Raw genomic sequence first — 56833 nt, 5'->3', positions numbered from 1 at the left:
GAGGGCCGTCGGATGCTCGCCAGCCTTGGCGAAGCTAATGCGGCTCGGGCGGTAGGGCAGATAGACGCCGGTTTGCTCGAGCAGCGGAGCAGCAACCTCGAGCTTCGAGTATTCGACCGGCAGGACGTTGTTGCGTGTCGGGGCGTGATAGGCACGAGGCGCTGGTCGGCCGCTCTTGACCGCGCGGAAGAGGGACACCCCCGTCGATCGCTTCGGAGCGGGCATCACCACATTGGGCCGTGCGGACGATCGTTCGGGAATGACGAGGTCATCGATGAGATTGGCAATCGACGCGCGCTGAATGACCGCGGGCGGCGATTTGCCCGGTACCTTGTCGATGACGAATATGCGAACCGCGATCGAGGTCCCGTGCTTCTGGTAGCATTTTTCCAGGCGGATGGCCGTTCGGACGGTCACGTCGCGCAAAACGGTTTCGTACTGGTCGCGCATCCGGGCGCCCGGGCCAAACCAGTCCGGCATGATTGCAACCAGTCGGCCACCCGGGACCAGGCGACGCAGTGCCGCCTGCAGATGGCGAACAGCGGCATAGTCGTCGGCTCCGCGGCCGATGGACCGTGAGAATGGCGGATTCATCAGGATCAGCGTGGGCCGATCAAGCGACGCGAGCGTCGAGTTGATCGTTGCTCCGTCGTGCCCGCTGACGATCGCCGAGGGGAAAGCGGCGTGAAGCCGACCCCGGCGAAGCGGGTCCAGTTCGTTGAGATGGAGCGCCTTGTGGGTCGGGAGCTGCGCGACCAGGAGCCCATTGCCGGCGCTCGGTTCTAGGATGACATCGTCCGGCTGCACGTCGGCCAGCAAGGTGAGGATCGCCGCGATATCGATCGGGGTCGAGAATTGCTGCCATTCGATCTGATCTTCGCTGCGGACGGTTTGGGTCGGCAACCGCTCGGATAGGGCGATGAGGGGACGGACATCCGCCATTCCGGAGAGAGTTGACCCGCTTGCCTGCAGATGGATGGAAAGCGCGTGCTCGAGGAGTTCAAAGCTACCGCGTTGGGTCCAGTGACCATCGGCATCAGACCCACCGAAAGCCGCCGACATCGCCTGGTTGAGTACCCGGCGGTGGACGGGATCGCCGGACTGGAGATGAGGAAGGAGGAGGCGGACAGCCGCGCGATCAGCCTGGGCGGCCGCGTCGAAGAGATAGGACATTTTTGGGGGCTCCTGCGTGGCTGCACCTTCGGCAGCGACACATTCCCGGTCCCCCTCCCCTTTTCCGGCGCTCGGCTCCTAGATGCGGCGAAGCCGCTCCTGGGCATCAAGTGCTTTGGCCCAATCCTTGTAGATGGATGGCGGCGGCACACGTTCGATCAAGAGACCTGGGCGGATGTAACGCTGTTGAGCGTTCGCTGCGGCTCGCCGTCCCTCCGGATCGTTGTCTTCGGCAATCAGGAGCGTGGTGACACCCGGTGGAATGATCAGTTGGTCGAGGCGGCGGGCACCTAGCGATGCCCAACATGGAATGTCGTGCATGCGGCTGAAGGCGTCTGCCGTTTCAAAGCCCTCGGCGATGGCCAGGACCGAACCCGCTGCCCTACCTCGCCATGCGCCGCTGCCCGGTACGCCAAGCATGACCTTGCGCACATAGTGGGCGGAGGCGGGGTCGAGGAAGATCCGCTGAATGGCGACGAGCTGGCTGATTTCGCGCACCGCGACGAGCAGAGCCGGTTGATAGACGGTTCTCGGCTTCGGCATATAGGGGCATCGCGGATGATAGCGAACGTCGGGCGGCGCTGGGAGCAGATTGCGACGATCCAGATAGCGCTCAGCAAGCGTGCCGGTAATCTCGACAGCCTGGTTCCAGATGTGCGCGCCGGTTGACGGTCGGTGGTACTGGCCTTTATCGGGAATCGGATAGCGATGGCTTGATCGTACACGCCTGAGTTCGCGAAGCACATCTTCACGGGCGCAGCCTGCGAAACAGGTCACGAGGATTCCGCGATCACCCTGTCTGATCGAGAGGCTTGGGTCGCTGTCGTTATGCGCGGGGCATCGGCACATCGCGACATAGCCGGACCATTTGCCGCCGAGGGTTCCGACAATGTCGACGAGTTCTTGGGTCGGGCGCTTTGCTGTGAGGGGCATGGTACATCCTCCTTGCTCGCCCACGGCAGCCCCCCTCCTCTCCTCCATCCGGAGCCATGGGGTCGTCATGGCCTATCCTGAGGCGCGGTCGTGGAGGTGGAGCGAGTCGGGAGGCATTCGCCGACTCACTTCTTTCAAATCACATTTTGAAAAACGCCCGGCGCGCCAGCGGCGGGGTGATTCTCAGATTCTAATGATTCATAGATTCAGGGAGAGCAACTGATTGTATTTGTTAAGGGAATTGACGTCATTCCTGACCTGATGGGGGCAATTGGCTGCCTTCTTGGGGGCTTTATCCTGTCGGCATGGGGGACTTATCCTGACCCCTTGGGGTCTATCCTGTCTTCTTGGGGGAGGCCTCTCCAGCCACGGTAATATGGGCATTTTCTTGCTGTTTGACCTGTCCAATTGGGGCGTGCCCTTCGGATTGTGCGACTCAGCAGAATCGCTGGAATTTCGACCGAGTCTGACAGCGATTCTATCCTGACCTCCTGGGGGCGATTTCCGCCAATTAGCCTGTCCTGACTTGACGAGCGAGGTCAGGACAGGCAACTTTCCCCGCAGATTGGGGTGAATCGCATGGGAGAACCAGCGGAAAACGAGCACGACGTTGGCGGCGATGAAGTTTCGACCGCCCGGTCTATGCGCGTGGCCGCTGCCCTCGCCCGCAAAGGCGGCGACGAGTTCGTCAAACCCGGTAGGCTCGTCGAGGTTCGATTCGTCAAGGGCCAGTCTCTCAGTCTCACCTCATCGCGCCTGCTGGCACTGATGATCCTGACGGCGGGCGGCGATGCGTGGCAGGATATAACACACCGGATGCGAAAGGCGGATATCCGCCGCGGCCACAAGGGCAACGAACGCATCGGCGATATGCTTGAGGAGCTTCATCGCACGCTGTTCGCCGAGGACGACACGTCTTGGCGCGGGAAGCGGACAACCAAGCGTTTCAACCTGATCCAAGCTTCCTGGGAGGAAGTCGAGGAGGTCGGAGACGGCGGTAAGGAGACGGGCTGGATCGAGTGGCAGTTCACGCCGGATGCTCGCCGCCTGATTCAGGAATCCGAGACCTATGCGGTGATGAACCGGCAGGCAGTTCTTGGCTTTCGGTCCGCCTACGCGCTCAAACTATACGAAGAAGGTGCTCTTCGCCTGCATCGTCGTCAGCCAGTCTGGAAGGTCGATATGGTCGGCCTGCGTGCGGCGCTTGGGATCGATCCGGATAAGTACGGCGACTTCGCCCAGTTACGGCGAAAGGTCCTGACCGTTGCCAAGACAGAAATCGATCAGCTCGCCCATTACACGGTGGAGTGGCAGGAGATCCGACGCGGCCGCGCGGTAACCGAGATTGAGTTCCGTTTCGCGCCCAAGGACGCGCCTGCGCAGATCGCGACGGTCGATGAACTTGGTCGGCACTCAACCGGGCGGAAGGCGCGCCGGGAGGATGCGGTCGAAGAAGTCGTTGCCATTGAGAGCGCCCTCCCCCGCAGCGACGCAGTAGATAGTGCGGCGGTGGCTGACGTCCTCAAGCGCGTGACGGCGTCTCTTGCCACCCCGGAAAGTTCCGCTGGGGTGAACGCTGAGCCATGGGCGCGTTTCCCGCGGGGTAAGCTGCACTTCGGCGTGACCGAGAATGCGGCGCGCGAGATAGGGTTGCGCCACGGCGGTGGATGGGACGTCGACCTGATCGCAGACGCATACCGTGAGCATATGGGGGATCGTCTCAACACGCTCTCGGGGTCGAAACTCGAGAAGTCGTGGAAGGGATTCTGCGAGGCCTTCCTTACGCGCCGGGGACGGCCGAGCTAGAAAATTGCACGCGTGCAATTTTCCCGTAGCCCCCACCGAGTCAGGATAGGGCCGCAGGAGGGCGAAAATACACCAATCGCGGATGCTCACTTTCGCAATTCGTGATTTTCTTGACCGAAAAGCGCAAGTTGAAGTACCACCTGCTTGATTGCGAAAGGTGGGCATGTGTCTAACGGACTCGATATTGAGGAAGCCGAACGTCTCGTCTCGGTTGCAACGCTAGCTGCGCGAACGTCGTCGGTGCTGGAAAAGCTGAGGGATTCGGCGCGTAGCGCACGAGCTGATGACCGCCGCGAGCCGACTTTCACAATCAGCAAGGCTGCGGAACTGGTGAACCGCACACCGGCTGCGATTCGCGACGCGGAGAAGGACGGCCGCCTGCCAGAGCCTTCGCGAGGCGATAATAACCGGCGTGAACGCTATACGCTGGCACAGCTGAATGACATGCGGGGGGTCTTCGGGACCCGGCCATATCGGGCACCAGGAGATCCGGCCTGCGTCATCGCAGTCCAGAACTTCAAGGGCGGCGTCGGGAAGTCGACCGTTGCTGTCCATCTCGCCCAGTATCTCGCGATCAGAGGCTATCGGGTGGCGCTCGTCGACTGTGACAGCCAGGCCTCCGCGACGACGTTGTTCGGCTATGTGCCTGACCTCGACCTGACCGAGGATGACACGCTCTATCCGTTCCTCCGGGAGGATGAACGGACCTCACTCGATTACGCGCTCCGCAAAACTCACTTTGACGGTCTGGAGCTGATCCCAGCCAATCTGCGGCTGTTCAATTCGGAGTATGAGCTGGCAGCGAGGATGGCGAGGGGAGGGTTCGAGTCGCTGTTGAACCGCCTCAAGGTCGGTATCGATAGCATTGCCGATCGCTTCGATGTCATCGTGATGGACCCGCCGCCCGCGCTCGGGGCGATTTCCCTGTCGGTGCTTCGCGCCGCGAACGCGCTGGTTGTTCCGGTCCCGCCGACGGTCATGGACTTCTCTTCGACCGCGGCGTTCCTTTCGATGCTCGACGAGACGATCGAACAGCTTGCAGAGCGAGGTATGGCGCCGCAGCTCCAGTTCCTCCGATTTGTGGCCTCGAAGGTCGACGAAAACAAGTCGATGCAGAAGGAGCTGTTGCATTTGATGCGGACCTTGTTCGGCCACGCGATGGTCCGCACGCCGCTGAAGGATTCGGCCGAGATTGACAATGCGACCGCACGGCTCATGACTGTTTATGAGCTCGATGGGCCGGCCACCAGTTCGGCGGTTCGCAACCGATGCTTGGGTTATCTCGACGGCGTAAACAGTGAAATCGAAGTCGATATTCGGTCGATGTGGCCGAGCCACCAACCGGCTCTGCGAAAGGCTGCGTTGGCATGAAAATACCGAATTGCACGCGTGCAAGATCGGACGAACGGAGAAAATTGCACGCGTGCAATTTCGGTGAAGGGAGGCTCTTATGAGCAGGAAAAATAGTGGCTTTGCGGCCGATCTGGCGGCAGGGATCGACCTGTCGGATGAACCAGCGCCGCAGCGCCGAACCGGGATCGCATCGAACGTCCTGACCGGACGAGCGAACCGGCTGTCTGACCTCGCTTCGGGGGCAATCGTCACCCGGACCCACGAACTGGTCGACCCGGCGCGGTGCCGCATGTGGGCCGGGCACAACCGCGATTACGCTTTGCTCACCGAAGAGCGCTGCGCCGATCTCATCGAGAGCATCAAGGCGCAAGGTCGCCAGGAAATGCCCGCGATCGTCCGTCGCGTGTCGGGCGACGCTGACTTTGATTTTGAAGTGATCTGCGGGGCGAGGCGGCATTGGACGATTAGCTGGCTGCGCTCGCACAATTATCCGGACTTCAAGTTCCTCGTCGATATCCGGGAGATCGGCGACGAGGAAGCATTTCGCCTGGCCGACATCGAGAATCGGGCGCGCGACGATCTTACCGATCTGGAGCGGGCGAGGGACTATCTCCGGGCGCTGGACCTCTATTATGATGGGCGACAGCGGACGATGGCGGAGCGATTGAAGGTGAGCGAAAGCTGGCTCACCCGATATCTCGATCTCGCCCGACTGCCTACCGAACTGACGCGGGCGTTTTCCAATCCACAGGACCTCGGAGTCCGCAATGCCATAGCGCTCAAGGGCCTGCTGAAGCCGGATGAGCGGAAGGCGAGGGCGTTCGCCGAAGCAGCCCGGATTGCGGATGCTCGGGAAGCCGGCGCTCCAGCCCAATCAATCCTTGATGTTATCAAGGCGCTAAGCCTCGCGGTCGACGCCCCCAAGAAGACAGGATCCCCCAAGAAGACAGGAAAGGCCGAGACGGTCTCGACCGCGGCCGGCAAGCCGGTGCTCCGGATCGAGAGTGCCGACCGCAAGGGTGTCCGTCTAACCTTGCTGAGCAGGGGCGGAGCGACACGCCAGGATGCTGAGGAGGCCATCCGAACCCTCCTGGACCAGCATTGGCCTCAATAGCGGACTGTAACCGCCGATCGAGCCTGCGCGGCCAGCTTAGCCGCGCCTTGTGGAGATATGCCGAGCAAGCGGGCGATCGCGGGCACGCGCAGTCCGGGGTATGATGCCTCCAGGCGCATGAGTGTGGGCAACTTGCTCCGGCGCGTAACGCCAAGGTCTGAGGGCAGGGTGGCTACAATGCGCTCAAGCCTGTCGAGTTCTGTGAGCCCCAACGCGGCTGTGCGCCCGAGCGCGGCTTCGAGTTCCTCGGCCAGCTCGGCCGGGCCGCTCGACAGAAATTTCGGGAGCCACACAAAGGACGGAATATGCTGGAGCGTGAAGCCAGCGGCAGCCAGCGCGGTGGGGAGCATGCAGGCGAGAAGCCAGACCGTTCCGAAGCTTCTCGGATCGACGTGGAGCGTGCGCCCGTCGATGGTCGTGACGCTGCGACCCTCCGTCGGACTGATTTCCAGCTCCTTGTGGACTGCCAGGAGGCGCTCAGCGACTGATAGAAGGGTAGGGGAGGGGTAGGGGACGCAAAGTCTCTTCCGTGCCTCTCTGAACGTCTGTCCGAACCGAACCAGATCATCTCCGCCCCACATCTCGGCCTGCGCGCGATCGTCGAGCAAGGTGCGCAGCACGTTGAGTGAGGCGCGGGCGACGGAATCGCTGGAATCCTCGGCGAGCAACAGGAAATGCATGAGCGCTGCGATCGAGAGCGGATCGTTGAGACCCTCGCTATGGCGGGGTGGAGGGGTTCGACTGCAAATCCAATCGAGGAGGGCCGCTGTATCGACCGGGACACCGGCAATGCCGGCGACCGTCGCCGCGGCCTTCACGCGGGCGCGGGCGAGCCAGATATCGCGCGCCGGGCTTCCTAGAAGGCGGCCGTCGAGCCGACCAATAAGCAAAAGAGGAGGTGCTGGGGCAGGGCGAGCCATGGTGTATGCCTATCTCGTATCACAACCAAAGTCATGGGTTGGTTGTAGTCTCTCGTATTCCCTAAAAGAGGATAGTTGATAATTGCAGTTATCACATAAGCGGAATTGACCGCACCTTATAAGGCGCGATACAAGCAGCGCTGAGGAGCGCGCCGCATCGTGGACACCCAAACCGCCTTGGACGGGCCAGAACGCGCTGTGGCGCCTCCTGAGGCGTCCCTGCCGGCGGTCAGGGTGCCGGACGACCTCGCGTGGACCATCGTGCAGATGCGCGCCGGCGAGCGCATCACCATCAACGAAGCGCTGATAGCTGCCTATCAGGCGGCCTCGTCACCCCACAGCATCCGCGCGCTCAAAGCCGATATCGAGGCGTTCGACGCCTGGTGCCGGCGCACCAACCGGATCGCGCTGCCGGCGACGGCCGAGACCGTGGCCGACTATCTCGACGCGCGGGCAGGGAAGGGGGGCAAGCCTGCCTCGCTCGGTCGCTACAAAGCGTCGATCGCCAAGATCCACCAGCTGCTCGATCTGAAAGATCCGACGTCGGCGCCGCTGGTCAAGCTGCGGCTGCAGGCCGTGCGCCGTGAGAAAGGGGCGGCGCAGAAGCAGGCGCGGCCGTTGCGGTTTAAGGGGCCGGTACGTGACGTCGAGCGCGACAAGGCGCGGGGGCTCAACATCCGCGCGCTGCTCGAGAGCTGCGGAGACGATCTGCCGGGGCTGCGCGATCGGGCGTTGCTCTCGGCCGCCTATGACACCGGCCTGCGCGCCTCCGAGCTTGTGGCGGTTGCCGTTGAGCATATCGAGGAAGCGATCGATCCCGACGCGCGACTGCTGCAGATCCCGCGCCACAAAGGCGACCAGGACGGGGAGGGGGCAACCGCCTATCTCAGCCCGCGCACCGCATCGGCGATCGCGGCTTGGACTGAGGCTGCCGAGATCACGGCAGGGCCGGTGTTCCGGCGGGTCCAGGTGCGGCGTTACAAAGCGCGCGCCGCGGTGCGCGGGCGACCGATCGACAGCATCTCGGGCCGGGAGACCTGGGATCTGCGCAAGACGCTCTCCAAGCCCGCGGTGAAGGCACGCGTGGAGTATGACATCGGCGCTGTGGCGCTGCATCCGGGATCGATTGGGCCGATCTTTCGGTCAATCATTCAGCGGGCATTTGATCTCGGCGCTTTGCCCGATCTGACAGCGGAGGATCTGGCGCGATTGCTGAAGGGGATCAGCGCGCACTCGACGCGGGTCGGACTCAATCAAGATTTGTTCGTCGCGGGCGAGGATCTTGCCGGGATTATGGACGCGCTACGCTGGAAGTCGCCGCGCATGCCCCTCGCTTATAATCGGAATCTGGCGGCCGAATCGGGCGCTGTCGGGCGGCTGGCGCGCAAGCTGGAATGATGAAAAGTAGGACGACGGCGACTTCCGGCATGCTTTTATCGACGCCGCTATCGCCAGATCCGGTCGTTCATGGGGCAGGTCAACGTTTCCAAGGTAGGGCTTTCGCAATGGGCCGCGTTGGCAGCAGTGACACTTCTTACACTGGCTGCGATCGATCTGACGTGGACATTTCTCGCTCACAAGGCGCGCGCGTTCCTCCGTACCCCGCCTGCCGTGCGGCTTGCGAACAGAATTAGTGCTTTGACACTTGGAGGAGCCGCAGCGGTTATAGCGGCGCGCGACTGATAAACCAAACACGTTAGTAACAGTCTTCGTTCAGGACGGCGTCAGCTAAATGGCTTTGACCATATGAACTAGGATACCGTCAGCTATCGCCTCTTCTCGCTCTACGTCATACCCCAGCGATTTGTAGAGACGTATATTCTCTTCGAATTTCGCATTAGTGAAGAGTCTGACCGCCTCGAACCCAGCCTCTGCTGCCAAGCGCTCAGCATGAGCAACCATTTTCCTGCCGTAGCCCCTCTTTTGAAAAGCCGGAGCGACCGCAACATTTTCAATCAGCAGGTCGTCGTGACGCTGAATGATCTCCACCAAAGCGGCAACTTCATCATCTACCAGCAGAAGGTCCGCTCGATGATCCCTGATATGGGCGGCGTGGTCGGCTTTCATAGGTAAGGGTTCGCGACCAATGACCGGCACCCATTTGGCATAAGCTGCTCGTGTGACCGTGGTGACGGAATCTTCGTCAACCAGCGTCGCAATCCGGATCGTTTCGCTCATTCGCTGACTATGCCGCCGTAAATGGCGGAGGAAAAGAGCGACCATATTCTCGAAAAGGAAGGATGGTCGGGACGGCTGACTGTCGCAAGGCGTGCCCGACGGCAAGGGAATAGCTGTTTTCCCAAAATATGTTCCCGATTGCTCATTCCCGAAAAGGCCGGTTGGAGACGGAGAAACGGGACGATCCGGCCCGTGAGAGGAACCCGCCTCTGACATCCGCCCGGAGCGGATAATATGAGCAGGCATCTCCGATTGCGAGCAGCAACGAATGATGGCGAGCACATTGGCTGCTAATCCGAGTACGGTGCCATGCGCCAGTGGCAGATAGCGTGAGCAGGAAATCGCGCTGTTGGCGAGCAGACGCCGCTACGACTGCGAGCGCCTACACGTAGCCTTGCCCGTGAATTGGCACCGCGCAGCGTCAATGTGGTGTCGCCCGGGATGACCAGCACGCAATTCTGAGACAAAATGGGCGACAAGAAGCGGGACTATTTCGCATCATTCGCCGCACAACTGCCGCTGCGCCGCGTCGGGCAGCCGGAGGAGAGCGCTGAGGCCATCGCCTTTGTCATCGCCAACAACTATGTGACCGGCTCCGTGATTGATGTCGACGGCGGCTGGCACCTGGGCTGATCGGTGGCCGTCGAACCAAGAGATTGGCGCCGCAAAGGGATAACCGGTCGCCGGTTTTCGGGAACGAGAGACATCGTGATGCAAAGTCGGCGCTCAGGTCTGGACGAGTGATAGGACGCCTTGCTTCGGCGAGGCGTCCTAAGGCGCAGGAGTTCGCATTGCAGCCACCAATGTCCGAAGCGCGCTGCGGGCGTTGTTGTTGGCACGTGAACGCGCAGCATTACATCCCGGTTCGGCAGCGGACTTTGAAAGTTCGCGCGCGAGGTACTCGCGATGCAGCTACGCTGCGATGCTTGAGAACTGTTGACGATAGGCTGTTGGACTCGTGCCTATTCTCGTGCGGAAGTGATGCCGTAAGGTCTCCGCAGAACCGAAGCCGCTGCCTTGGGCGACCTGTTCTATCGAAATGGCGGTCGTCTCCAGGAGCGATCTGGCTCGTTCAAGCCTGAGGCTGAGCAGCCATTCCCCTGGCGTCGTACCGGTCGTGTCGTGAAACCGCCGAAGAAACGTTCTCCGGCTCATGCGGGATTCGGCTGCCAGCGCATCGATGTTGATATCTGCGTCGATCCGACTGCGCAAAGTATCGAGCAGTGGAGCCAGAGCGGCATTCTCTCGGACAGGTAGTGGTTGATGGACGAACTGGGCCTGCCCGCCCTGCCTGTGCGGCTGCACCACCATTCTCTGGGCGACGCGATTGGCCGCGGTCGGCCCGAAGTCCCGCCTGATCAGGTGCAGGCAGACATCCAGTCCGGCCGCGCACCCAGCGGATGTCAGAACATCGTCCTCATCGACGTACAAGACGGAGGGCTCGACGTGGATGGCGGGGTAGGTGGCCGAAAAGAACTCGGCATGTTGCCAGTGGGTGGTCGCGCGACGACCGTCTAGCAAGCCGGCGGCGGCTAATACGAAGCTGCCGGTGCAAATTGACACAAATCGACAGCCGCGCTGTTGAGCTCGTCTCAACGCTTCTACGAATGAGTCCGGAACCGGCTCGCTTACAGCCCGCCAGCCGGGAACGACAATCGTGTCGGCTTGGTCCAAAAGCTCAAGCCCTCCGTCGATCGCCAACCGTAAGCCGCCGCCAGAACGGAGGGCCGCCGCGTCTGCGGACGCAACGACCACATCGTACCACCTGTCCTCCCATCCCGACGGCGGCGGCCCCAATGTCTCAAGCGCCGTACTGAATTCAAAGAGGCAAAGTCCGTCATACGCCACGATCACGAGCGAAGGTTTCGGGGGGCGAGGAGACTTTGGCATGATCTTAACGATACATGTCATTAGTGCCGATGGCCAGCGAGCATAAGCAAGCGCAACAATGCCGCGCTCTTATTGCGCGGTGGACTTCCAATGAACGACTTTTACGATCGCTGGGCAACGTCGAGCCATCCATGGTCATGGGTGGTCGCATGATCGTGATCGCCATGCTGATGGGCCTGCTCGCCGCGCTGGGATGGGGGGCTGCTGACTACCTGGCGGGCAGTACGGCCAAATTGGTTGGCATTCGAAGAACCGCACTATTCACGCAGTCGGCGGGATGGGTGGCCGTCTCAGTTCTGATACTGGTGATGCCGCTGTTGCGAGAAAAGGCCCTTGCAGCATCTCATACGGGATGGCTGTACGGTGTCCTGGCGGTAGCGTTCAATCTCGCAGGCTCGATTTCTTTGCTCCGGGCCTTTTCTATCGGCCGCGCTTCGCTCGTAGCACCGCTGATTACCAGTTACGCCGCTGTGACCGCCTTTCTCGGTGTGGTGATAAGTGGCGATGGGCTGAGCGGGTTTCGCCTGGCCGGAATCCTCGTTTGCCTGATCGGAGCGCCTCTTGCAGCGGTTGCTCCAAATCGCCAAAACGCGCGGGGGGGCGAGGGGGTTGGCTACGCGCTCCTGACGGCCTTCTGCTTCGGCATCGGCTTCTGGGTGCAGGGCAAGTTCGCTGTTCCCGCGATCGGAGCGACACCCATGCTCTGGCTATTCTTCAGCGTAGGGATCCTCGCTCTTGCGCCGACGCTTGTGGTACGGCGGGAACCGATCTTGCCCAGCCGAGAGGCGCTTCCGCTCCTCGCGCTCCAAAGCGTGTGCAACCTCATAGGCTATGGGACCTTCGCGGTGGGTATGGCGACTGGAGCAGTCACGATCGTCACGGTCTTGAGCACTTTTGCTGCGGCCATAACCGCGATGTTTGGCCTCGCCCTAAGACAGGAGAGGTTGTCTCACACGCAAGCCGTAGGAGTGTCCGCAATCCTTATCGGCGCGGTTCTCCTTGCCGTTTAGGTCTCAGCGAAGCGCGCGCACAGGTAGTCCGCGAACGTGCGCACTGCTTCCGCGCGAAACCGCAGAGCGGCTAATCCCGATGGGCTTTCCCACTGTTCGGGTAAATGGGTAAATCACGAAACGCAGGTTCTAACGTTCCAGGAATGGGAGGCAGACCGTCCTTAGTCCATCCAGGCCGGGCCGTTCAGCCGCCGCAGTCTTTCAAGGGTGTCGACCTGGATTAACTATTTGAAGGCTGTGGCTGCGATTTCTGGAGGATGCCACCAACCTTGTCATGATCACCTTGAAGCCGAGGCCGGCGCTGGTTCGGCTGGAACGACCAATACAGGTATGGGCGATTTTTCGAGCAGTTCGTGGCACACTGAACGCTCGGTAAGCCTGCCGAGCCACGAAAGATGCCTGTGTCCTAGGACGATCGTGTCGCAGGCAAGTTTATGTGCCGTTTCAAGGATCATCGTCACCGGCTCTCCAGGGACAACGGAACCAAAGGCATTCACTGCTCTCGCGCGGAGTTCCAAAACCGTTTGCCGCACCAGACTGTCCGCGCCCTCACGCTCGATCGCGGCGGCTGGATAGTCGATCTCATCGACCGGGGTCGGCCGCGCGCCGTCGGGTTCGTCGAGGAAATATGCGGGGTCGACTGCGCACACGACATGCAGTTCCGCCTCGAAATGGCGCGCAAGATCGGCCGCAATGCCTACTACATTTTCGGTGCTTTCGGTTCCGTCGATGCCGACAAGAATTTTTTTGAACATCTGATTGCTATCTTCCTGTCCGATTTGAAGGGCCGCCACCGGGAATCATGCCAATCGTGCGCAAAGATCTGCTGCGCAGGCCGGCTGCCGAGCTCGTTGCCGGGATGAGGACGGGAGCCCCGGACGCCATTTCGAGACTTCCTGCCCTCTGTTGCACCGCCTGGGGGGCAGCGGGATCGCGTTCGATACGGTTCAGGGCTCTGCGCCGCGCCGTGAGGCGGTCCATTTCGCACATCCTGTCTGGCCTATTGTCGCGGCGAACGACACAGGCGCGCAAACACACGATAGGAAGAGCCGAAGCATCCCGCATCGCAAATGCTTTAGGGTCTGGATTAGCGGTCATCACTCCGCCCCTGTGCCAGTTGCGACCGGTTGCGACTTACCAGAAGGATCTGGGAAGGTTCGTTCCCAGCCGCCGCCCAGCGCCTTGAGAAGAACGACAAGATTGGCTGCTGCCTGGCCGCGGCTTGAGGCAAGGTCGTTCTCCCCGTCCAGCAACGCGCGTTGCACCGAAAGTATGTTGAGAAAATCCACGGCGCCTTCGCGATAGCGGCGTTCGGCGACGGAAAGCGCCAGTCTGTTCTGCCGGACTGCTTCGGCCAAACGGTCGCTCCGGCGTTGCTCGGCGTCATAGGCGGTTAGCGCGTCGTCGATTTCGTGCCAGGCCTTCAGCACGGTCTGCTGGAAACGGATCGCGGCCTCCTGCTGCTCGGCCTTGCGCAATTCCAAGGCGCCTTGGAGTCGGCCGCCTTGGAAGAAGGGGAGCGAGATGGACGGGCCGACGACGAACTGGTGCGAAGCCCAGCTGCCGAAGTTGGACAAAGCCAGCGACTGCGTGCCGAAACTGCCGGTGAGCGAGATGCTGGGATAGAAATCGGCCTTTGCAACGCCGATTTCAGCGGTGGCGCGGTGCAATGCCGCCTCGGCGCGGCGGATATCGGGCCGGCGCCGCGCGAGCTCGGACGGCAGGCCGACCGGGACACGGTCGGGAAGGGCAGGGATATCGCCAGCGTCGCCCAGCTCGCCGGCGAGCGCACCGGGCTGCTCGGCCAGTAACAGACTCAGCGCGTTGATCAGGGCATCATGCCGCGCGATCAGCGCAGGCAGGCGCGCTTCGACGGTGGCTACGTGCGCTTCGGCGTCGGCGATGTCGAGATTGGTGGTGACGCCCTGCTCGAGCCGCAGACGGGTCAGCTTGACGCTGTCGCGGGCGTCATTGAGGTTGCGGCGCGTGATGGCCAACAACGCCTGTGTCGTGCGCAACTCAACATAGTCGCGCGCGAGCTCGGCCTGCGCCGACAACAGGATCGCGCGCCGGTCCTCCAGTGATTCCTGCAGCGCGGCGTTGGCCGCCTCGACACCCCGCCTGGCGCGGCCCCACAGGTCCAGTTCCCATGACGCATCGATACCCGCCTGCCACAGGTCGTAGGGCGGTGATCCGTCCGCTCCGGGGAGGCTGGATACGCCGAACGGTGCGACGCCGCTTGCCGACTGCTGCTGCGAGCCCGCTGGACCGGTGCCCATCAGGGAGAGAATGCCGTTCGGGCTCGCGCGCTCGCGATTGTAGGAGCCGGCGGCGCCGACACTGGGATATTCGCGCGCGCCCGCGATGCGGCGTTGCGCGCGGCTCTGGAAGAGGCGCGCGGTGGCTGCCTTCACGTCCAAATTGGCGTCGGCGAGGCGGCTTTCCAGCAGGGAGAGTTTGGGATCGTTGAACAGGGTCCACCAGTCCGCAGCGATCGGAGAGGCTTCGGGGCGACTGGGGGCAGTGGCGCGGTTCATCGGCGCGAAGGCAGCCGGTGACGCGACGGCGGGCCGGTGGAAGTCCGGTCCGACCATGCAGCCCGAAAGCGGCGTGGCGGCCAAGGCCAATGCTGTCGCACAGCGCAGGGCGGAGGCAGGGCGCCCCATCACCGTGCCGTCCTGATCAGCGCCGCGCCGCCGCGTGCCGTGACATCCACGGTCGGCACTACCGAGAGCCCGACATGCAGGCGGGACGCCGCCGCCTGCCCCGGATCGATGGTCAGCTTCACCGGCAAGCGTTGCACCACTTTGGTGAAATTACCGGTCGCATTTTCCGGAGCGATTGGCGCGAGCGCGAGGCCGGTGACCGGCGCGAGGCTATCCACATGCGCTTTCAAAGTCACGCCGGGCAGGCTGTCGACCCGGACCGTCGCGAGCTGGCCGAGGCGCATACCGGCCAGCTGGTTCTCCTGGAAATTCGCCACGACGTAGACCTTGTGCAGCGGCACCACAGCGAGCAGCGGCGTCCCCGCCTCGACGATCGCGCCGACCCGGACGGTGCGTTGACCGACCATGCCGTCGATCGGCGCGCGAATCTCTGTGTAAGAGAGGTTGAGACGGGCCTGATCCAGCGCCGCCTGCGCTCGTCCGAGTGCTCCTACTGCCTTGGCTCGGCCAGCCTGCAGCACACCGAGCTGCTGCTGTGTGGCGGCCAGCGCCGAGCGATCATGATCGCTGGTCGCCAGCCGCTCGGCCAGGGTGCTGTCAGCTTGCTGCTTGTCCTGCGTCGTGCCGGCGCCGCCTGCGGATAGGTTGCGGTAGCGCACGGCGTTGGCTTGGGCGAATGCTGCGGCCGCGCGGTCGGCGCGCAGCGTTGCCTGTGCCTGTGCGACCAAGGCAGGGTGACGCGCGATTTCAGCGTCGAAATTGGCGATCTCCGCCTTGGCGACTGCGACATCGGCCTCAGCGCTGGCTAGGGCAGCCCGGTAATCGCGATCGTCGATACGGGCCAGCAGTTGCCCGGCCCTAACCATCTGGTTGTCGTCGATGAGCAGGGAAACAATCTGGCCCGGCACCCGCGGCGCTACGGTTGTCGCATCCGCCCGCACATAGGCGTCGTCGGTCGACTGTCGGCCGGAGGGCGTGGCGAGGCGAGTGCCGCCAACCGCCATGCCGGCTATGACCAGCGCGGATGCTGTTAAGAGGACATGCTTTCGGGTCGGGCGATAGGCCATGATCGTTGCTTTCGTTAAGGCTTGGCCGGCGCCGTAGGGCGCGGCGGATAAATGCGGGTGGGGAGGATCGGGATCAGAAGGATCAGGCCAAAGCCGATCGCAGCCATCACGAGGTACAGGTCCGACGACGTCAGCACGATCGCTTGGGTGTGGATGCGCTCGGCCAGTTCGGCGAGCGCTCCGGTCTCGCGGCCATAGGGCTGGCCCAGCGTGCCCAGCCGGTCGACCAGCATCTCCGAATGGTAATGCTCGCGGATCGTGCCGACCCCTTCGACGATGCCGGTACCGAGCGCGGCGGCAAACCCCTTCGTCGTGTTGAACATCGCCGAGGCCCAAGGGCCTTCGACCGGCGGCAGACCGGTGGTGGCGAGCATGAGCAGCGGGATCACGGCCATCGGCTGGCCCATGATCTGGAGCATCTGGAGAAGGTAGAAATTCTCCCGCACCCAGTCGGCGGTGACGAAGCTGGCCAGCGTGCACGAGGTCGCGACCATCGTCAGTCCGATCGCCAGCACCCAGCGGCAATCGACCCGCTCGATGTTCAGGATCGCGGCGGTGAGCGGCAGAGCGACCAATTGTGGCAGCGCCACGATCAGCGCCAGCGGCGCGGTCTCGAGCGGGCGATAGCCGCGCACCTCGGCGAGATACTCACTAGGGATCACGATCACGCCCAGGAACACGACCAGCACGCCAGCCAGCGTGATGAGCGAGTGGGAGAAATTGCGGCGCGCCAGCATTTGCAATTTGAAGAACGGAAGGGGGTGGCTCCACTCGTTCACGAGGAACAACAGCAGGAGCAGCCCGCCGCCGCCCAGCAGCACGCAGATCAGTTCGGAATTCAGCCAGTCCAGCCGGTCGCCTTGTTCCAGACCGATCACGAGCATCACGATCGCCGGAAACCCGGTGACCAGGCCTACCCAGTTGAATGTCCGGAACCGTTCCAACCGCAATGGATCCTGCGGCAGGCCCCAGCCGATCGCGACCACGCTGATCAGACAGAGCGGCACCACCTGCCAGAATACCATCGGCCAGCCGACATAGTCGGTCCACAAGGCAGCAAGCGGTGTTCCCAGGCTGGGACCGAAGGTGGCGGTTAGTGCATAGCCGGCAAGGCCGTAGATCTTGATGTTGGCGGGCAGGTAGCGCAGCGCGACCGTCATCAGCATGGGTGGCAGACAGCCGCCCGCCAGTCCCTGCAATGTCCGCAGCACGTATAGTGTGGCAATGTCGGGCGCGAACGGGCACAGGAACGCGAGCACCGCGAAAACAAGCACCGCCCCGATGGTGAAGCGCCGCAGCGAGAAGGTGACCGAGCACCAGGGCGCGAACGCCATCGCGGCCACATTGGTCGCCTCATACAGTGCGGTCAGCCAGGTGCCCTCGTCGTGCCCGATTGCCAGCGCGCCGCGGACATCCATCAGCGCGACCTCCGTCACATGCTCGTTGAGCCCCGCGGTTAGCGATGCGAGCAGGACGCCGACCAACCCGGTCGCAAGCTTGGGACCGAAGGCCGGGAGAGCAGGCGGGGCCGGGGCGGCCGGCGTGGGGGCGGGGATGGTGGCGGCCGGTGTTGCCGCGATCACTGTCATGGCGCGCTTCTTCGACAAGAGACGGGATTAGATGGCATCATGGATCTCGGTGACCAGCGGAGGACGGAACCGATAACGGTGCGAGCGATTCTCAGAAATCGACGGAGGTGCACTCGACCAGTGCATCCTGTGCACTGGTCGAAGGATCACCCGTCGTCCCCCGTATCCGGACCTCAGCCCGAAGGCTCGTCGCGCCGCCACGTACAGCGAGCGTTACCTGATCGATTGCCGCGTCCAGCGCAGTGCGACTTATTCCGAGTGCAAGCAGACGGTCCATGAGTTCGCCCACGCGGTGGTCGCCGCGGCGCAAGGCGCTCGCCAGCAAGCGCAGCATGTCCAGCCGCTCGTTCGCAAGGGGAAGGACCCTTGGCGTTCCCGTGAGCCAAGCTAGCGTCGACAGGAGACGAATGAAGAAAGAAGGTGACGCTGCCAGGATTGACGACAGACTGTCTTCCCAGCCGGGTCGGAAGGCTTCGTCATATCCGATTCTCAGCGCCAATATTTCGAGTTCGGTCAGCGGCACGATCGCGCTAGAGCCCTGATTGCCCGACCCCGCCGTTCAAAGCTGGGCGGTTGGCGCAATTTGCCGGAGTGACGGCGTACAGAAGATGGGGAGCGCCTTTCACTGAAAGCGCCGGGGTTCATGACGGTTGCGGTCGATTTGCTTCGCCAGCATGAGAAGCGCGAGAACAAGCGCACCCGGCACAATCATCCGGTTAAATTCAGCTGCCAATACTGCCTGCAGTGTGCAGACCGATAGCACCGCCAGGCCGATCGTTAAGCCGATGCTCTGGCTGGATCGCCGAAGCAGCAGAACAGCCGCCGCCCACTGCATCGCGATGCTCGCTTCTTTCATGATCGCAGGACCGGTGACGGCGCCAAGACCATGGGCCATCAGGGCGACTGCCAGGAACCAAGCCCAGAGGCGCGTCCAGGCGATCCGTCTGGCCATATGTTAGCGAACCACGGGCAATGGAGCGGTGCGGGCCTTGGGGAACGGCCCGCACCGGGCAGCGATCGTGGGCCCTTGGGGGCGAGGGGACACCCAAAAGCGCTGCCAACTTTGACCAATTTTCGGTGAGTCTTGGAGAATGCGCGGTTCCGTGGCGTAAAACACCGGGATCTTAGCGATCGACATCCTCACCTCCTACGTCGGTTGAGAAGGTCGATATCCGCTCCCGAAGACGCTGGAAATCGACTGTCATGCACTGTTCCAATGCGCGTGGTGCACTGGCAGCAGCGCCGCGGGACGATCAAGAGTCTTTAGGCTAGCGCAGTGGACGCAAGCGCAACTTTGGCGGAGGAACCGGTAAATGCCTCTCGAATGCTATCGCGGATCAGCGCATGGAGAGACATCGAACCAGCTCGGCGTTGCGCCTGGCATCATGACTGGACAACCCCGGATGGAGTATCCCGACCTCAATCTGCTGATCGCGCTCGACGCCTTGCTCCAGGAAGAGAGCGTGGTGGGAGCCTCGCGCCGCATGGAACTGAGCCCGCCTGCCATGAGCCGGACACTCGCGCGGATTCGTCGGGTGTTTGACGATCCGATCCTGGTGCTGGCCGGACGTAAGATGGTCCCGACGCCCCGAGCGGAGGCGTTGCGCGATCCGGTTCACAGCCTGGTCAGCCAGGCGCTGGGATTGATGCAGGCCGAGCGCGAAAGTTCGATACGAAATCTCCTGCGCAGCTTCACCATCCGCGCCAACGACAGTTTCATCGTCGCCTTCGGCCCGGCGTTGGTCCGTCGCCTGAGCGATGCGGCACCCGGTGTCTCAGTCCGTTTCACGCCGGAAGTGGGGGAGGATGACGACGCCTTGCGAGAAGGCCAGGTCGATCTGTTCATCGGTGCCACGGAAGCGCTGGATCCGGAGGTGCGCGTGCAGACCTTGCTGAAGACCGCGATGGTTGCCGTCGCGTGCGAGACCCACGCACTGTTTGGCGATGCGATCACGCCGGAACGCTTCGTTGCCTATGACCACATCGTGGTCTCACGGCGGGGGCGGCTGAGCGGGCCGATCGACGTTGCTCTCTCCCATCTTAATCTGCGCCGTCGGGTCGCCTTGACCGCGCCTACCTTTTCCACCGCGCTTCTGCTGTTGGGCGGCAGTGATCTGGTCCTCCCGTTGCCCGATCTCTACCTGCTGGGCGATCACAGCGTTCCGGCCGGCCTTCGCGCTTTCCCGATTCCGTTGGACCTGCCGCCGGTCACGATACGGCAAGCCTGGCACCCCCGTTTCGAGACGGATTTCGCGCATCGCTGGCTGCGTGAGACGATCCGCGACCTTTGCCTGAAGGCGCGGCCGTCGGCGCAACTCGGTCCCTAGGGGCGCTGCGGGGCCTGGTCAGGTCAGCCGCCTTCTCAGCAGGACTCCGCCGACCGCGCAAAGCAGCATGAAGACGCCAGCGACCAGAAACGCGTCGCTATAGGAAAGGAGAAGCGCTTCGTGGTGAACGACCTTGTCCAAGAGGGACAGCGCCTCAGCACGGTACGGGGCAGCGTCACTTCCCTGTAGCGCGGCGTGACGATCTACCGCCTGGTGCCGCAACACCGCGACGAGCGCCACCATCCGTTCCTGGAACGCGACTGAGAAAGGCGTGATCGCTTCGCCGATCCGCTCGGCATGGAATTTCTCGCGCTCCACGACGAACTGACTCGCGAGTGCAATGCCGATGGCCCCGCCCACGTTTCGGACAGTGGAGAACAATGCCGATGCCGAGCCCAGCTCGGATTTTTCCAGCCCCTCCACCGCCATTACCCCCAGCGCAACGACGATGAACGACTGACCGATCCCGCGCACGATGAGCGAGGGGACGATGACGTTTGCGGCGGCGTCGCCGTCGAGGTGGATGTTCATCAGGCAGCCTGCCGCCATGATCACAAATCCTAGGATGATCACGGCGCGTACGCTGGTCCACCGCATCAGCCGCGGCGTCGCAAAGGACATGACGAACTGAATCAGGCCATAAGGAATCATCGTCAACCCGATCTGCTCGGCATTATAGCCGTGCGCTTCGGCGAAATAGTTGGGGACGAGGAACACCACGCCGAAAACCACCGCACCGAAGGTGAACTGCATCAGGCTCGCCAGCCCGAAATTGTACCGGGCCAACAGGCGCAGGTTGATGAAGGGGTCCCGTCGACGCAGCTCGATGGCGACAAAGGCGGCCAGACCCAGGATAGCGACGATCGCGGCATTTGTGATGAGCGGTGAAGCAAACCAGTCCTTGCGCTCCCCTTCCTCCAGCATGACCTGCAGTGCCGACAATCCCAGCGCCATGGCAATGATCCCGCCCCAGTCACCGTTGCGTAGCGTGCCGAACGCCGTGGGGGAACGTGGGGTCGACCAGCCGATCGCCGCCAGCAGCAACAGGCCGGGCGGAATTTGGAGATAGAAGATCCAGCGCCAACTATAGGCCTCGGTCAGCCAGCCGCCGAGCGAGGGGCCTGCCGCCTGCGCCACATTGTTGGCGACGGCGAACAGCGCCATGCCGAACGGATGCCGCGAAGGCGGCAGTTCCGAAACGATGATCTGAAAGGATAAGGGAATGAGGACGCCGCCGAACGCGCCTTGGAGCGCACGGGCGACGATCATCGTGCCGATATCAGGCGCCATCGAACACAGGATTGAGAACAGCACGAAGCCGCCGGTTCCGACCATTAGCACGCGCCGCATGGAGAACACCTGGACCAGCCAGCCGGTCATTGGGATGATGATGATCTCGGCCACTAGATAGGCGGTGGTGATCCACGATCCCTCCTCGAACGAAGCCCCCAGCGACCCACGCACGTCCGGTAGCGAGGCATTGGTCACATGGACATTCATCCCCGCCATGAAGCAGCCGACCACACCGCCCAGCACTGCAACCCAGGCACGCAGCGAGACGAAGTCTGCGCGCTCTTCCGGCTGTGCCTCCGCGCTCATGGCCGCGCGCTGCGCGTGTCGACGACGGTTTCCACCGACATGCCCGGTCGCAGCCCAGCCGCACGCGCCTGCCCCGGATCGAGCGTGATCCGAAGCGGCAGACGCTGCACGATCTTGGTGAAATTGCCCGTGGCATTGTCAGGCGGCAGCAGCGCAAACTGCGCGCCCGTTGCCGGCGCGAAACCGTCGACCCTGCCGTGAAGCGCCGCGCCGCCAAACGCGTCGATCCGGATGCTGACGGGTTGACCGGGCCGGATGCGCTCGGCCTGCGTTTCCTTGTAGTTCGCAACGACATAGGGTCGCATCGGCACGACTGCCATGAGCGGCGTGCCGATATCAGCATATTGGCCGACCCGCGCCACGCGCTGCCCGACCTGGCCGTCCACAGGAGCCCGGATGACGGTTCTCGCCAGATCGAGCTGCGCGGCATCGCGGGCCGCCTGCGCCTGGCGCACCATGCCCAGCGCCTTGTCGAGATCGGCCATGGCTGCTTGGCGCCGCATTGCCAGCACCGGCAAGAGAGCACGGGAGGCCGCGAGGCCGGCGCGAGCTTCGGCGGCGCCGGCGCGAGAGCGCTGTGCTGCGGCCGCGGCCGCCTCAAGCGTCTGGTCGCTTCCAACCTCCTGTCGTACGAGGATCGTCTGCCGTCGGTACTCCAGATCGTTGAAACGTGCGTCCGCAGCGCGCGACGCGATGGTGGCCTTGCCTTGCGCGATCACGCTCTGCTGTTGGGCTGCCTCGGCTTCGATCCCGGCGATATGCGCGCGCTGCGCCTTCATCTCGGCGTTTGCTGCGGTGATGGCCGCCTCAGCCTGCGCCAGTTTCAGTCGGTAATCCCGGTCTTCGATCCGCGCGAGGACTGCACCGGCGCGAACATGCTGATTGTCGGCCACCTCGACCGCGACAATGGTTCCGCCAACGCGCGCCGAGATGGTGACCGTATCGGCACGGACATAGGCATTATCGGTTTCGACCATGAAGCGGCCGATTATCCACCAGTGGAGGCCATAGGCGCTGCAGGCGATCAACGAAGCGGCAGCGGCTCCAAGCGTGAGTGCGCGCTTGGGGGCGAAGCGTCGGGCAGAAGGTGCGCGGACTGGAACGGTACTATCGGTCATGACGCGATCACTTGCTGGAGAGAAACGGTGTGTCGGCGAGCGACGATCGGTCGGGAGTCGGCATGCGAACAGCGGGGGCGTTCTCCCAACCGCCGCCCAGGGCTTTGAAGAGCGCGACCTGCGCACGCGCGATGTCACTGTCTGCCTGGGCGGCTGCCGATTGCGCCTCGATCGCCGCTCGTTCTGCCTCCAGTGCCTCCAGCGCGGTAGCCGCGCCGGCGGCACGTTGAAGCTCCATAAGTCGTTCGGCACGCAGACTGCGTTCTACTGCCGTTCGCAGATCATCCTGGCGGCGCAGAAGCGCGGCATAGTCCGTCGCACGCTGGCGGATCTCCTTGAGCGCTGCGAGGATGACCCCGTCAAAAGCGGCGAGCGCGGCAGCCTCGTCGGCCCTCGCGGCGCGCAGCCTTGCGCGCGCGGCATTGCTGTTGGGGAAGCTCCAGCTCAAGAGCGGGCCGACGCGCCAGACCTGGTTGATCCGGTCCCCAAGCCCACCGGGCGTGGGCGAGGAATCGGCAACCATGCCGCCGATCACGATGCGAGGGTAGAGATCCGCCACGGCGACGCCGATACGCGCGGTGCTGGCCGTGAGCTTTTGCTCAGCTGCCCGTACGTCAGGGCGACGGCGCAGCAGCGCAGCGCCGTCTCCCATCGGGCCGATAGCGGTGATTATCGGCAATTGACGGCACGCGGTCGCCGCGGAGGGAACGTCGGTCGGAGATCGGCCTGCCAGGACAGCCAGTTCCGCGAGTGCATCCTGCCGCCCAGCATCGAGCATTGGGATCGCCGCACGCGTCTGGGCCACCAGCGTATCCGCTCGCAGGACGTCTGCAGGAGTGGCGCTGCCAACCGCCCGAAGCCGCTGGAGGAGCTCGCGTCCACGCTCGGCCAGGGCCAGTGATTGCCGGGCAACATCTCCTCGGCGGGCGAAACCGCACGCGTCGAGCCACGCGCCTGTGACTCCCGCCGCGACCACAACCCGGACTTCGTCTTCCAGCGCGGCGGACATGCGCGCATCAGCTCGCGCTGCCCGGACGGTCGATCGCAGGCGCCCGAACAGGTCCGGCTCCCAGGCAAGATCGGCACCCAGATCAAAGCGCCCTCCCGTGCGGATGGCACTGCCATCATTCCCGGCGGCGGCGATCTGGTCCTGTAACGTGCTGCCATAGCCGGCGCCTGTCGAGATGGCGGTTTGCGGCAGGGTATCCGCGCGGGCCTGTCCCAGTATCGCCTGCGCCCTCAGCAGATTGGCTTCCGCCGCGCGTAGATCACGATTGTTGGTCAGCGCCTCCTCCACCAGCGCATCGAGCGCCGGTTCTCGATACAGATGCCACCATTGCGGCGGAGGCGCCTTCCCTTCCGTCTCTTCGACGCTTGTCGTGGAAGAGGGCACGGCAACGGTCGTGCGCGGCGGGACAGATGGTGCCGTGGCACACCCACTCGCCAGCGACGACGAAAGCATCGCGGCCAGGACGCCGAGCGGGAGGTGTTCGCGCTTGAAATGCTGACTTCGCATGGCTGCGATCGTTACGGTTTCAACCGCTGGCTATCTCCCGAGCATTGGACAACAATCGTCGCAATATGGACATGATTCGTACTCTGGAAGATTGTGAGGGCGCGCTGCGACCTGTGGCGGCGCTGGCAAGCGACCATCCCGATGGCGAGCATGTCGCGCCGCACAGCCATCCACGAGCGCAGCTGATCCACACGCTCGGCGGCGTGATGACGGTGACGAGCCGGGAGGGAAGCTGGATTGTGCCGTCCGGTCGGGCGGTATGGATGCCCCCGCATGAGTCCCATTCGATCCGGATCGCCGGCGATGTTTCAATGCGCACCGTGTTCGTGCGGCGGGATGCCCGAGCCGGCCTGCCACAAACCAGCGAGGTGATCGAGGTCTCGCCGTTTCTTCGGGAAGCTATCGTAGCGGCTACCAGCATTCCGTTGGAATATGCACCGGGCAGCCGGGATGAACGGGTGATGGAGCTGATCCTAGACGAGATCGAGGCCGCGCCAAGACTGTACCTGCATGTCGACATGCCGCGCGATCCACGGCTGCTCCGCCTCTGCGAACGGGTGATTGGCGATCCGTCGACGCCCTGCACGCTGGAGGGGTTGGCGGCGGAAATCCATGTCAGCGGAAGGACACTCGCACGATTGTTCCATCGCGAGCTGGGAATGAGCTTTGGCCAATGGCTGCGGCGCACACGTCTGCTGCTCAGCATCCCCCGCCTGGCGGCCGGCGCATCGGTTCTCGAGGTGGCGTTGGAGCACGGGTATGACAGCCCCAGCGCGTTCGCGGCGATGTTTCGACGAACGCTCGGCGTGGCGCCGACAGTCTATCTGTCACGCCATCGCGGCTGATCCAGGGTCAATCCTGCCGAATGTCCGCGACGATGCCGCCCGTGATCGTCACCAGCCTGCCCGGGGTCGTCTGAAACGCGTGCGTGGGGGAGCCGGCTGCGGCCCACAGAATCTCATACGGCAATAGAGTCTGATCGATGACGATTGTCGTCGAAGCGCGATGGCCGACCGGCGAGACGCCGCCCACGGTGAATCCGGTATTGGCTTCGACCCACGCGGCATCCGCGGGTTTGACAGCACGCCCGAGCACGGCGGACACCTTTGCCCGATCGATCCGGTTCGTGCCGGACGCGATCACCAGCACGACCTCGTCTCCCGCACGAAAGACGATCGACTTTGCGATCTGCGCGATCGAGCACCCGACAGCTGCCGCCGCGTCCGCAGCACTGTGCGTACCTGCGGGGAACTCCGCGATGCTGTCTTCATGATCTGCCGCCGACAAGGCCTGCCTTACGCGATCAACAGCCTTCATGATCGTCTCCTTTCTTCGCTGGCGCGTATTTTAGCTCGCTCGTGCCGGGCATGCGCGTTCGAGGCGGACAACGATCGACGTAAAACGGACACTAGCCTTGGATCAAATTCGCCCCGAGGAAGTCCACCTCGGTTGTCGTGGGGCTCGATAGTGTCCGTTCGCATGTCCATTCGATACGATGCGTGCCGTCAGTAGCTGACATCGACCGGAGTCGATCCCTGTACGCCGGACGCGAAGGACCAATCGTCGAAAGTCGAGTTGGCAAGGATGATCATTACGTCCTCAGGCCGGATGCCGGGCGCCTCGGCGAGGCGCGCGACCAGCTGCTGGAAGAAGCGGGCACGCATTTCGGTTGTGCGTGTTCGACCTGTCGTGATGTGGAAGACGATGAAGTCGTCTGAACGCGGGCCACCGCGATACTGGCGATCAAAGATCAACTCCTCGGGTTGCAGCTGATGGAAGGCAACAAAGCGATCGGTTTCCGGCACGTCGAAGCTTTCGACTAGCGAACGATCGAGGCTTTCTGCGATTGCCTGAAGGTAAGCGGGAGATTTGCCGGCTAGGAGCGTGATGCGGGTGAAGGGCATGGAAGGAATCCTCAAGCGTTGACAACCCACATCCTGTCGGGGCACCCCGATCCTGAAAATCAGATTATTCGGGATCAACGATCCTGCTTAACAGGATAGTGTTATGCGTCTCACCAATCTCGACATGGACGCGCTCCGCAGCTTCGTCACTGGCACGGACGCCGGCTCGTTCGCTCGCGCCGCCGATCGGCTAGGGCGATCGACATCGGCCGTGAGCGCGCAGCTGAAGAAGCTGGAGGAGCAGGCCGGCGTCGCGATCATGCGTCGGTCCGGGCGAGGGCTCGCGTTGACTGAGAGCGGCGAGGCGTTGCTGTCCTATGCGCGCCGCCTTCTCTCGCTGAACGACGAGGCAATTGGAGCAGTGCGCGGGGTTGAGCTTGAAGGGTGGATCAGGCTCGGCCTCCAGGCGGACTTCGGCGAGACGGTCTTGCCGCAGGTGCTCGGGCGCTTTGCGCGCGCTCACCCCAAAGTTCGGATCGAAGGCCACACCGCCCGCAACCGCGAGCTTGCCGATCGGGTGGCGACTGGACAACTCGACCTCGCGCTCGCCTGGGACGATGGCCGTGCGGACGGCGAGCGCATTGCGTCGATCCCAATCGCCTGGCTCGGCGCAGCAAGCAGTGAGTTCGGCTGGCAGGTCCGTGCGGACGAGCCGCTGCCGCTCGTCTCGCTTGAAGCGCCCTGTATTCTACGCTCGCTCGCCTGTGATCATCTCGACAAGGCAGGGATTGCTTGGCGGATCGCCTTTGTCAGCGCGAGTCTCAGCGGATTGTGGGCGGCGACGGCGGCGGGCCTCGGTGTGGCGCTGCGCACCCCGGTCGGGCTTCCGATAACGATTCGCACGCTCGACCCAATAGCAGAAAACCTGCCAGTCATGCCCTCTCTCGCGCTGATGCTATTTCGCTCCTGCGAGCCGGCCAATCCGCTCGCAGACCATCTTGCGGCCATCATCCGTGATGCGCTCAGCCAGACACTACCGGCGGAATGGCTGGCGCGAAGCGACGGATAGGCACGCGGCGGAGACCATGCGGTCCATCTGCATGTGACCGAAACGCCAGATGAAAGGAACCAAGCTGTGACGAGCCAGGCCGCCGTGACGGTGGGTGGATGCCATTGCAGCGGGGTGCGCGTATCCGACCACTACCGGGCTGGGCACGTCAGCGGCTGTAGGAGCCAATTCAAACAAGCATTCGTCCCTCCGCCGCCTTGACTGCGCGCCCTCCAATTTTAATCGACAGTCTGCCACCTTGCTCGGTCGCAGAGATATAGAGCTTGCTTGGCCGGTGCATTTTGACGCCCTGACGGCTCATCATTCGGCCAGCTTGCGCGAGGGGCACGATGCCACGGGTAACGAGATAGGCTCCCAGCGGGCCGGTGGCATTGCCAGTCGCCGCGTCCTCAGTCACGCCGAAGCCCAGCATGCGGCTATAGGCGGTGGCGTCGTCGCCGGCGGGTTCCAGCGAGAAGATCAGCACGCCGCGCCGGATCAACCCGGCCTTGTCGAGCAGAGTCCCCATAGCACCGCGATCGAGCTGTGCGCGGTCCACCGTCGCGCGGGTCTTGACCGGAACCATCAGGAACGGCGCACCACACGAGACCTGCTGGATCGGCAAATCGGCCAGATCTTCCGCTTTGAGCCCCATGGCCGCAGCAGCCGCAGTGCGATCGTCGATGACGCCATCGAGCTTGGGTGGTTGCTGCTGCATCCAGGCAAAGGCCAAACGTTTCTCATGCCATTCCAGATCGATCTGCGTTGGCCCGACGCCCAGTTGCAGGATGATCGAGCGGCGGCCCGGCGCGATCAGTCCGCGCTCTGCTAGCGAAAACACCGTGCCGATGGTAGGATGGCCTGCGATGGGAATTTCCGCGCCGCTGTTCATTGCGAAGAAGCGCACCTCGAAATCGCACCCCGGCTTGGAAGCGGGGAAGACGAAAGTGCATTCCGAATAATTGATTTCGCGCGTCATCGCCATCATCATCTCGGGAGAGAGCCCCTCGGGCGCGGTGAAGACCGCCACCGGATTGCCGCTGAGCGGCGTGTCTGTGAACACGTCATAAACCTCATACGGGCGCCCGCCCGAACGCGCAGCATCGGCTGTCCCGCCGCCCGCCATGACGGCCATGGCTGTGCTTGCCCCTGTCAGCACAGTACGCCTTTGTACCTCCATGATATGATCACCTCGCTGATTTGCTTGAATTAGGCTGATGGACGCCAGGCAACATGCGTCGTTTGCGCGAGACATTGTTCCAGGGAGGCGGTCTGGCCGGGGCAGGGTGCTTCCTAACTGGAAAGCGCGCGCCCCAGATCGGGCACGAGACGAGCTTCTCTCTGTCGCCGGGATCCCCCATAGATCACCAGACGTCGTGGAAGTGATGCAAGGGGCCATGTCCTTTGCCAACGTCCAGTCTGCCGCTGCACGCCAAGGCCCGGTGGACGAAACTTTTGGCCTGGCGCGCGCTGTCTTCGACGGAAAGGGACGGCAGCAACGCTGCGATAGCGGCTGAGAGCGTGCATCCCGTGCCATGGTCGTTGTTGGTTGTGATACGATCTGCCTTGAGCTCAAGGATCTCGCCTGCCCCTACGAGTAGGTCGGTACTCGTCGCATCGCGGCCCATGTGACCGCCTTTGAGCAAAACCCACTGCGAGCCGAGCCGATGGAGATCGACGATCCTTTCGCGCATTTCCGCATGCGTCCATTCCGGCTCGAGGCCCAGCAAGACACCAGCTTCGGGAAGGTTGGGCGTGATGACTGTCGAGAGCGGTACGAGCTCCGACAGGATAGCGGCGACAGCGTCGGCTTGGAGGAGATGATCTCCGCTCTTTGCGACCATAACCGGGTCGAGCACGATATTGGTTGCACCATGGTGACGGAGGCGAGCAGCGACGGCTTGGGCGATCCGTGCCGTGGCGACCATGCCGATCTTCACCGCATCGACGCGGACGTCGTCGAACACCGCGTCGATCTGATCGGCGACAAATTCTGGTTCAAGCGACACGAATGAACGGACACCCCGGGTATTCTGGGCGACAACCGCCGTGATCGCGGACATTGCATAGGCGCCCAGAGCGCTGAAGGTCTTGATATCGGCCTGGATGCCGGCCCCGCCCGTCGGGTCGGTGCCGGCAATGGTAAGGACATTGGCGATCATAGGCCGGTGGCCGCGCGAGCGTTCAGGCCGGCGCGCATCATTGGTTCGGACCATTCTCGCTATTGTCGGGTGCGGCTTTGCGTGACGACAAATACCGCTTGAGGGCTTCCAGCCTCTCGAGGTCCTCATAGGAATCCAGCTCGCAGGCAAGAAGCGTTTTCCCACCAAGTGCCGGCCCTTCGCGCGCGATCAACGAGATCAGTCCAAGCTCTTTCCTGATCTGGAGCTTGTCCGGTAGCCGACGGGAGAATCCGAGCGTTGACGCACCCAGCAGATCACTCGTCTCGCGCTGGAGGTTATACTTGGCGGCAAGTTGAGCGGCGGCATGGCCTTCAACCAAAACGCCAATGGACGCCCCGGAGAAAACAACCGCCTGGGTCACGAAACCATCCCGCTCGATTGGCTTGGGAAGGTGATAGACGGCCGCACCCATCATCGACATGTCCGGCTTGGTGAACTTTTCCACGGCATCAGACACCCGTGTCGCAATGTCTGAGGAATAGGGCGGCTCGCAGAGGGCGGCACCAAAAATATCTACCTCGGCCTGTGCCGACGCCGTGCCGGGCGCAAGAAGAAGGGCGGTCGCGGCAAGAGCGGCCGAACGGACGATGTAAAGTCGTATGGTCATACTTTCAGTGCTCGCAAGCTGACGGTTCAAGAGCAATTTGCAGTTCGGCATTGCGCGCTTGGGCGGCAGCAAACCGGACGGCAGCGATATGAGCTGCCGTGCGTCAATCGATCCATTCGCCGCGGAATACCGGCTCGACCGGCCCGATCAGGTGGACGCCGTCGGTTCCGTTCCACGATACGCCGAGAACGCCGCCGTCACACTGAACCTCGACAGTCTCCGCCAAGAGGCCGCGGCGGATACCGTTGACGACGGCGGCGCAGGAGCAGGACCCTGAGCCAGGCGAAATGCCGGCGCCGCGTTCCCAGATGCGCAGCCGGATGCGGTCACGCGCGAGGATCTGCACAAAGTGGACATTCGTCTTCTCGGGAAACAGTGGGTCGGTTTCGACCGCTCGGCCCCTTGTCTCGACATCGACCTGCTCGGCGTCCTCGACGAAGAAAGTGCAGTGCGGATTGCCCATGCTGCACGCGGCAGGATCGCCGACGAGCGGGAGAATTTCGGTTTCCATCCGGGTTGCTAACGGGATTTCGGACCAATGGACGAGGGGAGCGCCCATATCGACGGCGATCTGCGCCTTATCGTGCCGGGTGCAGTGCAGGATACCCCTGCTTGTCCGGACGGTGACGACATCGCCGCCGCTCTCCTCCATCAGCTTGAGCGCGACACCGCGCGTCGCGCTGCCGCAGGCATCGAGCGGCGTCCCGTCGGCGTTCCAGAAGAGCAGCCGGGCGGTGGCATCATCGCACTGAGACAGGGCAGCGAGTTGATTGAAACCGACGCCGCGCTGGCGATCGCCCATGCGGCGAATGAGTTCCGGGGGCAGGGGAACGTCGCGATGCCGCAAATCGACGACGATGAAATCGTCGCCGTTCGCGTGCATCTTCTCGAAGGCAATCATGATTGTTCCAGCTCGCGCCGAAGTCCCAGGCCTTCAACCACGATGCGGTGATGCTCCACGTGATCGGGCTTCTCGAGAAGGAAGCGATCATCCTCGGGATAGTAACGCGCACGCTCGACGTCATCGCCGGCGAATGCCCGGATGGATTCCATCGACCGCCACCAGCTCAACGTCGAGACTTCGGTGAATCCGTCGCCGCAATCGCGCAGCAGCATCTCGCAACCGAGATTGCCCGGCGTGCCGAGATAATCCTCGACCCCAGTGCCGCGGATGTAGCTGACATACGCCTCTTGGTCCTCGGTCCTGATGCGGGAGGACCAGCGCCGCAGGATCAGGGGCTCAGTTTCCGACATCGATCATCTCCCTAGCTCGCGATCAACCAAATGTGCTATAACCGACTCGAACGCTCTTACAGGTTAGAATATGATCGAAACACGCGCAATCCGGTTTGGCGGCCAGGACACGCCAGAGGGCTTCCAGTTCGAGCTGAGTGGGGGCGCGTTGGCTTTGGATTTTGCGAACACCCTCGACGAGCGCCCTCGTGGCGGTCTCGAGAGGATTGCCGACTATCCGGTGCTGGTCTTGTGGTCCGTGCAGAGCGGCTTGCTCACGGAAGGCGAGCGCGCGACCCTGTTGGCCGCCGCTCAGCAAGAGCCCGCTGCGGCGGCGGCTGTGCACGGCGAGGCGCTCGCTCTGCGCGAGCTGATCTTCGCGACGGTCAAGGCGACGATCGCCTCCGACGGATTGAGCGACGAGCAGGTCCTTTGCTGGAACGATTGGCTCAAGCGTGTGCAGGCCAGCCGCCGCCTTTCGTGGGGAGGAAGGGGCCTCGCGTGGCAGCAGGCTGACATAGACGCCGCTTTGGACGGCATCCTCCTCCACGTCGCCGATGCAGCAATCCAGCTGTTCCTCGATCCCGACGCACGCAGCCGTCTGCGCCTGTGCGCATCCGACGATTGCGACTGGGCCTTCCTCGATCGAAGCCGACGTCAGAACCGGGTCTGGTGCGACATGACGGTGTGCGGCAATCGCGCAAAGGCAGCGCGCCATTACCGACGAAAGGTGGGGATATCCGAAAGCTGACGTCGCCGCCCGCATGACGCGGGACATGATCCGATCATATGAGGGACCAGCGACTCCCATGGTGAAGTGAATGACGTGACCCTGGACACATCTTCCACGGATATTGCGCCGCCAGCGGACTTCCGGTTTGAGATCAATCGAACCCTGGCGTTCCCGCTCACGGATCAGATCTGCGCCGCCATCCGGACTGCGATCCGGCAAGGGGCACTCGCTCCCGGTGCGCGGCTCCCATCCTGGCAGGACCTCTCCGCGCAGCTCGGCGTGGCACGCGGGACAGTACGCGCGGCCTATTATCGCCTCACGGACGAAGGCCTGGTCGCCTCTTCGGGGGCGGCCGGGACCCATGTCGCCGATTCCCCAACGCAAGCGCCTTCCGCCGCGGCGGACCGGTTTACCGACCTGCGTTCCACGCTCGATCTCTTCGGCGCAGGGCCGCCCGGTATCTTTCAGATGGGCGTGCCTGCCCATGATGCCTTCCCGGCAAAGCTCTGGGCGCGTCTCCATCGTCGGGCGGCCGATGCCGGCGCGTTGCGCACGCGCTATCTCGATCCGCGCGGGATGGACGCGTTGCGCCACCAGATCGCCGCCCATCTTGCGCTGGCGCGCGGGCTGCAATGCACGCCGGGGCAGGTCTTCATCACCACCAGTTTCCGAGGTGCTCTTGGGCTGGTGCTGCAGGCTCTCCCTTCCGGGCGGCGGCGCGCCTGGGTGGAGGACCCTGGCTATCCCGTCTCGCGCCACGGCCTGGAACTGGCTGGCTTTTCCCCTGTCCCCATCGCCGTGGACGGGCAGGGCCTCGATGTGGATCTGGGCATCGCGCTGGCCCGGGACTCCGGGCTGGCGGTCGTGACGCCGGGACAGCAGGCGCCGCTCGGCCACACCCTGTCCCCGCAGCGAAGGCAGGCACTGCTTGCCTGGGCAAGGGAAAGCGAGGCCTGGATCATCGAGGATGATTACCTCAGCGAACTTCACCTCGACGGTCGGGCGACTTCGGCGCTCGCGGCCAGCGATCCCGATGGCCGGGTGATCCATATCGGGACCTTCAGCAAGACGATCAGCCCGTCGCTTGGCATCGGTTTCCTCGTTGCCCCGGAAGCGTTGATCGCGCCATTGATGCGGGTGGCGACCTATCTCGCGCCACCGCCCAATTATGCTGCGCAGGCGGCCTTGGCCGAATTCCTCGCGGATGGACATTATCTGCGCCATCTGCGGCGTATGAAGCTGCTCTACCGAAAGCGCCGCGATGCGGTGCTCGATTACCTGCAGGCCGCTGGCAGCGCCAGGGCAGCGGGGCTGGCGGTTCATGTGCCGCTTGCGCGCGAGGCGGACGATGTGCGGCTCGTGGGGCGCTTGCGGGAGGAAGGCTTCGCGCCAACGGCGCTGTCGCAATGGTATGCCTCGCAGGCGCCTGAGAAAGGATTGGTCATCGGCATCACCAACGCGGCTCCCGAGACACTGCCGGGCGATGCCGCACGCCTGCTGAACCTGATCAGGGACGACGTCAGGCCGCCGCAATGTCGAGGAGCGTAGCACGCGCAACCCGCTACGCCTCCATGTGACCCAGGATGTCGTCGACCCGATCGAGAAGCGCATGGGTCTGCTGCTCCAGGTCGCTCGCTCTGGCTCTGGCTGTGTGCTGCAGCGGCAGGAAGTGAACGGAGCGGAGGCCGATGCAGCCCAGCGCCGCCGAGAGATAGGGCGTCAGAAAGTCCGGCTGCGCTGCACCTTCACCATGAAAGTAGCCGCCCGACGCGATGGCCACGAAGACCGGCTTGTCACAGAGCAGTGCGACCTTGCCGTTCGCGCCCGGTGCGAAGGTGTGAAAGGGGCGGACAACAAGGTCGATCCAGGCTTTCAGCGCGGCGGGCACGGTGAAGTTATGCATCGGGGTGCCGATTACCAGCATGTCTGCTGCCACCAGCTCGGCAATCGCCGCGGCCGAGCGATCCAGCGCGGGCGAAGAAAAGCCGGTTTCTGCCTGCCCCGCGACGAGCGCAGAAGCATAGGGTCCGTCGATCCCGTCAGGGGGCGCCGCGCCCAAATCGCGCAGGCTATGGGTCGCACCTGGTCGGGCTGCGATGAGGCGCTGCGCGATGGCAGTGCTCAACGCTGCGCTGTGGGACTCGGCACCGCGCGGGCTGCAGGTGAGATGCAGGATTTTGGTCATGCCGGTGTGCCAATCGGCTTGATGAAGCCGGCGATCCGTTCTTCCATCCCTTCGCGCGTGTAGAAGCGTCGCGCCCCCAGATTTGCCATCGCCGTATCGAGGACGAGACGCTCGCAGCCCTCGGTCTCGGCGATCCGCTCGAGTTCGCGCAGCAAAAGTCTGCCCAGACCCTTTCCGCGCGCGCTGTCCAGGGTCACCAGATCGTTGACGAACAGGAAGCGGCCGTGGACGAGATTGGTCGAGATCCGATAGCCCGCGACAGCGGCATCCCGCCCGCCGTTGCGGCAGACGAGAACCTGGTAGCCCTCAGGGCGCATCGCCTCTGCTTGCGCGTGCCAGTCGTCCGCTGACTGCAGCTTGGGACGGAGTTGCCGGATCACATCGAAGCATGCGGCGAAATCGGCAGGAGTTTCGGCATGGTGGAACGCTGCCACCTCGGTAGAGGACAGTGTCATTTGGTCTCCGCGGGATTGCGTGTGGCGCTTCTTTTTCCGGACAGGGAAGGCCAGGGGAAGAACCAAGAAACCGTAATCGCGCTGACCCATGACCGGCAGGCCCCGGCCCGCCGTCAGGGCATCGATGCATGCAACGGTAAACTCGATCGCACCGGTCGCGACGGCGCGAACGAACCGTGGGAAAAGGACGCGTGAGCGGGGCGGTGTGCGCAACCCGGGGGCCGGGCGCGCGGCGGCAATTCAGAGGTTCTGAGCGGGCACCGAATGTCTTCTCGCCGCACGTTCTGCCTCGCCGCGCGCGAGCCGCCATTGCATGGCATCGTCCGCTGCCGGGCCGGCTGCGATTCGCAACCTCGGCTGGGCAAGCGGGGCACCCGTCGCTGCATCGACCACCGCCAGCTTCAACTTGGCACCCGTATCCGCGTCAAGAAACTGCAGCGGCGCGGCGGCGGCTTCCCGCGCGCGCCAAGCGTCGCCGATCTGTACCATCGCCTGCAGAAGGAGCGCGAGATCCCGGCCCTTGGCTGTGGGGATATAATCGTAGCGGTCGGGGCGGTGCTGATACTGCCGCCGCTCGATCAATCCCGCCTCCTGCAGGCCTCGAAGCCGGTCGGAAAGCGTTGCGTTCGTGATGCCCGTGGAGTGCTGGAGATCGTCGTATCGGGTCAGGCCCAGCAGCAGATCGCGCATCACGAGGACGCCCCAGCGATCGCCAAGCGCTCCCATCACCTCGGCCATGGAACAGGCCATTCCTTCGAAGCCCTTCGAACGCATCGTCATCCCCGTTGCACGGCAACTCTGATAATCAGAGTTGACTAGCTCCTATTATGAGAGTTACGACGTGGACATCAATGGCGGAGACGAAGATGCCGACAGTTTCTCGAATTTTCGTGATCGGGGCGACTGGGGCGCAAGGTGCGCACGTGGTCCGCGGGCTGGTCGAAGATGGTCGATATGAGGTACTCGCCCTGACCCGCGACGCAAAGTCGACGAGGGCCCGGGAGCTGGCGGCGCTGGGGAACGTGTCCTTCCTCGAAGGTACATTCGCGGACGAAGCGATCCTGCGCGAGGGCATGCGTGCTTGCGACGGCGCATTCGTCAACATCGACGGCTTCAATACCGGCGAAAAGACCGAAATCTATTGGGCGATGCGCGCCTATGAGATCGCACTGGAGGAAGGGGTTCGGTTCTTCGTCTACGGCAATCTCGATTATACCTTGAAGAAAGCCGGCTATCGCTCGCAATTCCGCACCGGCCATTATGACGGCAAGGGCCGGGTCGGCGAGTGGATCCTTCAGCAGAACGGATCGAACGGCGATCGGATGGGCGCCGCACTGTTTACCAGCGGCCCGTATATCGAGATGGCGTTTTCGGGGCAGACACCCATGACGCCCCGTATCGAAGACGGCGTGGTGACATGGCGTGTACCGCTTGGCGACGGGGCTGTGGTCCATGTCGCGCTCGAGGACTGCGCTGACTATGTGCGATGGTTGTTCGACCATCAGGAGCGCGCCAACGGCATGGATCTCGAAGTCGCGATCGAACATGTCCGCTACGCCGATCTGGCGGCCGCGTTCGAGCGGGTGACCGGGCACCCCGCACGCTATGTCGATACGGACCTCGACAGCTATTTCGCGCCCATCAATGCAGTCGCCGACCGGCCCGCCGGCTACAACGCCGATCCGAACGACAAGAGCACGATGAGCTTCCGCGACAATTTCAGTGGTTTCTGGAATCAGTGGAAATACGGGATCATCACCCGAGACTACGGGCTGCTGGATGAGATCCATCCCAAGAGGATCCGCAGCGCCGAGGAGTGGCTCCGTCGCGAAGAGCGCCGCGCCCAGGATACCGGTGGTCCGACTTTATGGGAGCGCATCCAACCGGACGCTATCAACCGCCGGCCTGTGCTGAAAATGAGCGAGGACGGGCGGCGCGGCGCGCTCTGACATCGCCGCATCGGCTCCCCTGATGCGTTCGCCTGTGCGGGACGCTCGCAGCTTTTGGTAAAGCCTCGCCCCGCCTGCCATCGCAGTTGGGGCAGCTTTCCATGCCGCTATGCGCCCAGCGCTGCGGCCTGACGCGCAATATCGGCAACGCCGAAACTCATCGCGAGCGCAGTGCCGCTTAGATCCGCCAGCGGGTGCCAGGCGGCTTCGAGCGCATCGTCGCCCGCCACCGGCGAACCGGCGATCCAGCGACACAACACCGCGATGAGGACATAGTGGTGACGGATCGTCCCATCTGGGCCCCGATCGAGGACGTCGACGCAGTTGAACACCGGGCCTGCCTCTGCCTGGATGCCGGTCTCCTCGAACAGCTCGCGAACGGCGGCTTGCGCGATCGTCTCACCATGGTCGATCTTGCCGCCGGGAAAGCCCCACAAGCCGGCGTCCGGCGGATTGGCCCGGCGGACCAGCAGCACGCATTCGTCCCTGATAACGGCGGCGATCGTGGCCGGCACAGGTCTGCGAACGGGTGATGTGGTGATCATGCTCGGATGTACATTATGTCACCGTCTCAATGTACGGCAGGCTTACGCCGGATCGCTTTGGTCGGTCGGGATGAACCGCAAGGTGCCGGCACGCCGCGTGACTCCGCCATTGTCACGAGAGTGGTGCACTCCGTCGACGACCGGCACTTCGGCGAAGTCGAAGGGGCTTATCCCGTCCAGGCAGGCCACGTTGACGCCGTACTGGTTCGGATTGGATCGGCGCTGGTGGTGTGTGTAGATCCCGCAGCGCGAGCAGAAGAAATGCTGCGCCGTTCGCGTGTTGAAGCGGTAGCTGGTGAGCATCTCTTCGCCCTGGAGGAGGCGGATTCCGCCCAGTTCGGCCGAGACCGCGACCGCGCCGCGCATTCGGCAATAGGAGCATGTGCAGCGACGGATCGTGTTGAAGCCATCGCTCAACTTGGCTTCGAACCGCACCGATCCGCAATGGCATCCACCAAGGATGGTGTTGACTGCTTCCGTCATAGGCGGGTTCCCTTGCGACAATACCAGATTGCAGGAGTAGCGGTTTGGCGCCGGACGGCCAGCCTCAAGAAATCTGATTTCGACTGTACCATCGCCTTGAGAGCTGCCGGTACCACGACGATGGTACAGGCAAAGCTGACGGTCTTGGTGCTTCCCAGGCGCAGCGTTGCGCGGCACCTGATGCGCAGATCATCAAGGAGGGCGCGATGCCTAACACTATCTTCCTGGCGGGTGCCGCCGGCGTTATCGGGCAGCGATTGGTTCCATTGTTGCTGCAGCAAGGGCACACGGTTTTCGGTACGACGCGCTCGGCGAAGCGTGCGGCCGACCTCGAGGCGGCGGGCGCTCGGCCGGTGATCGTCGACGTATTCGATGCCGATGCCCTGGCGCGCGCGGTGGCAAGTGCTGCGCCCGCCGTCGTCATCCACCAGCTTACCGATCTGTCCGGCGACATGGCTGCCGATCCGGAAGCGGCCCGGCGTGCCAATGCCCGGCTGCGCCGCGAAGGAACGCCCAACCTGGTGCGGGCATCTGTGGCAGCCGGTGCCCGGCGGATCATCGCGCAGAGCATTGCCTGGGCCTATGCGCCGGGCACGCCGCCCTATGCGGAGGAGGATCCGCTGGAGGTCGACGCGGAAGGCGCGCGTGGTACGACGATCCGGGAAGGAATCGTCCCGCTTGAGAGGGCCGTGCTTGAGACGCCGGGGATCGAAGGCGTGGTGTTGCGCTACGGCCAGCTTTTCGGACCCGGAACCTGGAGCAAGACCCCGGACGGCGCGTCGCCGCTGCATGTCGATGCGGCAGCCTACGCCGCCTTTCTCACGATCGATCACGGTGCGCCAGGCATCTACAACGTCGCCAATCCGGGCGGCGAGGTCCGCATCGACAAGGCGATTTCGGCACTCGGCTGGAACCCGGACTTCCGTATGGCCGCAGAGCAGGTGGTCCCCACCGCATGAGGGATCGTTCGCCTCCTCCCGGCGCGGTCGCCGTGATCTTCGTCTCGGGGCGCTCACAGGCAGATGCCGAGGGTTATGCCGCCGCGGCCGAAGCCATGGCAACCGCCGCCGCGGCGCGCGACGGCTATCTGGGAATCATCTCGTCGCGCGATGCTTCCGGTGTGGGAATCACCGTCAGTTGGTGGCGCAACTATGCTGATGCGCTCGCATGGCGGGACGATCCCGATCATGCGCGCATCCGCGATCGGGGGCGGGCGGTCTGGTATGACTGGTATCAGGTGATCGTGGCGACGGTGGACCGTGCCTATGGCTGGCAACGATCCCTTTCCCCCTTCAAAGCGGAAGGAGGCGCGGCCTTTGAGGTTCGCGAAGATGATCTGAGCGCGGAGGAGACTCGCGCCCTGCTGGGGCTGCATCTGGCAGGCATGCGGGCGGACTCGCCGCCCGACAATGTCCATGCTCTCGATCTGACCGGTCTTACAACGCCTGACGTGACGGTTTGGACGGCATGGGTCGGCCCCCGCGTCGCTGCCGTCGGCGCGCTCAAAATGCTGCCTGACGATACGGCCGAGGTGAAGTCGATGCGCACCCACCCGGACTTTCTCCGGCAGGGAGCGGCCCGGGCCGTCCTCGACACGATCATTGTCGCGGCCAAGACACGCGGCGTTCGCAGGCTGAGCCTTGAAACGGGAAGCGTGCCATCGTTCGACCCGGCGGTCGCGCTATATCGTAGCCGGGGGTTTGAGGAGGGACCCGCCTTCTCGCACTATACGGACGGCGGCTTCAGCCGTTTTCTCCACCTCGATCTTCGCTGACTCTTCGTGATCGCTGCCGTCTTCCCGGTCATCCTGGTCGCAGCGGCGCTGCACGCGACTTGGAACGGGACGGCTCTCCCTGTTCTTGAAGGCAGGCGCAGACGGTTGATGTGATATCCTGTGTGGTCAATCCAGCTACCGCGATTTGAGCCGATTGCGTGGCATGTTCGATGAATCGATCCGGCAGTGTCATCGCCCGAAATACAAGGCCACGATCCATCAAGCCGGTCCAGGTCAGGAATTGCATCACAGCAGCGCCAAAGCCTCCCGCGGCACCTTCTTCGACGGTGACCAATACGCGATGATGACACGCGAGTTGTCTAATGAGACATTCGTCGAGCGGCTTCGCAAAACGAGCATCAGCGACCGTGACGGAAATCCCTCTCTGTTGAAGTTCATCCGCAGCGGCTAAAGCGTCCTTAAGCCGGGCGCCGAGCGAAAGGATTGCGACGTCAGCGCCTTCTTTGAGCACGCGACCGCGACCAATCTCGAGCTCAAGTGGGTTTTCAGGGATCGGCACGCCAGTCCCTGATCCCCTGGGATACCGAAAAGCGCTTGGGCGGTCGTCAATCAGCGCAGCAGTGCGGACCATATGTGCCAACTCGGCTTCGTCTGCCGGCGCCATCAGCACCATCCCGGGAAGGCAACCGAGATAAACGAGGTCGAAGCTTCCCGCATGGGTCGCCCCGTCCGCACCTACAGGACCGGCGCGATCTATCGCAAACCGCACTGGGAGGCTTTGAATTGCGACGTCGTGGACAATCTGGTCGTAGGCCCGTTGCAGGAACGTGGAATAGATCGCGCAGAACGGCACCATCCCTTCAGCCGCCAGGCCGGCGGAAAACGTCACCGCATGTTGCTCGGCAATGCCTACATCGAAAAAGCGGTCGGGAAATCTGGCGGCGAACTTGTCTAGACCGGTACCTGAGGACATGGCGGCCGTGATTGCGACAATCCGAGAATTCTGCTCCGCCAGCGAAATCAGCGTCTTGGAAACTACGTCCTGAAACTTGGGAGGCGCTGGCGCCGCCTTCTCCTGCTCGCCAGTCGCCACATCGAACCGGGCGACAGCATGCAGCTTTTCCGGATTGGCTTCGGCGGGCGCAAAGCCTTTCCCTTTCTGCGTGACAATATGGAGTAATATCGGCTTGTCGATTTCTGCATCGCGAAGATTCCTGAGGACAGGCACAAGCTGCTCAAGGTCATGGCCGTCGATGGGCCCGACATAGTAAAATCCTAGATCGTCAAACAGAGTGGTTCCCATCATCGCCTTTCGCGCAACAGCTTCGACACGACGGGCACCTCGCTCAATTTTGCTTGGTAGATGCGTCGCCAACTTGAGGCCCAATTCGCGAAGACCCAGATACTTCCGGCTGCTGATCAGACGAGACAGGTAGCCACTCATGGCTCCGGTTGGTGGAGCGATCGACATCTCGTTGTCGTTAAGGATGACGATCATCCGGGCCTTCAGTGCCCCGGCGTTGTTGATAGCCTCGTAAGCCATGCCCGCGCTCATGGCTCCATCTCCGATCACGCATACGACTGCCCGTTCGTGTCCGACTCCTTCGCGCGCCTTGATGTCGCGAGCAACGGCCATACCGAGACCGGCCGATATCGAGGTTGACGAATGGCCGGCTCCGAACGGGTCGTATTCGCTCTCTGCCCGAGTGGTGAAACCCGCAAGGCCTCCATCCTGACGGATTGTCGTCATCCGGTCTCGCCGTCCTGTGAGGATCTTGTGCGGATACGTCTGGTGCCCGACATCCCAAATCAGCCGATCGTGGGGGGTGCGGAAAAGCGCGTGGAGCGCGACCGTCAACTCGACCACAGCTAGGGACGACCCTAAGTGTCCGCCGGTTTGGGACACGACGTCAATCGTCTCGGCTCGCAATTCATCGGCTAACTCTCGAAGCTGCGCGACGGATAAGTTCCAGAGATCAGCAGGGATTTTAACGCGATCGAGTAGCGGGGTCACCGTTTGCCGTCTTTTCAAGCCCAATCCGTTCCGCGGTTCGTGTGTCGTCTCGCTGCCATGGTAAGCGATCGAGGCCGAGACCGTCTCGCGTCGGCTGATTGCCAGTCAGCAATCGGGCCTTGTAGAAAGACAAACCTCTGCGGCTGCCGCCGTTCCGGCGGACGTTTCGTTGAAAGCGTGCCTACGAACGCGCCTGATTTGCCTCTGCTAGGGGGAGCCGCTCATGCTATGCAGAGATAATGGCAAGGTTCGACAGTAAGCGCGTCCTAATCACGGGCGGGACGAGTGGCACGGGGCTGGCGGGCGCGAAGCGTATCGTTTCCGAAGGTGGTACGGTCATTGTCACCGGCTTGAACCAGAGACGCATCGACGACGCAAAGGCTGCGCTAGGTGATCAAGGACAGGTCATCGCGAGCGACGCAGCTGATCCCGCCGCCGCGGCCACGCTGGCGCAAGTAGCCGGTGCAGCCGGCGGATTGGACGGCCTGTGGTTGAATGCTGGTTATGCCGCGCTCGGTCGACCCGAGGATGCCGATGCCGAAACCTTTGATCGTATGATGGCAGCGAATGTGCGAGGGCCGGTAGTTCAGCTCGCTGCCTTGTCACAGCACCTAAACGCCGGAGCCTCCGTCGTAGTCACGTCGTCTTCATCCACGTACGAGGGCGGGGCCGCCACCAGCCTTTATGCCGCCACCAAGGGTGCGCTCGTAGCCATGGCTCGATCGTGGGCGAGGGCGCTGGCACCACGTCGCATCCGCGTGAATGTCATCGTACCAGGACCTATCGACACTAACTTCCGCCATTTCCTGCCCGAAGAGGCCAGACGGGGCTTCGAGGAATTAGTCATAGGGCAGGTGCCGTTGGGTCGGGCCGGCACGCCCGAGGAGGCAGCGGCCGTCGCGCTGTTCCTCCTTTCCGATGATGCTTCCTACGTCACAGGCAGCCAGTACGCGGTCGATGGTGGCCTCATAATGCAGTAACTGGCGTGTTTCGCGGTCAGCCATCTAAATTATATTGGCTCTTTTAGCCCTCTGCATTCGACCCGGATATTAGGATTCATCAAGGCGAGGTTTGGTCTGGCGCGTTCGGACCGTGGCACGGGCCCAGTTTTAGCCGCTTCCTTCGTCTTGATCGCGCCTGAGTCCTCGCGATCGCTCCGGTGTTCCCAATCGTCTGGATACCGGTCTCCTGTTCGACAAAAGGGAGCGCCGCGCGCGACCTGGGAATCGCTCATGGCCGTCAGCGCCGCCAGACTTAGGGCGATCGGATCATTAGGTTCGCCCCTCGCTCACTGTTCCAACGCGCGAACCACCCCAATCATGTCGAGGCCCCCCAGCCCCATTGCTTCCGCCGCACTGTACAGCGCCTTCGCCTGGTCCAGCAGCGGCGTGGCGACCGCCGAGGATCGGGCGGCGTCAGCGACGAGGCGGCTGTTCATCAGCACATCGGCGAGGCTGGCTTGGGGTGTGAAGTCGCCGTTCACAAGTTTGTCGAGCTTCACCTGCGACACGTCGCTGGACATCGGGCCGGCATCGATCACGGCGCGGAAAAGCTCGATGTCGAGCCCGGCTACGCGGGCGAAGTGTGCGGCTTCCATTAGCCCGGTGACCATGGTGATCAGAAAGAGATTGACGGCCAGCTTCATGGCGAGGCCTCCGGGCACGCGGCCGCAGGCAAACGACTTGGCGCACATCGGCTGGACAAGGTCGCGCACCGCGGCAATGTCGGCCTCCTCTCCGGCAACCATGGCGACCAGGGAGCCCTGCTCCGCCGGCACCCGCGACCCGGACACTGGGGCCTCGACGTAGCGGCCGCCCGCAGCCTCGACAGCGGCAGCCAGATCGCGCGAAAAACCGGGGGAGGTCGTTCCCATATGCACGATCAGGCGACCGCGGACATTCGCGGCGAACTCGGCGGACTCCCGTTCCAGCACCGCGTCGATCGCCGCTTCGTTCGCGAGCATGAGCAGCACGGTGGCGGCACCCCGCATCGCATCGCGGCCCGAAGGCGCCATCGTTGCGCCGAGCTTGCCCAGGCGTTCGAGCGCGGGCAGCGTTCGATTCCAGACCACGAGATCGGGCTGTGCCTTCAATAGATTTGCCGCCATTGGCGCACCCATGTGGCCAAGACCCAGAAACGCGATACCCATCAAAATCTCCTTGCGCCGCGAAGGCTAGTCGAATGGGATAACGATTCCTATCCAATAACGGCGCACTCAGAAATCCGCCGGGCTCCATTGCACGTCGCTGCGGGGCGTGTCGGGGATCGGAGCGTGCGCGATCTGCAGGCATGCGCGTCGCGTCGCCTCCGCGATCTCGTTCGAAAGCGCGTCGTCGCGTACGGCCCGCGCCATATTGGTTCCTCCCGATAGCACGGCTAGCATAGCAATCGCGCGCGCCCTCCCGTCGATCGAACCGGCGAGCGGAGACGCCTCGAGCATGGCCTCAATCGCACGCAGGAGGCTCTGCTCATAGGCTTGCTTCACTTCCGGCTCAGCCCGGATGATTTCGGGGGTCAGCGCCGGCAGGTTGCACCCGAGCGCGATCGCGGCGATGTGCGCAGGCGATGTGTGGAAGGATGCGAAGTCGTTCACCCATCCTTCTGGCGACCCGGCCGAGGCGGATTTGCGCAGGTTGCGCACGCGATTGGCAACCCGATCCGTGCCCGCGCGCATCACCTCAAGCAGAACCTGCGCCTTGCCGGCGAAGTGCTTGTAGAACGATCCCGACGTCAACCCGGCCGCGCTTGAAAGCTCATCCACACCGACGCCTTCGAACCCCTTTTCCCTAAACATGCGGGCCGCCGCGCGCACTAGCGCCTCGCGCGATGTTGCCTTTTGCTCCGGACTGTATCGCATGCTTCCTTCCTTCGGGTCGTTCGCCGGGACCGGTACTGGCGGTCAGCGCTCGCCCTATGCGTTGTTCTCTTCCCTGGCGTGGCAGACAGCTTCGATGCGATTGCCGGCTGGATCCAGCAAGAAAGCACCATAATAGGCGGCGTGATACTGCGCGCGTACGCCCGGCGCGCCGTCCGATCGGCCGCCGGCTGCCAGTCCCCGCCGGTGGAAGTCATTCACCTGTTCGCGCGTGGATGCTTTGAAGCACCAGTGACGCCTGTTCGGCCCGGTCGGACCAGAGTCCAGGTACACCGCCAGACAGCTTGACGTGGTGTCCTCTGCGGAACAGCGCGCGCCATAGCCGAGCGCGTCGGGCCGGTCGTAGACCTTGTCGGCGCCGAGCGCAGCCATGATCGCATCGTAGAACGGCCTTGCTGCTCCAAGATCCGGAACGCCGATAGAAACGTGGTCGAGAAGAAGCATCGTGCCTCCGCAATGCTGATGATGTCCCGGGTCGAGCCCGGGACCGCCTTGCGCGCCAGGCTCCGTCCTCGGGAGAAGACATGCCATGGCGGCGTGACCGTCGGTTGGCCTTTATGGCCGCAGGACTTTGCGCATTCGTATGAGCGGCACCCGGATGCCGTTTGCAACTGCCTCCACGTGCTCCACGGCCACATAGCCGCAGGTCACATAGAGACGTTCCCCGCTCAAGGTAGCCATCAGTTCGGCGGCAGCAAAGCCATGATCGGCTGCCGCCTGCTCGCATCTGTTCAGGATCAGCCGTCCGATACCCCGGCGGGTAAAGTCGGGATGCGTGTACATCGCCCTGATTTTTGCAGGGTCGGTTGTCGGATCGAGGAGCTCGGGGTTGCGAAGCTCCTCGCTGTGGTCACCGCCGTAAAGGGTCGCACGCCGGCTCCACCCCCCACAGGCCGCGATGACCCCACCAGTTTCGGCGACGAGATACGTGCCGTCCTCGATCAATTGGGTATCGAGACCCATGATCGCGTGGCTCGCCGCAATCTGCTCCGCAGAGAGAAGATCGGCCTGCAAGGCGTCGATCGCGCGTGTCATGAGCGATCTCAGGACCGGCAGATCGTCCGCGACGGCCCAGCGTGTCCGCAAAGCGCTTTCGCCCTCACCGTAACTTCGTGCATCCATGGTGTTGCCCCTTGCATGGGATCGGCCTCCGACTCAGGCGCGGTACCCGATCAGCGCTCACGCGCCCGGCAGGCCGTTGCTTCGATTTGCAGCGCATCGATGGAAAAGGATCCATCGGGCTCGATTGCGAAATAGGCGGCGGTTTCCCCAGATGCCAGTTGTTGCAGAGCACGGATCGCTTCCCGGTGAGCGACCGGGGTCCGCATACGCTCGATCCACGACTGAAAATCCATGCGCAGGCGCCGCTTTACCGTGCCGCGCACGCGGAATCCTGCCTGGGCGAGAGCGGCCGCCCACTCGCTCTCGGTGTAGTCGCGGACGTGCGAAGGGTCCCGCAGCAGTTCGACCGCCTGAAGGTGGGTGTCGAACGGTGGATGGCCTGGAGAAATCACGTCGATGAAAATCGCGGTCGCACCCGGCTTCAGGACGCGGCGCGCCTCGCGCAACCCGGCATGCCAGTCGCGCCAGTGGTGCGCGCTGAAGCGGGTAGCGAGGAGGTCGAAGCTGGCGTCATCGAACGGCAATTGCTCCGCGGGAGAATTGCAGATCTCGATATTGGACAAGCACCGCTGCTGAGCGGTTGCCTGCACAGCCTCCAGCATTGCCGCCGACAGATCAACCGCCGTGACCGAGTCGCTATGCGGTGCGAGCCGATAGGCGACATGGCCGCCGCCTGTCCCCAGATCGATCGCACGCGGGGCGGTTTCGCGCCGCGCGATAGCCTCCAGTGCATCCAGATCTTCGCCTTGGGCGTGCACGGTGCTGATTACATAGGCGTCAGCCTGACTTCCGAATTGCGCTTCAACGACGGTCTCATGGGAGCGGGTCATAATTTCCTCCTGCTGGCATCTGAAGGGCAATCAAGAACCTGTTACAAGAGACCTTCTTATCCTGTTATAAGCTGACCCATGCTATCGGACGAAAAGCGCAAACTCCTGGGCCACTTCATCCGCTCACATCGCGAGCGGGTGATACCGGATCTTCCTGTCCGGCGCCGCCGAACGCCCGGCTTGCGTCGTGAGGAACTGGCGGTGCGCGCGGGCATCGGGGTGACGTGGTGCGCCTGGATCGAGCAGGGGAGGGAGGTCCGCGTCTCGGCCGAAACGCTGGCGCGCCTCGCCGTGGCGTTGGCGCTCACCCCCGCCGAGCGCGCCTACCTTTTCGAACTGGGAGACAGGCGCGATCCCGATGCGCCCCCGACGGTGGCGACATCCACTGCTCCGGAGGGCGTTGCTGCGGTGATCGAAGCGCTTCCCTTTCCAGCCTATGGGCTGGACCGGTTGTGGAATGCCTGCTGTTGGAACGCTCCTGCAGAGCACCTGTTTGCGGACTGGCTCGGGCCGGGTCGCCAGCGCAACCTGCTGCGCTACACCTTCCTGGAAAGGTCGGTTCGATCGCTCCTGCCAGACTGGGAAGAGCGCGCAAGAAGGCTGCTGGCAGAGTTCCGGGCGGACTGCGCACGGATTCTCAACGACGCCGACCTTGCCGCATTCACCGCGGAATTGTGCAGGGAATCTGCGCTTTTTGCGCAGGAATGGGAGACTCAAAGCGTTTCGGCGCGTGAGGGCGGCCTGCGGAGTTTCCTGCATCCGCAAGATGGCGTACTCAGCTACCGCCAGCACACTTTTACAGCGGTGGAGCGTCCGGACTATAAATTTGTGGCACTGGTCTCTTCGGGCGGCTGAGCGGACGTGACGCCTCCCCGAATGAGCGTGACCGCTGCGTCTGCGGCCGATTCCATGTAGCTGGCGTCGCGATGGAGCAACACGACGGCGAAGCCGCCGTCCATGAGCAAAATCAAGTGGCGGGCGAGCCGGCGCGCGTTCTGTCCGTGACCTGCGCTATCGAGGATGGTGCAGAGCCAATCCTCGACCCGACGCTTATGCACGCGCGCCGCAGCGATCGCAGGATGGCCGGGTACGTCGAACAGTTCGACGGACGTACGCAGGAAACCGCAGCCCTTCCATTTGCGGTGACGGGCGGATGTGGCGAGGTGCAGGAACACGCTGCGGATCTTGTCGGCGACATCGCCTTGCGCCTCGTCGAACCAGCTTTGGAACAGGCGCAGATTGGGGGCATCGCGCGCCTCCAGATAGGCTGCGATCAGATCGTCCTTGCTGCGGAAATGATAGTAGAGCGTCTTCTTCGCGATGTCCGCCTTGGCAGCGACAGCGTCCATGCTGACCGCTCGAATCCCCTCGCCGTAGAACAGCGCCGAGGCCGCATCGATGATGCGATCGCGGGTGGGGGCAGATGGGCGGGGCATACCTATACTCACTAGTGAGGATACCCGGCGCCGTCGATCCCCTAGCCTGCGGCATATGCAAGTACGCGACTCCAACGAAGCCCCGCCCGAAGGCACGCCGGTCCGCTTCTTCTGTGACGATGGCGTCCTGCTGCGCGGCACACTCTGGGCATCGACAGGGGATAGCGCCGGGCAAGTGATCCTCAACCCCGCGACCGGAGTGCTGGCCCGTTACTATCATCGCTACGCGCGCTTCCTCGCAGCCCATGGCCTCGACGTGCTTACTTATGATTATCGCGGCATCGGCGGCTCGCGCCCCGCGGATCTTCGTGGGTGCGAATATCGCTGGGTGGATTGGGGCTTACTCGATTTCGAGGCTGCACTTGCCTTCATGCGAGCGCGTGGCGGGGCGGGGCCGCTAAGTGTCGTCGGCCATAGCTTCGGCGGGGTCATCCCAGGCTTGGCGCGAAATGCTGCCACTCAGGTCGATCGATTGCTGACGGTCGGCGCCCAATATGCGTGGTGGGGCGATTATGCGCGTGATCGCCGGGCCGCGCTCTTTGGAAAATGGCACGTGTTGATGCCGCTGCTCACCACGGTGTTTGGCTACTTCCCCGGCAAACGGCTGGGATGGCTGGAGGACCTTCCCGCTGGCGTCGCTCATGCCTGGAGCTTTGGCGGGCCGCGGTTCGAGAGCCGAGTGCGGCGCGGGGAGGGGGCTGAACTGCGAGCCCGTATCGCTGCGTTTCCGGCGCCGATCCTGGCGGTGGTCGTGTCCGACGATGAACTTGCCACGCCAAGGGCAATCCGCCGCACATTAGATTATTACGAGAGCGCTCCCCGTACGACGGTGCTGCTCCGCCCCTCGGATTTTGGACGCCCGGCCATTGGCCACTTCAACCTGTTTCATGACTCCCACGCTGCCGGGTTCTGGCAAGACACGCTCTGCTGGCTCACCTCGGGGGTGTGCCCATGGCCGGATCGGGCGATCGATGCGCTTGCGCCGCAGGTCTGAGCCGTTGCCCCTTGATGAGGGTTACCGTGATCGTCTGATGCGGCATTGGTTGTAGCGCTATCCTGATCAGCTCCTTCTCAACGCAGGGAAGATGGGGACGGAATCATGTTTCCCTCACCAGATATCTTGAACTGCCGGTCGCCAAGCGACCATTTCTCGCCCTTGCAATCGCAATTCACCGTTCCCGATAACCGACATTCTCCCGGCAAGATTCAGCACGAACGCGACGTCGTAGGCTGGGACTTTTCTGCCATTCCCTCGCGACTTAGCGAATGGCGAGACCGGCCAGCAGCGGTCATTCGCCATCTGCCAGGACGCATACCCTGCTGGATGATTTAATTGCGCGCACAACTCACGACCAGTCCCGAGAGCTGCGCGCGTGTGTCGGCATCGCTGCATATACGCCTCGGCGAAGGTCTACGCGGAAATATCAGCCCGTTCTCGTACTAGAGAACCTGTTTCGTGGCGCGGACTCGGGTGCTAGTCTCGCCACTGGAGGGGGCCTTGCGTGTATATTGCTGAGATCAGGATCGAGAACTTCCGGCTGTTCGGATCGGCCGCGCAGGCCTTCCATCTCGCGCTCAATCCCGGGCTGACGGCGCTGGTTGGCGAGAATGACGCGGGCAAGACCGCGATCATCGACGCGTTCCGCCTGGTGCTCGGTACGCGCGACCAGGATATGCTGCGCGTCGATCCGGTCGATTTCCACCAAAGCGCGCCCGGCGCGGAACGCGCCGACCAGATCGCCATCCGCCTGACCTTTCGTGGCTTAACCGTTGCAGACCGTGGCGCCTTTGCCGAGTTTCTCACCTATGAGAGCGTCGGCGAACAGCTCGAGACCGCGCTGATCGTCACCTGGATCGCCAAACGCAACGCGAAGGAAGGCAGCTCGCGGCGGGTGCTTCCACCCGAATGGCGCACCGGCGCCAAAGGCGATGGTCCCCTGATGGACTTGGGCGCACGCTCGCTTTTGACCGCGACCTATCTGCGCCCGTTGCGCGATGCGGAGCGCGCGATGAGCGCCGGACGCGGATCGCGGCTGTCGCAAATCCTCCAGCACACCGCCGAGATACGGAACACCGGCGTCGGCTTCGATCGCAACGCCACCCCCCCCCGTCGAGGCCAAAGACCTCAGCGTGCTCGGTCTCGGCGACTATGCCAGCCACCTGTTCGGCGAAAACGAAGGCATCAAGCAGGCGCGCAAGCGGCTCAACGAGGAATATCTCGCACCCTTGTCGTTTGCGGATGATCTGCTCCTTGCCCGCATCGGCGTTGCTGGAGCACAGGAGGACAATCTCAGGTTGCGCCAGCTTCTCGAAAAGCTGGAACTGGCCTTGACGGCCTCGGCCGATGCGGACAGCGCGCACAATCGCGGGCTCGGGTCGAACAATCTGCTGTTCATGGCCTGCGAGCTGCTGCTCCTCGCGGCTGAAAGCGACGGCTTCCCGCTGTTGCTAATCGAGGAGCCCGAGGCGCATCTCCATCCGCAGCGCCAGCTACGCCTCATGTCGTTCCTGCAGGCTCAAGCAAGCAAGCCCCGCGCCGATGGCCAAAAGATCCAGATCATTGTCACGACGCATAGTCCAAACCTCGCTTCGGACCTGCAGTTGGACAATCTGGCGCTGATCAAGGGCGGGCGGGCCTTCCCGTTGTGCCGCGGCAAGACGCAGCTCAGCGCCTCCGACTATCGCTTTCTCGAGCGCTTCCTCGACGTGACCAAGGCGAACCTATTCTTCGCACGCGCGGTGATGATCGTCGAAGGCGATGCCGAGACGATCCTGATGCCGGTTGTCGCCAAGCTGCTCGGGCGCGATTTCCGCGAATATGGTGTATCGCTGGTCAATGTCGGTGGCGTCGGGCTTGGCCGTTATGCGCGCATTTTCCTACGCGAGGACCCGGAAGGGGATGGCGAAATCGGTATCCCCGTCGCCTGCGTGACCGACATGGACGTGATGCCCGACATGGCGCCGTGGATCGTGGGAAAGCTCGAACCAGGCCAGCCGGTGCCGGCACGACCACCCTCGCGGCGGCAATGGCGGATCAAGGCCGACCTTCCCGGCGAGCAACTTGCCCAGCGCCGTAACGAACGCCGTGCCAAGGCGTCTGGCCAGCGGGTCGAGACCTTCGTCTCCGACGAATGGACGCTTGAATACGACCTTGCCTTTCACGGACTTGGCAAGCAGGTCTATCGCGGCGCTTCGCTGGCGCTCGCGGACGACGCACTCAACGCCGGCGGCGCAGTACAGGCCGAGGTGATCGCAGGGGCCGATGCGGCCTATCAGGCTTTGGCCGATGCCGGTCATGATCGGGAGACGCTCGGGTCTCACATCTATGCCCTGTTCGAGGCCGAGGGCGCATCGAAGGCGATCGCCGCCCAATATCTCGCCGAATTGCTCGAGAAGGAGGTGAAAGCCGGAACGCTCACCGCCCTCGCGTTGCGGCAGCTACTGCCGCCGTATGTCGTCGCGGCAATCGCGCACGTCACCGCGCCCTTTACCGCGCCCGAGCCGAACGGCGCCGCGGCACCGGGGCCGGCGGCCTGAAGCCGATGTTCGACGATCTCATCCGCGAGCAGGACGTCGCCTGGGCGGCGGCGCTCATGGGACTGGGACCTGACGGCTTCGCGCCGGTCGGTGATGACGATAGCCGGCTCCGGGCGATGCTCAATCTCGACACGGTCGATTTCGAGGCCTGTCCCGGGAGCGGCAAGACCACGCTGCTCGTCGCCAAGCTCGCTGTGTTGGCAACGCGCTGGCCGCACCGGCACCAAGGCATCTGCGTACTCTCGCACACCAATGCGGCGCGCAACGAGATCGGTGCCAAGCTCGGCAATTCGGCTGCAGGAATCTCGCTGACCCGCTACCCGCATTTCGTCGGCACGATCCACGCGTTCGTGAACGAGTATCTGGCGCTGCCCTGGCTGCGCTCCAAGGGCCTCGAAGTCAGGTGTATCGATACGCAAATCGCGCTCGCCAAGCGCTGGGGGCTTCTGCCCCGGAACATACGCTGGGCGATCCAAAAGGCCCGGCTTAACGAAGGGTGCCTGATCTACACCCGCCCCGACTTTACGGGCGGCAGCACCGGGAAGTTCGGGCCTCAGACGCCGACCTACCAAGCGCTCCTTGAAGCGCGCCGCGCTGGCAGCGAACAAGGGTATTTCTGCTTCGACGAGATGTTCGTCTGGGCGAACGAATTGCTCGACAAGCGGCCCGAGGCCGCAGCGGACCTCCGGCGGCGCTTCCCGTTGGTGTTCGTCGACGAGGCGCAGGACAATAGCGAGGACCAGTCCGCGCTCCTGCACCGGATCTTTTGCGCGGGTGACGCGCCGTCGCGCCGGCAGCGCTTCGGGGACTCGAACCAAGCGATCTATGCTCGCGCCGGCGCCGAGGGCGCTGCGACCGATCCGTTCCCCGGCGCTGCGGTCCAGACGATACCACGCAGCTACCGGTTTGCGCAGGCGCTAGCCGATGAAGTGAAGGGACTCGGTGTCTCACCCCAGGACCTGATCGGTGCGGGGCCGCCGCCCGAGCACGGCATCGCCCCTCAGTCGCCCACGCTGTTCCTGTTCGATGACGCCAGCGTGCGGTCGGTGCTGCCTCGCTATGGCGCGCATCTGGTCGCGACCTTCGACGCCAATGTGCTCGAAAGCGGTGTGTTCACCGCGGTCGCGGGCGTGCACGATCTCGACGAAGCTGGTCGGGTGCCACACGCGATGGGCCATTACGCCCCCGCTTATGATCCGGCCTGCGTGCGGAAGGAAGCCGCGCCGGCCAGCTTCGCCCAATATCTGGCACGAGCGCGGTTTGAGATGGTAGGCAGCCGCAATAGCGACAAATTGGTCAATGCGGCGGCATCGGCGCTGTTCGCAGCAAGCGAAATGGCCGGCGGAAGGCACGGGCGGATGGCGCGCAGGTCGCCGCATCGCCGCTTAATCGATCTGCTCACCGGCACTGAGGCTTATCCCGCCTATCTTGCACTCATCGAACGGATACTCGCCGGCTGCGGCGAGATCTCGGAGGCCGATTGGCAGGCGGTGTATCCGCACGCGGAGATGGTCGTCCATCAGCTGAGCGGCGCTGAGGCGCTCGGTAATGCGGCAGCATTCCTCACATGGCCGCAGAGCGGACCAGCTCTCCACGCCGGGGCCGAGGCTATCGCGCGAACAGACAATCTGTTCGCCTATCCCGAGAACGCCCCGCAGGTCCGCGTCCGGCTGGGATCGATCCATTCGGTCAAGGGCGAAACCCACACTGCGACACTGGTGCTCGACAGCTTCTACTTCGCGCATCACCTGAGCGAGCTCAAACCCTGGCTCCTCGGCGCGAAGGCGGGCGGATCGCGCCTGAATGGCCGAGGCAATGTGGTCGCCGAAGGTTCGCGGATGCTTGGCAGGCTGCGACTGCACTATGTCGCGATGACGCGCCCGACCCATCTCCTGTGCCTAGCGATGCGCAAGGATGTCTTTGCCGCGGGAGAAATCGACATTCTCACTGGGCGCGGCTGGACGGTCATCGATTGCTGTGCGCCTGCGCAGGCCGGAGGATCCGGATGACAGCTTTCAGGATTGCCGACTAGTAGGTCGAATGACCGACATTGATCGTCGCCGCCGACGCGGACCCGGTGGACGACCCGAACGAGATCTTCCCCGGCCGGCTGATCCGGATCCCCCGGCACGAGGCTCTCTTGGCGAAGCCGCGGCTGATGTATGAGACCGAACTTGGAGAGCCGCGGCCGCCTCCCAAGGCACTTGACTTCGGGTCGTCTGCCCCCGCAAGACTGCCTCATTAAAGTAAGCCTTCCAATGGATTCAAAATGACGCTCGATATCCGCGGAAGCCTCAAGAACACCAAGATAAGTTCGGACGGATACGTCGTCTTAGAAGAACTCATCTCGAACTCGATCGACGCCTTCCTGATCCGACAGCACGCCGATCCAGGGGCCCGGAGTCTTGTGGTTTCGATCGAGGCCGAAATATCTTCGTCTGGTCTGCTTGGCGATGGCACGGACATATCGATCACCTGCACTGACAATGGCTGTGGCTTCGGTGACGACCAAGCGGACGCGTTCGTGACCAAGGATACGTCCTACAAGGACGACCTCGCCATCGCCGGGATCGGTAAGTGCAAGGGCTCGGGCCGCATCCAGTACTTCCACCACTTTGAGCGCGTGGGGGTGCGGAGCACGTTCCGCAACGAGGCCGGGGTCGCCACTCGCACACTCTTGCCCGACGCCGCACGCAAGAAGATCGATGTCGCCGACTTCATCATCACCGGCGGAGACGAACGCCAGATAGGCACCGCGATCAGGCTCGAGGGACTCAGGGACGCAACCCGGGCAAAGCTGTTCAAGACCGAAGCCTTGGCCGACGTCTTCTCGGCGGCGAACATGCGCCGCAACATGCTGATCGCGTTCCTGCAGCGACTTGTGAGCCTCAAGTCGCAGCTGGGCGAATTCGTAATCTCGTTTGAGACCCGACACTCCAATGGTGGCGTCGAACGGAGCAGTCTATCAGCGGCGGATCTGCCGGAAGTCACGGTGGTCAGGTCGACCGAGGTCGCCGAACGCGATCCACAATCCGGCGATCCGCTCGGGAGCACGCAGACCTTCACGCTCTCCCACTACCGGCTCGACGCCCAGACCTACGACCTTCCGCGCAACGCGATCTCGTTCTGCGCCAGATCCTCGCCGGTACTCGACATAACCAGGAGATACCTGAAGACGGTCGCCGAGCAGAACCGCCCGGTCGAAGGCTTCCACCACATCGTGCTGATCGAGGCCGACCTCCTCGACCGGCGCGTTAACGAGCAGCGCGACGGATTCCACGAAATTCCCGACGAGATGCCGGTCTATGACCTCTTCACCGACGCGACCGTCGCATTCGCCGACATCTTCGAGCAGATCGATCCCATCATTGCGGAGATGGTCACCCCCTCCGGCTGGAGCAAGGACGAAGTCATCAGGGACGTGGCCGACAAGTTCGGCGTGATCCAGGCGATGCTCACCGACACCGACACGCGGGTCATCTACGGCGACACCGCCAAGTCGGTCGCCGAACGCGTGCTGAAGAAGTATCAGGAACGCATCGTCGCCGACACCGCCGAGATCTTCGACCTGCGCGCAGAGATCGAGACGGCTGAGCCGCACACCGCCGACTTCCGCCACAAGATCAACGAACTGTCGTGGAAGTACACCTCGTACCTCAAGACGTTCGACATGGCGAACCTCTCCCAGCTCGTCGTCCGTCGGGCGGCGATCGTCGAAGTCCTAAAGCTCGCCTGCGGACGCGCCCTCGCCGTGCAGGCCGTCGAAGACGGCCAGCGTCGCAAGGACGAGCAGATCATCCACAGTATCTTCTTCCCGATGCGGAAGGACAGCCGTGAGACGACCGACCACGACATCTGGCTCCTGAGCGAGGAGTATCAGTACTACGACTACATCGCGTCCGATAAGCCGCTCTCCCAGATAGAATGGGACGACGGAGGGAAGCTGTTCGATCCTACCATCGACGCCGAGTTGGCGGAGACCCTGCGCCGCCGGACCAAAGATCATTCCGCCAAGCGGCCCGACATCGCGATCTTCGGAGAGGAGGGCTCGGCGATTATCATAGAATTCAAGGCGCCGGGCGTTCCATTGGACGAGCACATCGGCGACCTGTCGCGCTACGCGCACCTGCTTGCAGCGAAGTCGAACGGACGCCTTAAGAAGTTCTACGGCTATTTGGTCGGAGACACGCTCGATCCGTTGGGAATGATTGGCTGGAAGAAGTTCGCGTCCGGTCGCAGCTTCTTCCACACTAGCGCTCTAGAAGATCCGGACACCGGACGCATGCTGGGCGAGCTGTACGCCGAGACCCTCCTCTACGAGGACATCGTGGATCGGGCGAGCAAGCGGATCGGGGTGTACCGGGAGAAGCTGCAGATCGACTTCTCGAAGAAGTAGCATGTCGTCCACTTCCGACAGGCGATGTGATTTATGAAGGCGGGAGAAGCCGACGAAACCGGTACGCCGCGGCCGCCGTCCGATGGAGAGCTCGACGCCGTGATCGCAAATCTCCAGCGCTCGGTCCAGGAGTGGGCCACCCGGCACGAACTCTGGTTCGACTGCGGCTTCCAGTCCTACGCGGAACGGGTCGACGGAGAACCCGGAATCACGCCTGTCGTCACGATCCTTCACTTCGACGGCGACCTAGGCCGAGCGCTCGACGGCGAATTCGATGGCCTCGACCTCGAATTCCACGAACTGCTCGAGCGCCACGGCTTTTGGTATGAGCGAAACGACGCAGTCAGCGCACACATATATCCCGCGGACGAAAACCCGCTGCTCCAGCCGTTCCTCAACCAAGCGAACTGGCAGTGGGTCTGCAGCCTCGTCCAGCAGGACGTGGCCGACGTCTACGAGGAGCTGTACTCGCATTTCTCGAAGCGTCCGGCTGATCTCGAGCGCCTGACATGGAGAGAGTATGAGATACTTCTCTTCAGGATCTTCCAGAGCCAGGGGTTCACCTGCGAACTCGGCCCAGGCACCAACGACGGTGGCGTCGACATTCGCATCCTGCAGCGCGATCCGCTTGGCGACATACTGACCCTCGTCCAGGCCAAGCACTACGCGCCGAAGAACAAGATCGACCTCTCCGCCGTAGCGGCACTTCACGGTGTCGCCGATGTGGAGGCGGCGCAGAGAAGCATCTTCGTCACGACCTCCGACTATCTGCCGTCAGCGCGCAGATTCGCCAGCAGAACCAAGATCCCGATGACGCTCGCAACGTCCGGGCATGTGCGGGACTGGTGCCGAGACGCGAGCGACGGGATCATCCGCGACAAATCCAAGCTCATCGCGCCCGAAGCGGTCTCGCGTTTGATCCAGGACCTAGCGGCGCACGATCCGCGCATCGTTCACGCGAACACAGGCTACTCGGTGATCATGAACCAGTTCGCGATCGTGCTAAAGGAGACCAAGTACGCGGCGCTGCTGATGGCCATACCCGCTCGAACGATATCGGACGATGGCTATGGCCAGAGGGGTCTGGAAGTCCCCGACATCGGTCCCGGCTGCCTCGAACGACTGACGGCGGACACGGTCTTTCGTGCAAAGCGATCCGTCCGCAACGGCGAAGTCAGCTACTGGACAGGTAGCAACCTGTTCTCGCCTTGGAATGGGGCGCCAGCCCACTTCGACCTCTGCGATTGAGACGGCCAAGACCATTCGACTCCCGCACGCCGCTTATGTGACATAACGACCGAAAGGTGTACGCGACCCGGATGACGGATTTCAGCAAAAGCTGACGCTCATATCCACAATGTGAA

Annotated in this window: 56 protein-coding genes (1 of these 56 cut by a window edge); 23 read left to right on the top strand and 33 right to left on the bottom strand. The window is 63.3% G+C overall.

Features of this window, described 5'->3' with window-relative positions; genetic code table 11:
- Both LHA26_RS19310 and LHA26_RS19305 read right to left on the bottom strand, forming a co-directional pair.
- On the bottom strand, positions 1–1173 hold the 5' end (the start) of the coding sequence (locus LHA26_RS19310) for a strawberry notch-like NTP hydrolase domain-containing protein (RefSeq protein ID WP_252169004.1). Its footprint begins 3051 nt before the window's first position; only the first 1173 of its 4224 coding nucleotides appear in the window; the start codon lies at positions 1171–1173; the stop codon falls past the left edge of the window.
- Between the two features lie 78 nt (positions 1174–1251).
- Positions 1252–2106: a DUF7146 domain-containing protein gene (locus LHA26_RS19305; protein WP_252169003.1), complete on the bottom strand. Its 855-nt coding sequence runs from the start codon at positions 2104–2106 to the stop codon at positions 1252–1254.
- Between the two features lie 579 nt (positions 2107–2685).
- Between LHA26_RS19305 and LHA26_RS19300 the strand changes: the two genes are divergently transcribed.
- The 3 genes from LHA26_RS19300 to LHA26_RS19290 all read left to right on the top strand — a co-directional run bounded on the left by LHA26_RS19300 (position 2686) and on the right by LHA26_RS19290 (position 6379).
- The gene (locus tag LHA26_RS19300) at positions 2686–3912 is read left to right on the top strand and encodes a replication initiation protein (RefSeq protein ID WP_437441275.1); all 1227 of its coding nucleotides are present in this window, start codon (positions 2686–2688) and stop codon (positions 3910–3912) included.
- 165 nt (positions 3913–4077) lie between these two features.
- Positions 4078–5283 carry an AAA family ATPase gene (locus tag LHA26_RS19295; protein WP_252169002.1) on the top strand — a complete coding sequence of 402 codons (1206 nt, stop codon included), beginning with the start codon at positions 4078–4080 and terminating at the stop codon, positions 5281–5283.
- Positions 5284–5362: 79 nt separating this feature from the next.
- Positions 5363–6379, top strand: coding sequence for a ParB/RepB/Spo0J family partition protein (locus tag LHA26_RS19290; RefSeq protein ID WP_252169001.1), 1017 nt, complete (start codon positions 5363–5365; stop codon positions 6377–6379).
- On the opposite strand, the gene LHA26_RS19285 is transcribed toward LHA26_RS19290, so the two are convergent.
- On the bottom strand, positions 6373–7299 hold the full coding sequence (locus LHA26_RS19285) for a hypothetical protein (RefSeq protein ID WP_252169000.1): 927 nt from the start codon (positions 7297–7299) through the stop codon (positions 6373–6375). The two genes, LHA26_RS19290 and LHA26_RS19285, sit on opposite strands and share 7 nt — an antisense overlap.
- Before the next feature lie 159 nt (positions 7300–7458).
- Between LHA26_RS19285 and LHA26_RS19280 the strand changes: the two genes are divergently transcribed.
- On the top strand, positions 7459–8697 hold the full coding sequence (locus LHA26_RS19280; protein ID WP_252168999.1) for a site-specific integrase: 1239 nt from the start codon (positions 7459–7461) through the stop codon (positions 8695–8697).
- 330 nt (positions 8698–9027) lie between these two features.
- On the opposite strand, the gene LHA26_RS19275 is transcribed toward LHA26_RS19280, so the two are convergent.
- Positions 9028–9477: a GNAT family N-acetyltransferase gene (locus LHA26_RS19275; RefSeq protein ID WP_252168998.1), complete on the bottom strand. Its 450-nt coding sequence runs from the start codon at positions 9475–9477 to the stop codon at positions 9028–9030.
- A gap of 468 nt (positions 9478–9945) precedes the next feature.
- Here LHA26_RS19275 and LHA26_RS19270 point away from each other — a divergent pair, with 468 nt between their 5' ends.
- Positions 9946–10110, top strand: a complete 165-nt coding sequence (locus LHA26_RS19270; protein WP_252168997.1) for an SDR family oxidoreductase — start codon at positions 9946–9948, stop codon at positions 10108–10110.
- A gap of 279 nt (positions 10111–10389) precedes the next feature.
- Here LHA26_RS19270 and ftrA read toward each other — a convergent pair whose 3' ends face one another.
- Complete coding sequence (gene ftrA / locus LHA26_RS19265) at positions 10390–11367, bottom strand: transcriptional regulator FtrA (protein WP_367890760.1); 978 nt, start codon at positions 11365–11367, stop codon at positions 10390–10392.
- Between the two features lie 149 nt (positions 11368–11516).
- Here ftrA and LHA26_RS19260 point away from each other — a divergent pair, with 149 nt between their 5' ends.
- Entirely contained in the window at positions 11517–12377 is an 861-nt protein-coding gene (locus tag LHA26_RS19260) for an EamA family transporter (protein WP_252168995.1), read from the top strand.
- Positions 12378–12655: 278 nt separating this feature from the next.
- Here the strand turns inward: LHA26_RS19260 and LHA26_RS19255 are convergent, their stop codons facing one another.
- From LHA26_RS19255 to LHA26_RS19230, 6 genes are all read right to left on the bottom strand, one after another.
- Positions 12656–13171: a universal stress protein gene (locus LHA26_RS19255; protein WP_252168994.1), complete on the bottom strand. Its 516-nt coding sequence runs from the start codon at positions 13169–13171 to the stop codon at positions 12656–12658.
- A gap of 303 nt (positions 13172–13474) precedes the next feature.
- Positions 13475–15043, bottom strand: a complete 1569-nt coding sequence (locus tag LHA26_RS19250) for an efflux transporter outer membrane subunit (protein ID WP_252169029.1) — start codon at positions 15041–15043, stop codon at positions 13475–13477.
- Complete coding sequence (locus LHA26_RS19245; protein WP_437441274.1) at positions 15043–16110, bottom strand: HlyD family secretion protein; 1068 nt, start codon at positions 16108–16110, stop codon at positions 15043–15045. Before LHA26_RS19245 ends, LHA26_RS19250 begins: the two co-directional genes overlap by 1 nt.
- Before the next feature lie 14 nt (positions 16111–16124).
- Positions 16125–17699: an MFS transporter gene (locus tag LHA26_RS19240; RefSeq protein ID WP_252168993.1), complete on the bottom strand. Its 1575-nt coding sequence runs from the start codon at positions 17697–17699 to the stop codon at positions 16125–16127.
- A 91-nt stretch (positions 17700–17790) separates the two neighbouring features.
- A complete protein-coding gene (locus LHA26_RS19235) occupies positions 17791–18222 on the bottom strand; it encodes a hypothetical protein (protein WP_252168992.1) in 432 nt (143 codons plus the stop codon).
- A gap of 99 nt (positions 18223–18321) precedes the next feature.
- The gene (locus LHA26_RS19230) at positions 18322–18651 is read right to left on the bottom strand and encodes a hypothetical protein (RefSeq protein ID WP_252168991.1); all 330 of its coding nucleotides are present in this window, start codon (positions 18649–18651) and stop codon (positions 18322–18324) included.
- Positions 18652–19102: 451 nt separating this feature from the next.
- Between LHA26_RS19230 and LHA26_RS19225 the strand changes: the two genes are divergently transcribed.
- Positions 19103–20026, top strand: coding sequence for a LysR family transcriptional regulator (locus LHA26_RS19225; protein ID WP_252168990.1), 924 nt, complete (start codon positions 19103–19105; stop codon positions 20024–20026).
- Positions 20027–20044: 18 nt separating this feature from the next.
- On the opposite strand, the gene LHA26_RS19220 is transcribed toward LHA26_RS19225, so the two are convergent.
- From LHA26_RS19220 to LHA26_RS19210, 3 genes are read right to left on the bottom strand one after another with little or no spacing between them, the layout of a single operon-like run.
- Complete coding sequence (locus tag LHA26_RS19220; RefSeq protein WP_252168989.1) at positions 20045–21625, bottom strand: DHA2 family efflux MFS transporter permease subunit; 1581 nt, start codon at positions 21623–21625, stop codon at positions 20045–20047.
- A complete protein-coding gene (locus LHA26_RS19215; protein ID WP_252168988.1) occupies positions 21622–22743 on the bottom strand; it encodes an HlyD family secretion protein in 1122 nt (373 codons plus the stop codon). Before LHA26_RS19215 ends, LHA26_RS19220 begins: the two co-directional genes overlap by 4 nt.
- Before the next feature lie 7 nt (positions 22744–22750).
- Complete coding sequence (locus LHA26_RS19210; protein ID WP_252168987.1) at positions 22751–24259, bottom strand: efflux transporter outer membrane subunit; 1509 nt, start codon at positions 24257–24259, stop codon at positions 22751–22753.
- A 65-nt stretch (positions 24260–24324) separates the two neighbouring features.
- On the opposite strand from LHA26_RS19210, the gene LHA26_RS19205 reads away from it, so the two are divergent.
- The gene (locus tag LHA26_RS19205; RefSeq protein WP_252168986.1) at positions 24325–25104 is read left to right on the top strand and encodes an AraC family transcriptional regulator; all 780 of its coding nucleotides are present in this window, start codon (positions 24325–24327) and stop codon (positions 25102–25104) included.
- 7 nt (positions 25105–25111) lie between these two features.
- Here LHA26_RS19205 and LHA26_RS19200 read toward each other — a convergent pair whose 3' ends face one another.
- Both LHA26_RS19200 and LHA26_RS19195 read right to left on the bottom strand, forming a co-directional pair.
- The gene (locus tag LHA26_RS19200; protein WP_252168985.1) at positions 25112–25576 is read right to left on the bottom strand and encodes a YbaK/EbsC family protein; all 465 of its coding nucleotides are present in this window, start codon (positions 25574–25576) and stop codon (positions 25112–25114) included.
- 188 nt (positions 25577–25764) lie between these two features.
- The gene (locus LHA26_RS19195; protein ID WP_252168984.1) at positions 25765–26163 is read right to left on the bottom strand and encodes a tautomerase family protein; all 399 of its coding nucleotides are present in this window, start codon (positions 26161–26163) and stop codon (positions 25765–25767) included.
- 103 nt (positions 26164–26266) lie between these two features.
- Between LHA26_RS19195 and LHA26_RS19190 the strand changes: the two genes are divergently transcribed.
- On the top strand, positions 26267–27172 hold the full coding sequence (locus tag LHA26_RS19190) for a LysR substrate-binding domain-containing protein (RefSeq protein ID WP_252168983.1): 906 nt from the start codon (positions 26267–26269) through the stop codon (positions 27170–27172).
- Positions 27173–27341: 169 nt separating this feature from the next.
- Here the strand turns inward: LHA26_RS19190 and LHA26_RS19185 are convergent, their stop codons facing one another.
- The 5 genes from LHA26_RS19185 to LHA26_RS19165 all read right to left on the bottom strand — a co-directional run bounded on the left by LHA26_RS19185 (position 27342) and on the right by LHA26_RS19165 (position 31195).
- On the bottom strand, positions 27342–28286 hold the full coding sequence (locus LHA26_RS19185; RefSeq protein WP_252168982.1) for a PhzF family phenazine biosynthesis protein: 945 nt from the start codon (positions 28284–28286) through the stop codon (positions 27342–27344).
- 229 nt (positions 28287–28515) lie between these two features.
- A complete protein-coding gene (gene thiD / locus LHA26_RS19180; RefSeq protein WP_252168981.1) occupies positions 28516–29313 on the bottom strand; it encodes a bifunctional hydroxymethylpyrimidine kinase/phosphomethylpyrimidine kinase in 798 nt (265 codons plus the stop codon).
- A 37-nt stretch (positions 29314–29350) separates the two neighbouring features.
- Entirely contained in the window at positions 29351–29941 is a 591-nt protein-coding gene (locus LHA26_RS19175; RefSeq protein WP_252168980.1) for a hypothetical protein, read from the bottom strand.
- Positions 29942–30044: 103 nt separating this feature from the next.
- On the bottom strand, positions 30045–30845 hold the full coding sequence (dapF, locus tag LHA26_RS19170) for a diaminopimelate epimerase (protein WP_252169027.1): 801 nt from the start codon (positions 30843–30845) through the stop codon (positions 30045–30047).
- The gene (locus tag LHA26_RS19165; RefSeq protein WP_252168979.1) at positions 30839–31195 is read right to left on the bottom strand and encodes a hypothetical protein; all 357 of its coding nucleotides are present in this window, start codon (positions 31193–31195) and stop codon (positions 30839–30841) included. The genes dapF and LHA26_RS19165 overlap by 7 nt, the downstream gene beginning before the upstream one ends.
- A gap of 70 nt (positions 31196–31265) precedes the next feature.
- Between LHA26_RS19165 and LHA26_RS19160 the strand changes: the two genes are divergently transcribed.
- On the top strand, positions 31266–31925 hold the full coding sequence (locus LHA26_RS19160; RefSeq protein ID WP_252168978.1) for a CGNR zinc finger domain-containing protein: 660 nt from the start codon (positions 31266–31268) through the stop codon (positions 31923–31925).
- A gap of 75 nt (positions 31926–32000) precedes the next feature.
- Positions 32001–33455 carry a MocR-like pyridoxine biosynthesis transcription factor PdxR gene (gene pdxR, locus LHA26_RS19155; RefSeq protein WP_252168977.1) on the top strand — a complete coding sequence of 485 codons (1455 nt, stop codon included), beginning with the start codon at positions 32001–32003 and terminating at the stop codon, positions 33453–33455.
- Between the two features lie 13 nt (positions 33456–33468).
- Here the strand turns inward: pdxR and LHA26_RS19150 are convergent, their stop codons facing one another.
- Both LHA26_RS19150 and LHA26_RS19145 read right to left on the bottom strand, forming a co-directional pair.
- Positions 33469–34092 carry an FMN-dependent NADH-azoreductase gene (locus LHA26_RS19150; protein ID WP_252168976.1) on the bottom strand — a complete coding sequence of 208 codons (624 nt, stop codon included), beginning with the start codon at positions 34090–34092 and terminating at the stop codon, positions 33469–33471.
- Positions 34089–34547 (bottom strand): GNAT family N-acetyltransferase, encoded by a 459-nt coding sequence (locus tag LHA26_RS19145; protein ID WP_252168975.1) that lies wholly within the window; start codon positions 34545–34547, stop codon positions 34089–34091. Before LHA26_RS19145 ends, LHA26_RS19150 begins: the two co-directional genes overlap by 4 nt.
- A gap of 21 nt (positions 34548–34568) precedes the next feature.
- Between LHA26_RS19145 and LHA26_RS19140 the strand changes: the two genes are divergently transcribed.
- Entirely contained in the window at positions 34569–34742 is a 174-nt protein-coding gene (locus LHA26_RS19140; protein ID WP_252168974.1) for a hypothetical protein, read from the top strand.
- Between the two features lie 45 nt (positions 34743–34787).
- Here LHA26_RS19140 and LHA26_RS19135 read toward each other — a convergent pair whose 3' ends face one another.
- Positions 34788–35321: a winged helix-turn-helix transcriptional regulator gene (locus LHA26_RS19135; RefSeq protein ID WP_252169026.1), complete on the bottom strand. Its 534-nt coding sequence runs from the start codon at positions 35319–35321 to the stop codon at positions 34788–34790.
- A 92-nt stretch (positions 35322–35413) separates the two neighbouring features.
- Here LHA26_RS19135 and LHA26_RS19130 point away from each other — a divergent pair, with 92 nt between their 5' ends.
- Positions 35414–36496, top strand: a complete 1083-nt coding sequence (locus LHA26_RS19130) for an NmrA family NAD(P)-binding protein (RefSeq protein ID WP_252168973.1) — start codon at positions 35414–35416, stop codon at positions 36494–36496.
- A gap of 107 nt (positions 36497–36603) precedes the next feature.
- Here the strand turns inward: LHA26_RS19130 and LHA26_RS19125 are convergent, their stop codons facing one another.
- Entirely contained in the window at positions 36604–37041 is a 438-nt protein-coding gene (locus tag LHA26_RS19125; protein WP_252168972.1) for an NUDIX hydrolase, read from the bottom strand.
- Positions 37042–37083: 42 nt separating this feature from the next.
- Positions 37084–37524 carry a GFA family protein gene (locus tag LHA26_RS19120; protein ID WP_252168971.1) on the bottom strand — a complete coding sequence of 147 codons (441 nt, stop codon included), beginning with the start codon at positions 37522–37524 and terminating at the stop codon, positions 37084–37086.
- A gap of 206 nt (positions 37525–37730) precedes the next feature.
- On the opposite strand from LHA26_RS19120, the gene LHA26_RS19115 reads away from it, so the two are divergent.
- The gene (locus LHA26_RS19115) at positions 37731–38483 is read left to right on the top strand and encodes an NAD-dependent epimerase/dehydratase family protein (protein ID WP_252168970.1); all 753 of its coding nucleotides are present in this window, start codon (positions 37731–37733) and stop codon (positions 38481–38483) included.
- Positions 38484–38515: 32 nt separating this feature from the next.
- Complete coding sequence (locus LHA26_RS20225) at positions 38516–39298, top strand: GNAT family N-acetyltransferase (RefSeq protein WP_367890759.1); 783 nt, start codon at positions 38516–38518, stop codon at positions 39296–39298.
- Positions 39299–39326: 28 nt separating this feature from the next.
- On the opposite strand, the gene dxs is transcribed toward LHA26_RS20225, so the two are convergent.
- Complete coding sequence (gene dxs, locus LHA26_RS19105; RefSeq protein WP_252168969.1) at positions 39327–41273, bottom strand: 1-deoxy-D-xylulose-5-phosphate synthase; 1947 nt, start codon at positions 41271–41273, stop codon at positions 39327–39329.
- A 239-nt stretch (positions 41274–41512) separates the two neighbouring features.
- Between dxs and LHA26_RS19100 the strand changes: the two genes are divergently transcribed.
- The gene (locus LHA26_RS19100; protein WP_252168968.1) at positions 41513–42253 is read left to right on the top strand and encodes an SDR family oxidoreductase; all 741 of its coding nucleotides are present in this window, start codon (positions 41513–41515) and stop codon (positions 42251–42253) included.
- Between the two features lie 308 nt (positions 42254–42561).
- On the opposite strand, the gene LHA26_RS19095 is transcribed toward LHA26_RS19100, so the two are convergent.
- The 5 genes from LHA26_RS19095 to LHA26_RS19075 form a co-directional block, all read right to left on the bottom strand.
- Positions 42562–43422 carry an NAD(P)-dependent oxidoreductase gene (locus tag LHA26_RS19095; RefSeq protein ID WP_252168967.1) on the bottom strand — a complete coding sequence of 287 codons (861 nt, stop codon included), beginning with the start codon at positions 43420–43422 and terminating at the stop codon, positions 42562–42564.
- Positions 43423–43488: 66 nt separating this feature from the next.
- Positions 43489–44130, bottom strand: coding sequence for a TetR/AcrR family transcriptional regulator (locus LHA26_RS19090; protein ID WP_252168966.1), 642 nt, complete (start codon positions 44128–44130; stop codon positions 43489–43491).
- A 54-nt stretch (positions 44131–44184) separates the two neighbouring features.
- Positions 44185–44592 (bottom strand): VOC family protein, encoded by a 408-nt coding sequence (locus LHA26_RS19085; RefSeq protein WP_252168965.1) that lies wholly within the window; start codon positions 44590–44592, stop codon positions 44185–44187.
- 111 nt (positions 44593–44703) lie between these two features.
- Positions 44704–45183, bottom strand: a complete 480-nt coding sequence (locus LHA26_RS19080) for a GNAT family N-acetyltransferase (RefSeq protein ID WP_252168964.1) — start codon at positions 45181–45183, stop codon at positions 44704–44706.
- A gap of 137 nt (positions 45184–45320) precedes the next feature.
- Positions 45321–46100 (bottom strand): class I SAM-dependent methyltransferase, encoded by a 780-nt coding sequence (locus LHA26_RS19075; protein WP_252168963.1) that lies wholly within the window; start codon positions 46098–46100, stop codon positions 45321–45323.
- Between the two features lie 78 nt (positions 46101–46178).
- Between LHA26_RS19075 and LHA26_RS19070 the strand changes: the two genes are divergently transcribed.
- Positions 46179–46955 (top strand): MmyB family transcriptional regulator, encoded by a 777-nt coding sequence (locus tag LHA26_RS19070; protein WP_252168962.1) that lies wholly within the window; start codon positions 46179–46181, stop codon positions 46953–46955.
- Here the strand turns inward: LHA26_RS19070 and LHA26_RS19065 are convergent.
- Positions 46919–47536 carry a TetR/AcrR family transcriptional regulator gene (locus LHA26_RS19065; protein WP_252168961.1) on the bottom strand — a complete coding sequence of 206 codons (618 nt, stop codon included), beginning with the start codon at positions 47534–47536 and terminating at the stop codon, positions 46919–46921. The genes LHA26_RS19070 and LHA26_RS19065 overlap by 37 nt on opposite strands.
- 55 nt (positions 47537–47591) lie before the next feature.
- On the opposite strand from LHA26_RS19065, the gene LHA26_RS19060 reads away from it, so the two are divergent.
- From LHA26_RS19060 to LHA26_RS19040, 6 genes are all read left to right on the top strand, one after another.
- A complete protein-coding gene (locus LHA26_RS19060) occupies positions 47592–48530 on the top strand; it encodes an alpha/beta hydrolase family protein (protein WP_252168960.1) in 939 nt (312 codons plus the stop codon).
- Between the two features lie 508 nt (positions 48531–49038).
- On the top strand, positions 49039–49779 hold the full coding sequence (locus tag LHA26_RS20220; RefSeq protein ID WP_367890758.1) for an ATP-dependent nuclease: 741 nt from the start codon (positions 49039–49041) through the stop codon (positions 49777–49779).
- Entirely contained in the window at positions 49667–51073 is a 1407-nt protein-coding gene (locus LHA26_RS19055; protein WP_367890757.1) for an ATP-dependent nuclease, read from the top strand. The genes LHA26_RS20220 and LHA26_RS19055 overlap by 113 nt, the downstream gene beginning before the upstream one ends.
- Before the next feature lie 5 nt (positions 51074–51078).
- A complete protein-coding gene (locus LHA26_RS19050; protein ID WP_252168959.1) occupies positions 51079–53082 on the top strand; it encodes a UvrD-helicase domain-containing protein in 2004 nt (667 codons plus the stop codon).
- Positions 53083–53342: 260 nt separating this feature from the next.
- Positions 53343–55469: a hypothetical protein gene (locus LHA26_RS19045; RefSeq protein ID WP_252168958.1), complete on the top strand. Its 2127-nt coding sequence runs from the start codon at positions 53343–53345 to the stop codon at positions 55467–55469.
- Positions 55470–55502: 33 nt separating this feature from the next.
- Complete coding sequence (locus tag LHA26_RS19040; protein WP_252168957.1) at positions 55503–56717, top strand: restriction endonuclease; 1215 nt, start codon at positions 55503–55505, stop codon at positions 56715–56717.
- Positions 56718–56833: the final 116 nt, after the last annotated feature.

Source organism: Sphingomonas morindae, from assembly GCF_023822065.1.
Taxonomy (GTDB): Bacteria; Pseudomonadota; Alphaproteobacteria; order Sphingomonadales; family Sphingomonadaceae; genus Solisphingomonas; species Solisphingomonas morindae.
Note: the sequence above shows the minus strand (reverse complement) of the source record. Positions and strands in the feature narration are given on the sequence as shown.

Coding starts and splice junctions, on each gene's coding strand:
- LHA26_RS19305 (WP_252169003.1), bottom strand. CDS start 2,106: ATGCCCCTCACAGCAAAGCGCCCGACCCAAGAACTCGTCGACATTGTC.
- LHA26_RS19300 (WP_437441275.1), top strand. CDS start 2,686: ATGGGAGAACCAGCGGAAAACGAGCACGACGTTGGCGGCGATGAAGTT.
- LHA26_RS19290 (WP_252169001.1), top strand. CDS start 5,363: ATGAGCAGGAAAAATAGTGGCTTTGCGGCCGATCTGGCGGCAGGGATC.
- LHA26_RS19285 (WP_252169000.1), bottom strand. CDS start 7,299: ATGGCTCGCCCTGCCCCAGCACCTCCTCTTTTGCTTATTGGTCGGCTC.
- LHA26_RS19275 (WP_252168998.1), bottom strand. CDS start 9,477: ATGAGCGAAACGATCCGGATTGCGACGCTGGTTGACGAAGATTCCGTC.
- LHA26_RS19270 (WP_252168997.1), top strand. CDS start 9,946: ATGGGCGACAAGAAGCGGGACTATTTCGCATCATTCGCCGCACAACTG.
- ftrA (WP_367890760.1), bottom strand. CDS start 11,367: ATGCCAAAGTCTCCTCGCCCCCCGAAACCTTCGCTCGTGATCGTGGCG.
- LHA26_RS19260 (WP_252168995.1), top strand. CDS start 11,517: ATGATCGTGATCGCCATGCTGATGGGCCTGCTCGCCGCGCTGGGATGG.
- LHA26_RS19250 (WP_252169029.1), bottom strand. CDS start 15,043: ATGGGGCGCCCTGCCTCCGCCCTGCGCTGTGCGACAGCATTGGCCTTG.
- LHA26_RS19245 (WP_437441274.1), bottom strand. CDS start 16,110: ATGGCCTATCGCCCGACCCGAAAGCATGTCCTCTTAACAGCATCCGCG.
- LHA26_RS19240 (WP_252168993.1), bottom strand. CDS start 17,699: ATGACAGTGATCGCGGCAACACCGGCCGCCACCATCCCCGCCCCCACG.
- LHA26_RS19230 (WP_252168991.1), bottom strand. CDS start 18,651: ATGGCCAGACGGATCGCCTGGACGCGCCTCTGGGCTTGGTTCCTGGCA.
- LHA26_RS19225 (WP_252168990.1), top strand. CDS start 19,103: ATGGAGTATCCCGACCTCAATCTGCTGATCGCGCTCGACGCCTTGCTC.
- LHA26_RS19220 (WP_252168989.1), bottom strand. CDS start 21,625: ATGAGCGCGGAGGCACAGCCGGAAGAGCGCGCAGACTTCGTCTCGCTG.
- LHA26_RS19215 (WP_252168988.1), bottom strand. CDS start 22,743: ATGACCGATAGTACCGTTCCAGTCCGCGCACCTTCTGCCCGACGCTTC.
- LHA26_RS19210 (WP_252168987.1), bottom strand. CDS start 24,259: ATGCGAAGTCAGCATTTCAAGCGCGAACACCTCCCGCTCGGCGTCCTG.
- LHA26_RS19205 (WP_252168986.1), top strand. CDS start 24,325: ATGGACATGATTCGTACTCTGGAAGATTGTGAGGGCGCGCTGCGACCT.
- LHA26_RS19200 (WP_252168985.1), bottom strand. CDS start 25,576: ATGAAGGCTGTTGATCGCGTAAGGCAGGCCTTGTCGGCGGCAGATCAT.
- LHA26_RS19195 (WP_252168984.1), bottom strand. CDS start 26,163: ATGCCCTTCACCCGCATCACGCTCCTAGCCGGCAAATCTCCCGCTTAC.
- LHA26_RS19190 (WP_252168983.1), top strand. CDS start 26,267: ATGCGTCTCACCAATCTCGACATGGACGCGCTCCGCAGCTTCGTCACT.
- LHA26_RS19185 (WP_252168982.1), bottom strand. CDS start 28,286: ATGGCCGTCATGGCGGGCGGCGGGACAGCCGATGCTGCGCGTTCGGGC.
- thiD (WP_252168981.1), bottom strand. CDS start 29,313: ATGATCGCCAATGTCCTTACCATTGCCGGCACCGACCCGACGGGCGGG.
- LHA26_RS19175 (WP_252168980.1), bottom strand. CDS start 29,941: ATGACCATACGACTTTACATCGTCCGTTCGGCCGCTCTTGCCGCGACC.
- LHA26_RS19165 (WP_252168979.1), bottom strand. CDS start 31,195: ATGTCGGAAACTGAGCCCCTGATCCTGCGGCGCTGGTCCTCCCGCATC.
- LHA26_RS19160 (WP_252168978.1), top strand. CDS start 31,266: ATGATCGAAACACGCGCAATCCGGTTTGGCGGCCAGGACACGCCAGAG.
- LHA26_RS19150 (WP_252168976.1), bottom strand. CDS start 34,092: ATGACCAAAATCCTGCATCTCACCTGCAGCCCGCGCGGTGCCGAGTCC.
- LHA26_RS19145 (WP_252168975.1), bottom strand. CDS start 34,547: ATGACACTGTCCTCTACCGAGGTGGCAGCGTTCCACCATGCCGAAACT.
- LHA26_RS19135 (WP_252169026.1), bottom strand. CDS start 35,321: ATGCGTTCGAAGGGCTTCGAAGGAATGGCCTGTTCCATGGCCGAGGTG.
- LHA26_RS19130 (WP_252168973.1), top strand. CDS start 35,414: ATGCCGACAGTTTCTCGAATTTTCGTGATCGGGGCGACTGGGGCGCAA.
- LHA26_RS19125 (WP_252168972.1), bottom strand. CDS start 37,041: ATGATCACCACATCACCCGTTCGCAGACCTGTGCCGGCCACGATCGCC.
- LHA26_RS19120 (WP_252168971.1), bottom strand. CDS start 37,524: ATGACGGAAGCAGTCAACACCATCCTTGGTGGATGCCATTGCGGATCG.
- LHA26_RS19115 (WP_252168970.1), top strand. CDS start 37,731: ATGCCTAACACTATCTTCCTGGCGGGTGCCGCCGGCGTTATCGGGCAG.
- LHA26_RS19100 (WP_252168968.1), top strand. CDS start 41,513: ATGGCAAGGTTCGACAGTAAGCGCGTCCTAATCACGGGCGGGACGAGT.
- LHA26_RS19095 (WP_252168967.1), bottom strand. CDS start 43,422: ATGGGTATCGCGTTTCTGGGTCTTGGCCACATGGGTGCGCCAATGGCG.
- LHA26_RS19090 (WP_252168966.1), bottom strand. CDS start 44,130: ATGCGATACAGTCCGGAGCAAAAGGCAACATCGCGCGAGGCGCTAGTG.
- LHA26_RS19085 (WP_252168965.1), bottom strand. CDS start 44,592: ATGCTTCTTCTCGACCACGTTTCTATCGGCGTTCCGGATCTTGGAGCA.
- LHA26_RS19080 (WP_252168964.1), bottom strand. CDS start 45,183: ATGACACGCGCGATCGACGCCTTGCAGGCCGATCTTCTCTCTGCGGAG.
- LHA26_RS19075 (WP_252168963.1), bottom strand. CDS start 46,100: ATGACCCGCTCCCATGAGACCGTCGTTGAAGCGCAATTCGGAAGTCAG.
- LHA26_RS19070 (WP_252168962.1), top strand. CDS start 46,179: ATGCTATCGGACGAAAAGCGCAAACTCCTGGGCCACTTCATCCGCTCA.
- LHA26_RS19065 (WP_252168961.1), bottom strand. CDS start 47,536: ATGCCCCGCCCATCTGCCCCCACCCGCGATCGCATCATCGATGCGGCC.
- LHA26_RS19060 (WP_252168960.1), top strand. CDS start 47,592: ATGCAAGTACGCGACTCCAACGAAGCCCCGCCCGAAGGCACGCCGGTC.
- LHA26_RS19050 (WP_252168959.1), top strand. CDS start 51,079: ATGTTCGACGATCTCATCCGCGAGCAGGACGTCGCCTGGGCGGCGGCG.
- LHA26_RS19045 (WP_252168958.1), top strand. CDS start 53,343: ATGACGCTCGATATCCGCGGAAGCCTCAAGAACACCAAGATAAGTTCG.
- LHA26_RS19040 (WP_252168957.1), top strand. CDS start 55,503: ATGAAGGCGGGAGAAGCCGACGAAACCGGTACGCCGCGGCCGCCGTCC.